General features: G+C 55.6%; 41 protein-coding genes and 1 pseudogene (2 of these 42 cut by a window edge). 8 read left to right on the top strand and 34 right to left on the bottom strand.

What is annotated here, in order from left to right:
* The 21 genes and pseudogenes from shdA to HV477_RS08285 form a co-directional block, all read right to left on the bottom strand.
* A protein-coding gene (shdA, locus tag HV477_RS08385) for a fibronectin-binding autotransporter adhesin ShdA (protein WP_175064949.1) crosses the window boundary here: on the bottom strand, positions 1-91 show its start. The gene continues 5,990 nt to the left of window position 1, outside the view; 91 of the gene's 6,081 nt are visible here — the first part of the coding sequence; its start codon is at positions 89-91; its stop codon lies off the left edge, out of view.
* 430 nt (positions 92-521) lie between these two features.
* Positions 522-623 (bottom strand): annotated as a pseudogene (locus HV477_RS08380) (IS1 family transposase); the annotation flags it as partial.
* Positions 624-7,934, bottom strand: a complete 7,311-nt coding sequence (gene ratB, locus HV477_RS08375) for a DUF823/DUF824 repeat adhesin RatB (protein WP_079899138.1) — start codon at positions 7,932-7,934, stop codon at positions 624-626. It abuts the pseudogene before it with no gap.
* A 111-nt stretch (positions 7,935-8,045) separates the two neighbouring features.
* Positions 8,046-14,429, bottom strand: coding sequence for an adhesion domain-containing protein (locus HV477_RS08370; protein ID WP_372907324.1), 6,384 nt, complete (start codon positions 14,427-14,429; stop codon positions 8,046-8,048).
* A 137-nt stretch (positions 14,430-14,566) separates the two neighbouring features.
* A complete protein-coding gene (locus HV477_RS08365; RefSeq protein WP_079899140.1) occupies positions 14,567-15,529 on the bottom strand; it encodes a SinI family autotransporter-associated protein in 963 nt (320 codons plus the stop codon).
* Positions 15,530-15,586: 57 nt separating this feature from the next.
* The gene (gene sinH / locus HV477_RS08360) at positions 15,587-17,779 is read right to left on the bottom strand and encodes an intimin-like inverse autotransporter SinH (RefSeq protein WP_023233502.1); all 2,193 of its coding nucleotides are present in this window, start codon (positions 17,777-17,779) and stop codon (positions 15,587-15,589) included.
* Positions 17,780-18,124: 345 nt separating this feature from the next.
* On the bottom strand, positions 18,125-18,346 hold the full coding sequence (locus HV477_RS08355; protein WP_000402503.1) for a zinc ribbon domain-containing protein: 222 nt from the start codon (positions 18,344-18,346) through the stop codon (positions 18,125-18,127).
* 88 nt (positions 18,347-18,434) lie between these two features.
* The gene (der, locus tag HV477_RS08350; protein ID WP_000249411.1) at positions 18,435-19,907 is read right to left on the bottom strand and encodes a ribosome biogenesis GTPase Der; all 1,473 of its coding nucleotides are present in this window, start codon (positions 19,905-19,907) and stop codon (positions 18,435-18,437) included.
* Between the two features lie 118 nt (positions 19,908-20,025).
* Positions 20,026-21,204 carry an outer membrane protein assembly factor BamB gene (gene bamB / locus HV477_RS08345; protein ID WP_001177072.1) on the bottom strand — a complete coding sequence of 393 codons (1,179 nt, stop codon included), beginning with the start codon at positions 21,202-21,204 and terminating at the stop codon, positions 20,026-20,028.
* A 10-nt stretch (positions 21,205-21,214) separates the two neighbouring features.
* Positions 21,215-21,835, bottom strand: coding sequence for a YfgM family protein (locus tag HV477_RS08340; RefSeq protein ID WP_000409190.1), 621 nt, complete (start codon positions 21,833-21,835; stop codon positions 21,215-21,217).
* A gap of 13 nt (positions 21,836-21,848) precedes the next feature.
* Positions 21,849-23,123 carry a histidine--tRNA ligase gene (gene hisS, locus HV477_RS08335; protein ID WP_079899141.1) on the bottom strand — a complete coding sequence of 425 codons (1,275 nt, stop codon included), beginning with the start codon at positions 23,121-23,123 and terminating at the stop codon, positions 21,849-21,851.
* A gap of 110 nt (positions 23,124-23,233) precedes the next feature.
* Entirely contained in the window at positions 23,234-24,352 is a 1,119-nt protein-coding gene (ispG, locus tag HV477_RS08330) for a flavodoxin-dependent (E)-4-hydroxy-3-methylbut-2-enyl-diphosphate synthase (protein WP_000551804.1), read from the bottom strand.
* A gap of 26 nt (positions 24,353-24,378) precedes the next feature.
* Entirely contained in the window at positions 24,379-25,383 is a 1,005-nt protein-coding gene (gene rodZ, locus HV477_RS08325) for a cytoskeleton protein RodZ (RefSeq protein ID WP_079899142.1), read from the bottom strand.
* 291 nt (positions 25,384-25,674) lie between these two features.
* Positions 25,675-26,841 carry a bifunctional tRNA (adenosine(37)-C2)-methyltransferase TrmG/ribosomal RNA large subunit methyltransferase RlmN gene (locus HV477_RS08320; protein WP_079899143.1) on the bottom strand — a complete coding sequence of 389 codons (1,167 nt, stop codon included), beginning with the start codon at positions 26,839-26,841 and terminating at the stop codon, positions 25,675-25,677.
* Between the two features lie 206 nt (positions 26,842-27,047).
* Complete coding sequence (gene ndk, locus HV477_RS08315) at positions 27,048-27,479, bottom strand: nucleoside-diphosphate kinase (RefSeq protein ID WP_000963846.1); 432 nt, start codon at positions 27,477-27,479, stop codon at positions 27,048-27,050.
* A gap of 120 nt (positions 27,480-27,599) precedes the next feature.
* Complete coding sequence (locus HV477_RS08310) at positions 27,600-28,463, bottom strand: 4Fe-4S dicluster domain-containing protein (RefSeq protein ID WP_079899144.1); 864 nt, start codon at positions 28,461-28,463, stop codon at positions 27,600-27,602.
* The gene (locus HV477_RS08305) at positions 28,463-29,272 is read right to left on the bottom strand and encodes a dimethyl sulfoxide reductase anchor subunit family protein (RefSeq protein WP_000544895.1); all 810 of its coding nucleotides are present in this window, start codon (positions 29,270-29,272) and stop codon (positions 28,463-28,465) included. Before HV477_RS08305 ends, HV477_RS08310 begins: the two co-directional genes overlap by 1 nt.
* Positions 29,265-29,894 carry a DMSO/selenate family reductase complex B subunit gene (locus HV477_RS08300; RefSeq protein ID WP_000077436.1) on the bottom strand — a complete coding sequence of 210 codons (630 nt, stop codon included), beginning with the start codon at positions 29,892-29,894 and terminating at the stop codon, positions 29,265-29,267. Before HV477_RS08300 ends, HV477_RS08305 begins: the two co-directional genes overlap by 8 nt.
* Positions 29,891-32,269, bottom strand: coding sequence for a DmsA/YnfE/YnfF family dimethyl sulfoxide reductase (locus tag HV477_RS08295; RefSeq protein ID WP_306292754.1), 2,379 nt, complete (start codon positions 32,267-32,269; stop codon positions 29,891-29,893). The genes HV477_RS08300 and HV477_RS08295 overlap by 4 nt, the downstream gene beginning before the upstream one ends.
* 155 nt (positions 32,270-32,424) lie before the next feature.
* Complete coding sequence (gene pbpC / locus HV477_RS08290) at positions 32,425-34,740, bottom strand: peptidoglycan glycosyltransferase PbpC (RefSeq protein ID WP_023137821.1); 2,316 nt, start codon at positions 34,738-34,740, stop codon at positions 32,425-32,427.
* Positions 34,741-39,675, bottom strand: coding sequence for an alpha-2-macroglobulin (locus tag HV477_RS08285; protein WP_001748976.1), 4,935 nt, complete (start codon positions 39,673-39,675; stop codon positions 34,741-34,743).
* Positions 39,676-39,883: 208 nt separating this feature from the next.
* Between HV477_RS08285 and sseA the strand changes: the two genes are divergently transcribed.
* The 3 genes from sseA (at position 39,884) to timP (ending at position 42,173) form a co-directional block, all read left to right on the top strand.
* Positions 39,884-40,726, top strand: coding sequence for a 3-mercaptopyruvate sulfurtransferase (gene sseA, locus HV477_RS08280; protein ID WP_000205241.1), 843 nt, complete (start codon positions 39,884-39,886; stop codon positions 40,724-40,726).
* Between the two features lie 246 nt (positions 40,727-40,972).
* The gene (locus tag HV477_RS08275; protein WP_017466009.1) at positions 40,973-41,641 is read left to right on the top strand and encodes a DUF5066 family protein; all 669 of its coding nucleotides are present in this window, start codon (positions 40,973-40,975) and stop codon (positions 41,639-41,641) included.
* Between the two features lie 415 nt (positions 41,642-42,056).
* On the top strand, positions 42,057-42,173 hold the full coding sequence (timP, locus tag HV477_RS28985; RefSeq protein WP_350028759.1) for a small toxic inner membrane protein TimP: 117 nt from the start codon (positions 42,057-42,059) through the stop codon (positions 42,171-42,173).
* A gap of 36 nt (positions 42,174-42,209) precedes the next feature.
* Here the strand turns inward: timP and sseB are convergent, their stop codons facing one another.
* From sseB to trmJ, 11 genes are all read right to left on the bottom strand, one after another.
* Positions 42,210-42,986 (bottom strand): enhanced serine sensitivity protein SseB, encoded by a 777-nt coding sequence (gene sseB, locus HV477_RS08270; protein ID WP_001522413.1) that lies wholly within the window; start codon positions 42,984-42,986, stop codon positions 42,210-42,212.
* Between the two features lie 109 nt (positions 42,987-43,095).
* Positions 43,096-44,379: an aminopeptidase PepB gene (gene pepB / locus HV477_RS08265; RefSeq protein WP_000133541.1), complete on the bottom strand. Its 1,284-nt coding sequence runs from the start codon at positions 44,377-44,379 to the stop codon at positions 43,096-43,098.
* A 246-nt stretch (positions 44,380-44,625) separates the two neighbouring features.
* Positions 44,626-44,826: a Fe-S cluster assembly protein IscX gene (iscX, locus tag HV477_RS08260; protein ID WP_000523621.1), complete on the bottom strand. Its 201-nt coding sequence runs from the start codon at positions 44,824-44,826 to the stop codon at positions 44,626-44,628.
* 11 nt (positions 44,827-44,837) lie between these two features.
* On the bottom strand, positions 44,838-45,173 hold the full coding sequence (fdx, locus tag HV477_RS08255; protein ID WP_001124466.1) for an ISC system 2Fe-2S type ferredoxin: 336 nt from the start codon (positions 45,171-45,173) through the stop codon (positions 44,838-44,840).
* A gap of 1 nt (position 45,174) precedes the next feature.
* A complete protein-coding gene (gene hscA, locus HV477_RS08250; RefSeq protein ID WP_001196673.1) occupies positions 45,175-47,025 on the bottom strand; it encodes a Fe-S protein assembly chaperone HscA in 1,851 nt (616 codons plus the stop codon).
* A 12-nt stretch (positions 47,026-47,037) separates the two neighbouring features.
* Positions 47,038-47,553, bottom strand: coding sequence for a co-chaperone HscB (hscB, locus tag HV477_RS08245; RefSeq protein WP_079899147.1), 516 nt, complete (start codon positions 47,551-47,553; stop codon positions 47,038-47,040).
* A 195-nt stretch (positions 47,554-47,748) separates the two neighbouring features.
* The gene (gene iscA / locus HV477_RS08240) at positions 47,749-48,072 is read right to left on the bottom strand and encodes an iron-sulfur cluster assembly protein IscA (RefSeq protein ID WP_000028952.1); all 324 of its coding nucleotides are present in this window, start codon (positions 48,070-48,072) and stop codon (positions 47,749-47,751) included.
* 28 nt (positions 48,073-48,100) lie between these two features.
* Positions 48,101-48,487, bottom strand: a complete 387-nt coding sequence (iscU, locus tag HV477_RS08235) for a Fe-S cluster assembly scaffold IscU (RefSeq protein WP_000331704.1) — start codon at positions 48,485-48,487, stop codon at positions 48,101-48,103.
* A gap of 27 nt (positions 48,488-48,514) precedes the next feature.
* Positions 48,515-49,729, bottom strand: a complete 1,215-nt coding sequence (gene iscS, locus HV477_RS08230; RefSeq protein WP_000775263.1) for a cysteine desulfurase — start codon at positions 49,727-49,729, stop codon at positions 48,515-48,517.
* Between the two features lie 180 nt (positions 49,730-49,909).
* Positions 49,910-50,404: a Fe-S cluster assembly transcriptional regulator IscR gene (iscR, locus tag HV477_RS08225; RefSeq protein WP_001241346.1), complete on the bottom strand. Its 495-nt coding sequence runs from the start codon at positions 50,402-50,404 to the stop codon at positions 49,910-49,912.
* A 159-nt stretch (positions 50,405-50,563) separates the two neighbouring features.
* Positions 50,564-51,295: a tRNA (cytosine(32)/uridine(32)-2'-O)-methyltransferase TrmJ gene (gene trmJ / locus HV477_RS08220; protein WP_000940032.1), complete on the bottom strand. Its 732-nt coding sequence runs from the start codon at positions 51,293-51,295 to the stop codon at positions 50,564-50,566.
* Between the two features lie 118 nt (positions 51,296-51,413).
* Here trmJ and suhB point away from each other — a divergent pair, with 118 nt between their 5' ends.
* The 5 genes from suhB (at position 51,414) to asrC (ending at position 56,311) form a co-directional block, all read left to right on the top strand.
* Positions 51,414-52,217: an inositol-1-monophosphatase gene (gene suhB, locus HV477_RS08215; protein WP_000553465.1), complete on the top strand. Its 804-nt coding sequence runs from the start codon at positions 51,414-51,416 to the stop codon at positions 52,215-52,217.
* A 144-nt stretch (positions 52,218-52,361) separates the two neighbouring features.
* Positions 52,362-53,240 (top strand): alpha/beta hydrolase, encoded by an 879-nt coding sequence (locus HV477_RS08210; RefSeq protein ID WP_079899148.1) that lies wholly within the window; start codon positions 52,362-52,364, stop codon positions 53,238-53,240.
* A gap of 181 nt (positions 53,241-53,421) precedes the next feature.
* Positions 53,422-54,465 (top strand): anaerobic sulfite reductase subunit AsrA, encoded by a 1,044-nt coding sequence (gene asrA, locus HV477_RS08205; RefSeq protein WP_000985209.1) that lies wholly within the window; start codon positions 53,422-53,424, stop codon positions 54,463-54,465.
* A 3-nt stretch (positions 54,466-54,468) separates the two neighbouring features.
* Entirely contained in the window at positions 54,469-55,287 is an 819-nt protein-coding gene (gene asrB, locus HV477_RS08200; RefSeq protein ID WP_000017587.1) for an anaerobic sulfite reductase subunit AsrB, read from the top strand.
* 10 nt (positions 55,288-55,297) lie between these two features.
* A complete protein-coding gene (gene asrC, locus HV477_RS08195) occupies positions 55,298-56,311 on the top strand; it encodes a sulfite reductase subunit C (protein ID WP_000020685.1) in 1,014 nt (337 codons plus the stop codon).
* Here asrC and HV477_RS08190 read toward each other — a convergent pair whose 3' ends face one another.
* Together HV477_RS08190 and HV477_RS08185 are read right to left on the bottom strand one after the other, a co-directional pair.
* Positions 56,312-57,298: a nickel/cobalt transporter gene (locus HV477_RS08190; protein ID WP_000111019.1), complete on the bottom strand. Its 987-nt coding sequence runs from the start codon at positions 57,296-57,298 to the stop codon at positions 56,312-56,314.
* Positions 57,289-57,671 carry the 3' portion of a DUF1007 family protein gene (locus HV477_RS08185; RefSeq protein ID WP_079899154.1) on the bottom strand. The gene runs 256 nt beyond the window's last position, so the window shows 383 of its 639 coding nt (coding positions 257-639); its start codon lies off the right edge, out of view; its stop codon occupies positions 57,289-57,291. Before HV477_RS08185 ends, HV477_RS08190 begins: the two co-directional genes overlap by 10 nt.

Raw genomic sequence — 57,671 nt, 5'->3', positions numbered from 1 at the left:
TTTTAACTTTGCTGTGGCTTCGCGCCAGTTCTGAAGCTACGACATACATATTTCGCACGGCGCTCCAGACGATACTGTAGGTCCTGTTCAATTTTTAAATTTCCTTTTAATAACATTCACGAAGCAAACTTGATTTGATTGGCTGCAAATAACTTTTAAATGGTGTATATAAATGAGTTAAATAATAAATAACAAAAATATGATTCTATGAATGGTTGCTGCCATCTGTAACAATGTATTATCAAAGCCAAATTATTAACTAATTTCAAGCCTTATTTCAATACCAAGTCAGCTTCTGGTTAATTTATAATTAATATGAATATATTTATCTATTTAATAAATATTTATATTATGAATAACATTTAATAATTTCATATATTGAGATAAATAGATACGTGAGATAAAAGGTGTGATTATCATGCGACACCTGGTGTTATTTTGTATATAGGTAGCGCCAGATGCCGGGTTACAGAAGGGAAACGGCGCATCTACACACCAGCGGCAAACGGTGATGACTCCAATTAGCAGAACATATACTTTTCAATGAATGCTCCGTTCACTTTTTCATGAAGCTCAATTGAACATGAAAAACAAATTAATTTTCGTGCCAGACGCTTAATACGTTACTCCACGCACGTCGCATAACCTGCTGTACTTGCCGGCTGAATGGCGCAGTTTTGCTGCTTGGTATTCTCATCCACGCCGCAATACATGCCGCCGCCCGAGGTTGATTTAGATAAATAGGGATAGCCCAGCGTCGGCCAGCCTAACGAGCTAATTGAATGATACAGCGTCAACAGGTCGTTATTATCCGGTGCTTTGCTCAGGCTACCGCACTGTTTGGCAATATCCCATTTCGTGTTGTCCACCGTATGCGTCATCGCCCAGTACTCGTTATTTGCATGAACTCCGTTGGTAAATACTGGCGTCACGCCTGACGGTAGCTCAGCCTGCAGCCACGGACGATGCAGCGTTTTTCCGTTGACGGATGCCGTATCCGACATATTTCCCCAGAACAACGCTTTATCCGTATCCGGGCTGGTAAGTACCATAAAAATCACATCCAGTGAGGCGTGAAGAGCCGTATTGTCCGTCAGTTTCACCGTGAGTGGCGTTTTTAACCCCAGACTTTTATCCTGATTAAGCGTAAACGTTGCCGTACCGTCGCTGCCGGTAGTGCCGGTAAAGACAATCCCGGTGGTGGTCATACTTCGGCTGGCGCTTGCGGGAGTCAGCTCTTTAAGCATGAGATCATCTGCTCCGGCATCCGCTGCCACATCGCCATCCGTTACCACCGTACCTGCCCGATTTTTCGAATCGCCACGTGACAAAGTAAAACCGACGTTGGCGACCGGGTTACCGCTGCTATCTTTTACCGTCACCGTTAACGGCATCGCGCTTCCCTTCTCCACTACCGCCGCGTTTTTCGCGCTGTCCATCGCCGTCGAGGTCAGCGTAATACTGGCAGGAGTAGACGTATGCGGCTCGACCAGACACACCTGCGCGCCAGACACGCTCGTGGAACTGGTGTGGCCTTTGGCGCCGGTATCCAGCCGCAGATACTGGTAATACCCGGTTCCAGGCTCCTGGTCCACCGCCAGCCAGCTTTTACCCGCCGCTACCGGCCAGCCGAATGCCGTATTGAGAGCGCTGTCTGGATGGTCGCTATACAGCGTTTGCAGGTCATTAAACAGCGGCTGATATGCCGCATCACAGGCGGTCGCGCCCGCTTTTTGGGTGTTCGCGATAGTCACCAGAGGCCAGGTTTCGTTATTGTGATAGTAGGTGCCGCTATTCGACGTCATCTCCGCCGCCAGCAGCGGGCGGTGGAATTTCACCCCCGCGCTGTTGACCGCCGTTTCCGGCATATGGCCCCACATTTTGGCTTTATCGCTGTCCGGGCTGGTAATGACGGTAAAAATAACATCCATATTGCTGACGGTCGGCGGATTGTCGGACAGCATCGCCTGCAGCGCTGTTTTCAGGCCGGGGGTATTATCCTGCGTCAGCTCAAACTGCACCCTGCCGCTCTCATCCGTAGTTCCGTACCAGTACCAGAGCTGCTCCCCGGAATAATGGTAGGCAAATACTTTAGCATCCGCTGGCGGCGCAATCGGCGTTAACAGCATGTCGCTGTTGTTGGTGCTGTCACTACCGCCAGCCCGGTTTTGCGAATAGTTTCCTCGCCCCAGCCGAATGGGCACGTTGGGCTGCGGCGTGCCGGCGCCGTCCGTGACGGTCACCGTCAGCGGGATTTTATCCCCTTTTTTCGCCAGCGCGGCGGATTTTTCGGCATTCATGGCGCTGGAGGTCAGCGCTATCGCCAACACCCTGCGCTTCGCCAGACAGAGCTGCGCCGTTGAGGTATTCGTATTTGTGACCTGCGTAACGCCGTTATTTAGCCTGATATACTGGAAATTATTCGTCGAGTGCGTATCGTTGACTTTCGAATCCCCTGCTCCCCAGTATTTCCCCGCGTCTACAGGCAACCCAAAGGCGGCCGTTAGTCCACCATTCGGATAGTCGTTATACAACGTTTTTAAATCATCCAGCGTCGGCAATCCCAGCCGATCGCACGGGCTGGCGGAGTCCTGATACAGGTTTGGATAGCGGTTCCAGGTGTACCAGATCTCATTATTTGACAGGAAGGACGTGGTATCCGTCGTTGAAGAAAGCTCGGCGCGCAGCAGCGGCCGCGCAAACTCAACGCCCTTACTGTTGGTAAAGGTTTCCGGCATATGGCCCCAGTATGAGGCCTTGTCGCTATCCGGGCTGGTGATAACAGTAAAGATAGCGTCTTTGCTGTCTGTCAGGTTGCTGCCGTCCATCGTGGCGGCGCTGATGGTGGTCTTTAAACCTGCGGTACTGTCCTGCGCAAGGGTAAATGTCACCTGTCCCTGGGCATCGGTTTGCGCATACAGATATTTCGCGGAGGTATCCAGCAGGTATGTCGCCGGGCCGGACGGCATCACATTACGCAGCGTAATATCGTCTGCAGCGCTTGAGGACGATGTGGCGCTGTTGACGCGGTTGTACGAAGATCCCCGGCTGATTTTCACCATCACGTTTTTCATCGGCTGACCTGCGGCGTCTTTCACCGTGACGGTGGCGGCCATCTGCTCGCCCTTTTTCGCTTTTGCGATCCCGGTGGCTGCATCCTGGCCTGCCAGCGTCAGCGTCAGGCTGGCGGCGGCGCTGCGTGGCGAGGTAAGGCAGGTCTGCATATAGTACGTCGTGGTGCTGGTCGTCGTTTTGACATCATTGCCGTCGTTAAACAGGTTGACCGCCGCGTAGAGCGACTGCGCGCCGTCTGACGACATCACGTAATCCCCCGCCCACCAGTAGCGGCTGACATTGTTGTTGCCAGAACTGGTCATCGGCCAGCCGTTACGGCTGCGCATGGCGTTATCAGGCCAGGTACTGTACAGCGTCTGGAGGTTGCTGACGGTGGGCAGATAATTGCGCCCGCAGCCGCCGGCGCCGTTCCAGGCTTTATCGACGGTTATCATGCCCCAGGTTTCGCCTTTGTCGTAGTAACCGTTGGCGATGGTCAGCGATTTGCCGGGCGTGACGCTGAACTCGCTGGCCAGCAACGGGCGCTTGTACACCACGCCGCTGCTGTCGGTCAGCGTTTCCGCCATATGGCCCCAGTAGTTGGCTTTCGGCGTGTCCGGGCTGGTGACGACGGTAAAAATGACCGGTAGCGGCGCGCTCGTTACGCCGTTGTGCTCTATCACCGCCGTCAGCGGCGTTTTAAAGCCCGCGCCGCTGTCCTGGCTGATATTCAGCGTCAGCGTGCCGTCAGCGCCGGTGGCGGTGTAATATTTAACGCCGCTGCTACGCCCGTCGCTGTGGTTTATCTGTATCTCCGCCGCCGACGCGCTATTCACTTCCTGATTCGCGCGCCCGACGCTGTCGCCGCGCGTAAAGATAACCGGCGTGTCGGCGGCCAGGTTGCCCTGGGCGTCCCGCGTGGTGATGATGACCGGGATGGTCTCGCCGACTTTCGCTTTGGCAAATCCGTCGCTGTCGTTATACAAAGGCGAAGTGAGCGTTATCTGCGTCGCCGCCGGATGGGCGTTTTGCAGGCAGACGAAATAGAGTTGTTCACTCCACGCCAGCGAGCTAATACCGCCATCGCGCAGATCAATCGACTTAACGTAGCGGTTTTCCGTACTCCTGCTCAAATCAGCGGTGCTGTTCTGGTAGTTTTTACCATCCAGCGGCCAGCCCTGCTGCGTATTCATGGCGCCGCCGGGCCTGGCGTCGTACAGCGATTGCAGATCGGCAAGTGTCGGTACGTATCCCGCGCCACAGGCGTCGTTCGCCGCCTCAAAATCCACGGTTCCCCAGGTTTCGTTGTTTTCCGTATTGTCGCCGTGGGTAAAGCCGCTGGCGATTTCAGCCGATAATAGCGGGCGCTTAAACACCACGCCGTTGGCCGCCGTGGTCGTTTCCGGCATATGGCCCCACATTTTGGCTTTGTCGCTATTAGGGCTGGTGACCACGGTAAAAATAGTGTCGATGCTGGCCGTCGCGCTGGCGTTATCGTACAGCGCCGCCGCAATCGCGACTTTCGTCCCGTGGGCATCCGGGCGGGTGACGTTGATGATTTTGCTGCCGTTTTCACCGGTCATGCCGCCGATTTTGGTGGCGGTGTCGTTGAGCGAATCGCCGTCAATCACTACCGCCGAGACGATGCCGTCGCCGCTGCCGGCGATATGTTTTTCCCCCTGACGGGTGTAGCCGTCGCCGCGGCTGAGCACGAACGGCGCTTGCGGCACCGGGTTGCCGCTGGCGTCTTTTACCGTGATCTTAAGTTGGAGCGTGTCGCCCTTCTTCACCTTCACCGCGTGCTCGCTGTTCTCGTCATACCACAATGACGTATTCACCGGCTCAATGGTGATGGAGGCTGCCGTCGGGTTATCGCTGGCAAGGCAACTGACGTAATCGGATGCGCCAGCGCCGCCCGGAAATTCGCTACCGTTAGAAAGCGCTATCAGTTTCCACGTGGTGGCGCTTTGCCAGGTGGAGGTCCAGTAATTAATCAGTACCGGCCAGCCGTGCGTGCTGTTGATAGCCCCGTCGCGGTTAGCGGCGTAAAGCGCCTCCAGTTGATCAGCGCGCGGCAATCGGTTAGCGGCGCAGCCGCCCGCCGCCGTATTGCCTACCGCATCGGCATGGGTAACGCGCGCCCAGCTCTCGTTGGCCTCGGTTTGGGTGCGGGTCGCGGCAACCTCCGCCGCCAGCTTCGGCCGCTCAAAGGTCATATCGCCCACCGTGATAGCGTCGGACATATGGCCCCACATTTGCGCCTCCGGCGTGTCGGGGCTGGTGGGAACGGTAAACTTCACGCTGCGGTTAACGGGGGTGGTGATCAGCGAGTTAACCGGCAGTACGGTCAGCGGCGTCAGTAAGCCCACGCCCTGCGGCTGTTCAATGACCAGCGTGGCGTTGCCCTCGGCATCGGTCATGCCCTGGTACGTCATCGACGCCTGGGAAGAGCCGAAAGACGTTCCGCCCATCACCAGCGCTCCGTCGCTGGGATCGGTAAAGCCCGTGGTGGCGTTGGCGCGATTTTTACCGTGCGACATGGTGACGGTAAAGCTGGCGTTGGGCACGCTTAGCCCGTTCAGCGCATTGACGGAGTGGACGTTCATCGTAATTTTTTCGCCCACTTTGGCTACCGCATTACGTAACGACTCGTTGCCATCAAAGTACACGTCCAGGCTGGTCACCAACTCGTTACCGGAGCAGGAGAGATAGTTCGGTTCAGCGCCGCTGAACAGGCTGTCCGCGCCGGTCGCCAGGTTAACGTGCGCAGTGGTGGAACCATCGGTATCCGCCGCAATATAGCTATGTTTCTGTGTCGGCCAGCCGTAAGTCGTTTCCATCGTATTGCCGGAATGGGCTTCATACAGCGTATCCAGCAGCAGTTGTCCCGGCACCTGGCCTGCGCCGCACTGGTTTGTCGCCGCCGTCACGGAGTTAAACGTGGCCCAGTATTCGTTATTCTCAAATTCGGAACCGGTATCCTGCGCGGCCTCTTCCGCCAGCAGCGGGCGTTTGTAGATATTGCCCGCTTCCACCACGCCCTGCATATGGCCCCACATACGCGCCTGCGTCACGTCCGGGCTGGTGACGACGGTAAAAATCACGTTCTGCGTCGCTTCCGTGCCGTCGAACAGCACCACGCGCACCGGGGTTAATACGCCAGCGCCCTTGTCCTGGGTCAGCGCCAGCGAAAACTGGCCATTTGCATCGGTGATGCCGTGATAGTGACCGTCGCCGCCGTCCAGATTGGCGATAACTACCGGTTCATCCGTCCACTGATGCGCGGCATCAAGATCGGCGTTCTTCTGATTCTGGCGATTTTGCTCGTCGCCCAGGTAGACATTAAAGTAGCGATAAGGCAGCGGTTTATTGGTGGCGCTGTCGGTGACGGCGATCTTCATGTTGATCTCTTCGCCCACCTTCACTTTCGCCGCGTTGACCGTCGAATCAAAATTATCGGTGCTAATCACTAATTTCGGCGTGACCGCAGGCGAGGCTTTATCCACACAGCTCACCAGCGATTGCGTGGCGTCCGGCATCTGCGTAAGGGCGCGGCTGCGCATATCAATGCTGATGTGGTCAGTTGCGCTCGCCCCCTGTGAGGAGGACCAGTACTCTTCGTCACCGGATGTCACCCCCACCGGCCAGCCGAGAGTGGTGGCTAAATCGCCACGCTCGATTTTTAACCCTTCCAGTTGGCGCGCATCCGGCAGAATATCGCAGTGCGTGTCGGCATGGCCCCAGGTGAACTGCGCCCAGGTTTCATTGTTGATGCTGGCGGTACGGTCTTCGCCCTCGGTTTCCGCCGCCAGTTTGGGGCGGTCAAAGGTGTAGCTTGCGCCGTCCACCGTGGCGGTGGAACTGTCCGCCATATGGCCGTACATGTTGGCGCTGCTGCTGTCCGGGCTGGTGAGGGTGGTAAAAATCACATCCGCGCTGGCTTTCAGCGCAGGCGCGCCCGACGGGTGCGCCATCAGCGGGGTTTTAACGCCCGGCCCGTTAGCCTGGGTGACGGTCACCGTCGCCACCCCTTCCGCGTTGGTCGTGCCGTGGTATTCGGTGGCGGTGGTGGTGAGTTCGGTGTTGCCGACGCGTACCGGCGCGGTATTGTTCACCACGCCCTGGCGGTTTTGCGCATCGTCGCGGGTAATCACGAACGCGATATTGCCCGCTGGCTCACCGTTACAACCTTTGGTATTCACCGTCAGCGTGATGCTTTCGCCCGCTTTCACCTTCGCGGCGTTAAGCGACTCATCCAGATGATCGGCGGTAAGGGTTACCGGGTCACCCACGGCGGGCGCGATATCCACGGCAAACTTTTGATCAAGCACTTCGACCGCCGTGTTATAAGGCACGCCGGTGCGGGTAAGCAACCACAGCGGCGGCATAGCGGTTGAGGTATCCAGTTGCGACCAGACTACCAGATGGCGGCCTGCCATATTTTGCTCACAGAACGTCAGGTTTGCCGACGGCTGCGGAGACAGCGGCGTCTCCGGCGTGGCGGCGTCGGCCCATACCAGCGTGACGGAGGGTATCCGTTCACTCTGCCAGACCAGCGGCGGCTCGGCGAAAATATCGCCTTCGGCATCGCGCGGATTGGTTAAGGTCAGCGCGCTGCCGACATCACTGGTGCTGAACTGGCTGGGTTTCGCGGAATAATCGACGGGATTCGCTGCATCAGATCGCAACTGAACGCTGCCCTGATAAACCGGTATCGTCACGCCGTCAGCCAGCGGCGGCGTGCCGTTAATGGCGGCAGTTGAGACGTCAGGCTCCTGCCATGGGGCGCTGCTTTGCGCCGCATGGGCAAAAAAAGCGGTAACACAAAACAGGCATGCCTGTAGCCCGGATAAAAGACGGGTATTCGTTTTCAGTTTCAATGCAGCACCTGGAATACATCCCTTTCTGACTATTCATTCCATCGGCGGTAAAAATGCGAAACGTTTCACTACCGGTACCAACGACAATTTACCGAAACCCAACCATCCCGATCACGGCTGTACAAGACAGGCGGCATAGACTATATCGTAATCGCTGCTGGTGGTCGGGCAACGTGTTGCGCCCCCTTTCGCTAACGAAACCCGGCAATAATTATACGTCCCAGGCGTACTGCTGGCATAATACAACGAAGTTGTCGGCCATCCGTTAGCGACCGCTATCTGCTCATCGCGCACTTTTTCCAGCACGCCTTTTGCCGGGAACCCGGCCACCCCGCCACAGTTCTTGCTCATATCATAGGTAAGGCCATCGGCTTTCGAATAAACCTCAACCCAGGTTTCGCCATTTTCTTTCCGGCTATCCGTCGCGCCAGCAGGCGCTTCTTTCATCAACAAGGGGCGATGCAGCGTCACGCCATCAACCGTCAGCGTATCCGGCATATGCCCCCAGAACTCCGCGTAACTGGAGTCCGGGCTGGTAATCACGGTAAAGATCACGCCCAGCACGGTGTTGGTTGATTGCGTGATATCCCCCGGCGCGCTGGCCGTCAGCTCGGTTTTTAGCCCCACACTGCCGTCCTGTTTCACCGTAAACGTTGCCGTCCCGTCAGCCCCCGTGACGCCGCTAAACACATTGCCGGAAGCCGTCATTGATTTCGTTGTCGGCGACGGCGTCAGTTCCTGCAACGTCAAATCGTCTGCTGTAGTATTCCACGTATATTTAATGTCGAGGCGATCATTCGCATCGCCCCGTTTCAGGGTGAACGGTTCATTCGCTATGGGAACGCCCGCGCGGTTTTTCACCGTCACCGTCAAGGGAATAGCCTCGCCTTTTTTCGCCACCGCCGCGCCTTTCGCCGCATCCATCGCCGTCGAGGTTAGCGTAATGGTGGCAGGGACATTACGCGCATTGACCAGGCAGGCCTGCAGGCTGGTGGAGGTTGGCGCCGATATCTGACCGGTTTTCAGGTTTATCGCCTGGTGTGCTTTCGAGCTATTCAGATCGGCAGACCACCAGAGTTTGCCGGTTTTCACCGGCCAGCCGAATTGATCCTCCAGCGCGCCGTCAGGATACAGTTGCTGTAGCGCCTTTAAGTCATTCATCAGCGGCATATACTCAAAGTCGCACGCAGACTGGCCTGCCGTATACGTCTGTACGCCGGTCGGCGCCGCCCATTTTTCACCGTTCACAGTGAGGTAGTTGACGCCCGACGGCGCTTCCGCCTGCAAATGCGGGCGCTGGTAGCGGAGGCCGTCCGGCCCTTCCACGGTTTCCGGCATATGCCCCCAGTAGTTGGCGCTGGCGGCGTCCGGGCTGGTAAGGACGGTAAATATCACGTCCTTACTGCTCGTTGCGGTAATGTCATCCGCGACGGTGACGCGGATGGGCGTTTTAAGACCCATGGTATTATTTTGCGACACGCTAAACGTTATTTGCCCCTGGGCGTCCGTTTGCGCATACATATAGCTATCCACCGACCCCAGCAAGTACGTCGCCGTCCCGGAAGGCTGGATATTACTTAAGGTAATATCGTCCGCGTTGTTGGTGGTGTACACGCTCCCCGCACGCGTCAGCGCATCGCCGCGCGAGATTTTCACCGTCGCGTTGCTAACCGACTGCCCGGCAGCGTTCGTCACCTTCACCGTCATGGGGATCGTTTCGCCTTTTTTCGCCACGGCCGCCGATTTGTCCGCGTTCCAGGCGTCCGTAGAGAGCGCGATATTCATCTGGCGCGGTTTGGTCAGGCAGAGCTGGTAATAGTAATTACCCGGCGTTCCCAACACGGAGTTATCTATGCCCGTACCGAGATCGATATATTGCCAGTAAATAGCTTGACCTTGCAGCAGGCTGTCGCCCGCCCACCATTTCTTCTTGACGGGTAAGCCTATGTCGGTCGTGACCTTGCCGCTGGGGTGATCGCCGTACAGCGCCTTGAGATCATCCAACGTGGCCATCTGATTTATCGAACAGTCGCCATAATTACCGGTATTAAAATTATTCACCATAGACCAGTTTTCATTTGTCTCGACATAACTCTTCACACTTGACGACGACGATACTTCGCTATACAGCCGCGGGCGCTCGAACTCCGCGCCGTTGCTGGCGGTGAAGGTTTCCGGCATATGGCCATACATATTGGCCTGCGGGCTGTCCGGGCTGGTCACGGTGGTGAACACCACCGGCAGCGTCGAGGTTACCGTCGGCATATCGCTCAGGGCTGCGGTTACCACGTTTTTCGCCCCCACCCCTACGCCCTGCTGCTCCGGCGTGAGCGTGAAGGTCGCCGTGCCGTCCGCTCCGGTTGCACTGTAAAGAGTGGCGCTACCATAGAAGAACTGTTGCGCCGAACCGGTGGGCGGCACCAGCATCATGCGGGTGTTGCCGGTAAAGGTATAGCTGGTGTTGCGCGCCGTCCCGGCGTCGCGTACGAGCGAAAATGGCGTATAAGGCACCGGGTTGCCCGCTGCATCGGTAGTGGTGATCACCAGCGGAATCGATTCGCTGTTTTTGACCTTCACCGCCTGGATATCGCTATCCGTCGCCAGCGTAGAAGTGAGCGTAATCCGCCCGGCCAGAGGCTGCGGCGTCGCGGAGCAAATCTGGTATTGCCTGTCGCTATCACTAATATTGGAGACCTTCCGGTGCGCATCATCATTCAGATCGACCGTGTAATAGTCATAGGGTGGCGCTCCGGGGGTGAGCGTCCCGGCGTTTGTGCCGCTCCAGTAAGATTGGGTGATCGGCCAGCCCTGCGCGGTTTTTATCGCTCCGTTCGGGTATTTGCTGTACAGCGAATCCAGTTGCTCAACGGACGGAAAATACCCTTTGGGGCAGGCTTCCGGGCTAACGGTTTTGATCGTATTCGGCCCATAGTACACTACCCAGCGTTCGTTCTCTTCCTGATTCCCCACAGCACCGGTCTTGCTGGCCAGTTCATCGTAGAGCGACGGGCGCTTGTACACCGCGCCATCCGCCGCCGTCAGCGACGGCGCCATATGCCCCCACATGCGGGCGACGCTGACATCCGGGCTGGTGACAACGGTAAAGATGGTGTCGATGCTGGCGCTCACGGCGGCATTTTCATACAGCGTGGCGGTAATGGCCGTGCGGGTACCGTGGGTGTCCGGGCGGGTGACGCTGATGATGCGGGTGCCGTCAAGGCCGGTCTGCGACCCCATTTTGGTGGTGGTCCAGGCCAGCGATTCGCCGTCGATCACCACGGGCGTCACGATATTTTGCAAATCGGCGCCGTCCAGGGCGGTGTACTTTTCCCCTTTGCGATCGTAGCCGTCGCCGCGGGTGAGCACAAACGGCGCTTCCGGCACCGGTTTGCCGCTGGCGTCCTTCACCGTCACCTTCAACTGTAGGGTGTCGCCCTTTTTCACTTTCAGCGCATGGACGCCGCTGCCGTCGTACCACTGCGACGGATCGACTGGTTCAATGGTGATGGCGGCTGGCACCGGGTTATCGCTGGCCAGGCAACTGGTGTAAACCGAGGTGTTGCTGCCCGGAAATTCACTGCCGCTCGCCAGCGCGATCAGTTTCCAGGTGGTGGCGCTCTGGTAGGTGGACGACCAGTAGTTAATTAAGGTTGGCCAGCCCTGGATACTTTTGATCGCGCCGCCGCTGTTGGCGCTGTACAACGCTTCAAGCTGGTCGATACGCGGCAGGCGGTTCGCCGCGCAGCCGCCCGCATCCGGGTTGCCCGCCGCGTCGATATGGGCCACGCGCGTCCAGGTTTCATTGCTCTCTTCCTGAGTACGCAGCGGGCTATTTACTTCACTCGCAAGCTTAGGCCGCTCAAAGGTCCAGTCGCCGACGGCAATGGTGTCGGCCATGTGGCCCCACATTTTGGCTTTTACCGTGTCCGGGCTGGTGGCGACGGTAAACTTGACGCTGCGGGAAACCGGCGTGCTGATTAATGAATCGACGGGCGCGACGCTTAACGGCGTCAGCAGCCCCACGCCCTTATTCTGGGTGAGGATAATGGTCGCATCGCCGTTGGCGTCGGTGATCCCGTGGTAGACCTGGCCGGCAATGTAGCCCACGCCGTCAAACTGCATCTCGCCGTTGCTGGGATCGGTAAAGCCGATCGACTGCCCGTCGCGCCGCTTGCCGTTCGCCATGGTGATGGTGAAGTCGGTATTCGCAATCGCCATGCCGTTGAGGGCGTTGGCCGAATGAATATTCAGCTTGATCTGTTCACCCACTTTGGCGACCGCATCGCTGTTTTTGGTCATCGGATCGTCGTTGAAGTAAACTTCAAGCACCGCCACCATTTCATTGGCCGAGCAGGTCAGGTAGTTCGGCGCATTGGTAAATTTGCCGCTATCGCCATTTTCGAGGTTGACATGTACCGTCCCGGAGGCGTCGCTGTCCGCAGCGATGAAGTAGTCTTCGGTCGGCCAGCCGTGTTCGCTTTCCATCTTGCCGCTGGGGTGCTCGCTGTATAAATGCGCCAGCGATGACTGATCCGGCACCTGGCCGACGCCGCACTGCGCGGTGGCCGACGCCACGGAGTTAAACGTCGCCCACTCTTCGTTGTTTTCGCTGAACTGACCGTCTTTATGGCTGGCTTCCACCGCCAGCAGCGGGCGCTTATACAGGTTGCCGGCATCCACCACGCCGCGCATATGGCCCCACATGTTGGCGCCGTCCACGTCCGGGCTGGTGATTACGGTGAAAATGACGCTAAAGGGCAGCTCGACGCTGCCGCCTTCATCGTCCGGCATCACGATGCGGATGGGCGTCTCAACCCCCATGCCGCTGTCGTGCTGTAGCGTCAGGTGCGCCTGACCGTTGACGTCGGTCACGCCGGTATAGTGTTCCGGCGACGAGGCGCGCATATCTTCGGAGCTGATGGTAACCCGCTGGTTATCCCACGCGTCCTGATGCTCCCCTTTGCGGTTTTTCGCCGGGTCGATAAACAGCTCCATGTAACGGTAAGGCAGCGGTTTTTGCGTGTCTTTATCGACTACCGTCATGACCAGATCAATCGATTCCCCCACCTGCGCTTTATAAGGCCCCTCCGGGGAGAGGGTAATCTGCGGGTGCGCCGCGGGCTGGGCCTTATCTACACAGCTAACCAGCAGCGTATCGCTGTTGGGCGCCCTGACGACCGACGCGCTGTTCATATGCACGGCAGCGTGGTAGTTGCTCATCTGATCTTTGGTTGACGACCAGTATTCCGCATCGCCCGACGCCGGCCAGCCGGTGTACGTTGCCAGCGTACTATGCGCATGTCTTAGCTCCACCAGTTGTTCGGCGTCCGGCAGAACGTCGCAATGGTTATCCGCGCCGCTCCAGGTAAACTGCGCCCAGGTTTCGTTAGTATCGTTGACGCTTTTGTCAGCGTTGCCCGCCTCCACCGCCAGCTTCGGTCGAGTGAAAGTGTAAGTCGCGCCGTTCAGCGTGGCGCTGGCGCTCTCCAGCATGTGGCCGTACATGTTGGCCTGAGCGGTGTCGGGGCTGGTGATGGTGGTGAAAATAACGTCCACGCCGTCCGTCAGCGTAGGATAACTTTGCGAAGCGACAATAAGATGCGTTTTTACGCCGGGACCTTCATCCTGCGTCACCACCACTGTGGCTTTACCTTCGGCATCGGTGACGCCGCGATACTCCGTTTGCACGGTCGTTAGCTCGGTATCGCCAACGTGCACCGGGTTAGTGTTATTGACCACACCCTGACGGTTTTTGGCATCCTCACGGCGGATAACAAACGGCGCATTTTTCACCAGTTCGCCATCACACCCTCTGGTCGTGACGGTGAGGGTGATGCTCTCTCCCACTTTCACTTTTGAGGCTTCAAAGCTGGCATCAACATGATCGCCGCTGACCGACACGGGATTGCCTACTGCCTGGGCAATATTGACAGTCACTTTCGGGCTGAGCAGCGGGATGGCCGCATTATTCGGCACGCCGGTGTGAGTATAGAGCCACAGCGCGGGGACGGTCGTTTCATCGTCTGGCTGCGGCCAGACAACCAGTTTCCGTCCGGCCAGGTTCTGGGCGCAAAAGGTCTGGTTAGGCGTCGGCTGCGGCGAAAGCGGCGTGTCGGGCGTGGCGGCATCGGCCCATAACAGGCCCACGCTCGGCGGCTGTTGATTTTCCCAGGCAATGGTCGGCGGATCGCTAAAGAGATCGCCTTCGGTATCGGTGGAATTGACCGCACGCATCGAGGTTGAGGTGGCATCCGCGCTAAAATCGCGCGGCATGGCGGTGAACGCAACATCGTAGGTTTTGGTCGGGTCAAGCAGCATGCTTCCCTGATACACGGGAATAATCGCGCCGTCGGCGCGGGGCACGGTGCCGTTAACTGCGGCAGTGGCTGAGTTCAACTCTTGCCATGTCCCGCCTTTCAGTAAGGCCTGCGCAGGGGCGATCGACGCTACAAACATGATCAGTAATGTCAGTAAGAAATGTACAACTTTATTCACTTGCCGATTCCTGTCCATGAGCGATAGCCACCCGTTTTCATTCTCTGTCGTAATTCAACCCACTTTGCTTAGCGCGCGGCTAAGCAAAGTGCGCGGAAAATACCACTCCCCGCGGGGAGTGGTATGTTGAGGACAACTTATTTGCGTTTGTAGTCGATGGACAAAGCAAAGCCCTGGACACCGTCGCTACCCACGGTAACGCCGCCTTCCGCGCCCTCGAACGCCTCTTTCGCTTCGGCGTTGGTAAGCGGGATGACAAGGTCTTTATCGTTCCAGCTTTCGTTGACGATACCGCCAGTGCCAGTACGTGCAATTGCGCTGGTGCCGACGAATTTCCAGCGGTAGTCATACTGGCTGGTAACGTCTTCACCGGTATCATAGGTACCGTTGCTGTTCTTATCGCTCCACAGCAGCACTTTATAGGTGGTGTCGGTTTTGAGCGGAGTAGAGGTACCCAGCAGGTTGGTGGTTGAGCCAGACTCATAGATAACAACATGGACGTTTTCATCCACCACCGGACCTTCCGGAATGTCGTCGCCATCCGCACCACCGCCCGCATCGGTCGACAGGTCTTTCAACAGCAGTTCGGTTGCCACGGCAGGGTCACCGGTGGTGGTGGTTGGGGTGATTTTGATACCGATATAATGGTCTGCGTCACCCGCCTGAATTTCATAGGTATCGCTGCCTTTGGTGCCAATCTCTTCGGGATTGCTACCATTCTGGTCGCTGTATCTCATCCACTGCACCGTCAGTTTCGTGGCGGCGTTGTCGACATCCAGGTCGCCTTCCTTATCGCCAATCGCCCAGTTGACCGTGACCTTATCGCCAACGTGGAACTGCTTATCGCCGTCGGTCGTAATGGTCCTTGAACCACGATCGATAGTTACCGTTACGTGATCTTTGTCGGTATCCGCGGTCTTATCCGCCGCACGGGTAATCCACGGCACCGTACCCTGAATGGTGCCCGTCTGTTCAGAGACAATCTGCCACTGCCCCGATTTCAGATTACCGTTTGCCGCCACCGCCGGCGCGGCGCAATACCCGGCAACTACTAATGCTAAAGCGACCTTCGTCAGCCGCCGTTTTACTGTTGCTTGCATTCAGACTCTCCTTTTTCTCAAAATTCAGCGGCTGGCTGGTCAGCCACAACGCTGACGCTATTTCTGACTATACGTAACGCGTATGCCGTAACCCTGAACGCCATCTTCCACATTGGCGGCAAACTTCTGCGCCGCCTCTTTATTGGTTACTGGCAGAACAAGATCTTCATTTATGGTGTTGGCCAGCGCGCCGGTATGTCCGTTTGTACTCTGTCCGGTAAACTCCCACTGGTAGTCGTACAACGCCATCTCTTCTTCCGTGAGCTGCTCGGACATCTGGAATACGCCGTCTTTATTTTTGTCGCGCCACAGCAGGAAACGGTAGGTGTTATTAACCGTAGGATGTTTATCTTCTTTGCCAATGAGATTGATGGGGTTAGGAGCTTTTACCTGATAAATCACCGCATTCAGCGCGCTCAGGTTGTCGCCGATAAAAGTGACATCAACGTAGTTACTGTCGCCATAGGCGTCTTCTTTCGCCTTCCAGCGGAAAGTGCCCGGCAGGGTGCTGGAAAGCGTCACCGTCCCCGCTTCTTTGTCACGGCTGGCAATAAACACGCAGGGGGTTTCCGTGGTGCAGGGCGTCTGGGCCAGGGTGACTTTTTTATCATTGCTGTCGTACAACACGGGCGTCATGGCATCGTCCACCAGTTCGTTACCATTGCGATCCGTGGAGTCGCCAAAGGAGTCGGTGATCAGGAGATCCATCACCACGCCGTCTTCGCCATCGGCCAGCGCGCTGGCTTCATGGCTGTGATCGCTACGATCGGTATCGGCAATGTTGTCAACGATCAGCTCAATTTTGCGATCCTGCTGGACGGTGATTTCCACCACACCGGAGTTCTGCTTATTGCCCTTTTCGTCTTCCAGCGTCATGCGTACTTTCCAGGTGTTCAGGGCGGTGCGCTGCTCTTCGGTATCGGCGTTAACCCAGGCAGGAAGCACCAGATTCCAGCTGTTATTGTTGCCTTCGGTCAGCGCATCTGCTTTTACCACCGGCATCACCAGAGTACGGGCGGCGTTGTTTTTCGCCTGCCAGGAAGCAGAAATAATTTTGTAATGATGGTTAATCAGCGCGTTGACCGTCCACTTACATTTCTCCAGCCCCACCGCGGCCTCAGGCGTATCTTCAATCACGCATTCCGGGTGTTCGTTGGTGGCGTCGGCCTTCAGCCACAACGTGACGTCCAGCGGATCTTTCTCGCGGTATTCGAGAATGATGAAATTGTTACGATCGACAAAATCGGTGCGGCTGCCCATTAAAGAGTGCTGGATTTTAACGTTTTCCGGATCGAGTTGCGCCGCCAGCGGCGTTCCTATCTGGTAGTTCACAGTCGCTTTAACGCTAAAATCGTTATTATCGCCAGTACCGGCTTTGTAATCCGAACCAACCGTAACCAGCGGTACCGGCGTATATTCCAGCCCCAAGGTAACGGCATGAGGATCTTTTTGTAGGTTATCGGTGCCAAACAGCGCTACTTCATCGCCGTAGTACTGTTCGTAAACTAATTTAGCGCCAAGCTGCGGATAAAAGGGCAGCCAGCTTTCCATGCGGATATCCCAACCGCGCGCGGGTCGTTCTTCATAAAAGTCGAAATCTTCGGAATCCTTCCAGTCAGAAAGAGGATGGTAATAGTTGCCGGAGAATTTAAGGTAATCCGTCCAGGCTTCGGTTCCCAGACCTAGTCGACGGTGACCGCGCGTAAAATCGTAGTCATAGAATGCGTTGCCGCCAAGCAGCCAGTTGCCGACGTTCTGGCGCACGCCAAGCCCAAAGTTACCAATGGTGCGGTCTTCTTTACGTTGGGCTGAGAGTTGGCTAAAAAGTAAGGTTTTTTCGTTATCATACCAGGGAACGAAATAATCCAGCGAACTGCCGTCCAGATCGCCGCCTTCGCCTACGGAGAGGCTGGTACGGATCTTGCCATAAGGTGACATTACGCCTTCAAGATATGACTGTGCTGATGAAGTGATTTGGTTTTGCAAATAGCTACGCGCCTGGGATTCCAGCGCTTCCGGGGTGAGATTATCAAAGCCCTGGGTGGCGGAATTAATAAAGTAGTCAGCGCCCTGTTCTTTAAAGGACTTTCCTTTATTTTCCTGTTCTTCTTTTTTCGCGGATTCGCTGGCTAAATCAGGCAGGGAGGAGTGGCTTTCATCGTTTGCAGGTACAGAGTTACCTGCGCCGGAAGCCGCAACTGATACTCCAGACACTAATAGCAAAACCAGAATGCGAATCCTTCGCACCATATGATATCCCTGTTGTTAAATAAACACGCTGCTATGAGACGATATTATATGGATGATTCATAGGGAATCATAACTAACAGGCCTAAATATATTCCTAAAAAGAAAAGTTTAATATGAAACAGACTTATAATATTGATATAATAAATAAAAAGAAGGATGTTATTTATTTTTAATATTTATTTTCGGGAATAATATTCCCTATAAATAGTTGAATAAATAAAAAGAATAAAATAGCCGCCGGGCAGGATACTATGCTGATATTACGGGAGTATCGAATAACTCTTTTGCCCTTAGCCGGATAAGACGTCGGCGTCTCTGCTCTGCGGCGCAACGTCGACAGCGGTTTTATTGATCGGAAATGACGAAATTAACCCGTTTTTTTGAAATTAAACCATGACCGTTCTGGCAAAAATAGTCCACTGCGCCGCAGGCTTTCAAAACCTGTAACGGCTGGCGGCAGTCAGGACAAAGTGCCTGTAACGAGAAATCCTTAGCGCATGTCTCGCAATGGGCTGTATCGCCATTGCGCTCCAGCGCGTGATGGCAAACAGGGCAGATTATTTCCATAACATTCTCCTCAGGCGCGTGACTCGCTTTTACTTGAAAGGCCTGATAGCGCTGCGCTTATCAGGCCTGGAATATTACTGAAAAAGCATTACTTGCTTTTCTTGATATGCTTCATCAGACGCTTACGTTTGCGCATTTGCGTTGGCGTCAGTGTGTTACGCTTGTTCGCATACGGGTTCTCCCCTTCTTTAAACTGAATGCGAATCGGCGTACCCATCACTTCCAACGACTTGCGGAAGTAGTTCATCAGATAGCGCTTATAGGAGTCTGGCAGATCTTTTACCTGGTTGCCGTGAATCACCACAATCGGCGGGTTATAGCCGCCAGCGTGGGCATATTTCAGCTTCACACGGCGACCGCGCACCAGCGGCGGCTGATGATCTTCCACCGCCATCGTCATGATACGGGTCAGCATCGCAGTGCTCACCCGGCGAGTGGAACTGTCGTAAGCCTCGCGTACGGACTCAAACAGGTTCCCGACACCGCTGCCGTGCAGCGCAGAGATAAAGTGCACGCGGGCAAAATCAATAAAGCCCAGACGGAAATCCAGCGTCTCTTTCACCTGCTCTTTGACTTCCTGGCTCAGGCCATCCCATTTGTTGACTACGATAACGAGTGAGCGCCCACTATTGAGGATAAAGCCCAGCAGAGACAAATCCTGGTCAGAGATCCCCTCGCGCGCATCGATAACCAACAGTACGACGTTAGCGTCTTCAATCGCCTGTAACGTTTTAATCACCGAGAACTTTTCTACCGCATCGGTGATTTTTCCGCGCTTACGCACCCCCGCCGTGTCAATCAGCACATATTCCCGTTCGTCGCGTTCCATCGGGATATAAATACTGTCGCGAGTGGTGCCCGGCATGTCGTATACCACCACGCGCTCTTCGCCGAGAATACGGTTAGTGAGCGTGGACTTACCTACGTTCGGGCGACCGACAATCGCTAGCTTTATCGGCAGGCTTTGCGGGTCAAAATCATCCTCCGGCGCTTCTTCGCCATTTTGTTCCGCCTCGAACTGCGCCCAGTATTCCGCGTCTTCATCCACCTCTTCCTGCGGCGCGACATCATCCATCCACGGCAGAAGCACATGTTCCAGCAGGCTCAATACGCCGCGACCATGTGAGGCGGCGATAGGGTAAATTTCGCCTAATCCCAGCGAGTAAAAATCGACAACCGCCTGATCGGGATCGAGACCATCCGTTTTATTCGCCACCAGGAAGGTCGGTTTTTCACGGGAGCGCAGATGTTTGGCAATCGCTTCATCCGCCGGCATCAGACCAGCGCGCGCATCTACCATGAATAACACCACATCCGCTTCTTCAATCGCCAGCAGCGACTGTTCCGCCATCCGCGTTTCGACGCCGTCTTCGGTGCCGTCAATACCGCCGGTGTCGATACAGATAAACTCGCGGCCTTCAACCTCCGCACGACCGTACTTACGGTCACGAGTCAGACCCGGGAAATCCGCAACCAGCGCATCTCGGGTGCGGGTCAGACGGTTAAATAGCGTGGATTTTCCGACGTTAGGGCGCCCGACAAGCGCGACCACAGGTACCATGTTTAAAGCCTCATTTAAAAAATCATCAGACAACGCGCGTCATTTTTACGCCGTTGTTAAAAACAGGAAAACGGCCCCTACACCAGGAGCCGTTTTTTAAAACGCACAACCGTGACGATTAACGTGTAATCGCGTAGACCGTACCGTCTTTGGCCTGGATGAGCAGTTTACCATCCGCCACCGTCGGTTCGGTCAGGAAACCAGAACTGTCTACTTTTTGTTGGGCCACAAAACGCCCGTCATCGACATTAATCCAGTGCAGATAACCTTCGCTATCGCCGACGACTAAATCACCATTATACAGTACCGGGGAGGTCAGCAAACGGTGCAGCAGATCGCTTTGCGTCCACAGCGTTACGCCGCCGTCAGTGGTCAGCGCCAGCACACGATCGTTCTGATCGACCAGGTAGATACGGTCGCCGTCGACGATAAAGTCATTGACCGACCCCAGCTCGCGTTTCCACATAATCTGACCACTGCGCAGATCCAGCGCCGTTAAGTTACCATTATACGCCAACGCGTAAACGACGCCGTTTACCACAACCGGCGTGGTATCGACGTCGCTCAGACGGTCAATTTCCGTTGGGCCAGTGGCCTGGGAGATACGCTGCTGCCAAATCATCTGCCCTTGTTGCATCAGCACGGCGCTGACGCGGCCATTATCACCACCAACGATAGCCGCGCCGAACGCGGTTGCCGGCGCAGATTCGCCGCGCAGCGACAGCGAAGGCATATCCAGGTTCACCGTCCATTTAATGGCGCCATCCGCCTGATTTAGCGCCTGCAACTGACCGTTGCTGGTATGGATAAGAACGATTCCATCACTGACAACCGGGCGAGACAACGCTTCGCCTGCGACCTTCGTCTGCCATGCTGTAGTGCCGTCGCTGGTATTCAGCGCATAAACCTCGGCCTTTTCACTGCCGATATAGACGTGACCGCCCGCAACAGTGACGCCGCCGGACAACAGCGCGGACGAACGAGAGAACCAGCCGTCTTTCTCGCCCAGATTCACAGACCAGATCTCTTTGCCATCATCCGCATTGAGCGCTTTTACCACGCCCGCGCGATCGGCTGCATAGACCACGTTATCTGCCATTACCGGATGAAGGTTAGAATAAAATTCGCCAATTCCGTTACCGACAGAGGTGCTCCAGACAGTGGTCGGGGTAAACTGGTTTTCAACCTGCGGTAATGGAGACATCTTGACGACATCTTCTTCGCCGCTAAACAGTGAACAGCCGCTGAGCAGGGTAACGGAAAGCAACCCTGGCAGAAGTAATTTACGCAATTGCATCGGGTCCCTCTCAGATGGACAAATTATTGATTTTCATCTGCATCATTTCGCTCAACGCCGGAGAAGCATCGCTATTGACGCCCGCTTCCCATGCGCTGCGCGCGCCTTTTTTATCACCCTTACTCAGCAACGCTTCGCCGCGCAAATCAGCGACAATGGCCGTCCATCCTTCGCCTTTAACGGCATCCAGAGTTTTCAGCGCAGCGTCAGCTTGCTTAAGCTGCAACTGAACGCGAGCGAGACGCAGATTAATCACCGCTTTGAGATTTTCATCGCTGGTGGCCGCCAACCCCTGCTGCAACTGGGCTTCGGCTTTTTTAAGTTCATTCTTATCCACAAACTGCTGCGCCAGTTCCATAGACGCCAGCGCACCATAGGTGTTTTTATTCTCAGCCGCGAATTTTTCAGCGGCGGGAATGCTATCCGGCTTATCGGCGCTTACCGCCGTCACCGCATTTTGATACGCCAGAGAAGCAGCACGCGCGGACTCCGTCTGATGGCTGCTCCAGTAACGCCAGCCAACCAGCGCGCCAACCCCTAAAATCACTCCGACAGCCAGCGCTTTGCCGTTTTCGGCAAAGAAGCGTTTAATCGCATCCACCTGGTCGTGTTCGTTCTCGTAAATTTCCACGCTGTCCTTCTCCTTAGCCCAATAAAGTGCGCAAATGCGCGGCGACGCTGTCCTGCGCCACTGCCGTTTGCTCACCGGAGCGCAAATCCTTCACTACAACAGTCCCATCGGCGACTTCAGATTCGCCAAGAACCAGTGCAATACGGGCGCCCCACTTATCGGCGCGGGCAAACTGTTTCTTAAAGTTGCCGCCGCCGTGGTTTGTCATTAGCTTCACGCCTGGCATTTCATCGCGCAGCCGCTCCGCCAGCGTCATTGCCGCAGACTGCGTTTGTGCGCCGGCAGCCACCAGGTATATATCGACAACAGGAGAGGCAATAAATTCCGGATTAACTGCCTGAACTAACAAAACAAGTCGTTCCAGGCCCATCGCAAAGCCCACTGCCGGGGTAGCGCGACCGCCCAGTTGTTCCACCAGACCATCATAACGCCCCCCCGCACAGACGGTACCCTGTGACCCCAGACTGTTTGTTACCCATTCAAATACGGTGCGGTTGTAGTAATCCAGACCGCGTACCAGACGCTGGTTGACGGTGTAGGCAATCCCCGCCGCGTCCAGCAATTTACACAGACCGGTAAAGTGCTCGCGTGAATCGTCATCGAGATAGTCGCCGAGAGCGGGCGCGTCGTTGAGCAGCGCCTGCACGTCCGGATTTTTTGAATCCAGCACGCGCAGCGGATTGGTATACATACGGCGTTTGCAGTCTTCGTCCAGCGTCTCTTGATGCTGTTCGAGGAACGCGACCAGCGCATCGCGATAGTTCGCACGCGCCTCTAATGAACCAATAGAGTTCAGCTCCAGGCTAACGTGGTCAGCGATGCCCAGCGCGCGCCACCAGCGTGCGGTCAGCATAATCAGCTCCGCGTCAATATCCGGGCCTTGTAAGCCGAAGACTTCGGCGCCTAGCTGATGGAACTGACGGTAGCGGCCTTTTTGCGGACGCTCATGACGGAACATCGGGCCGATATACCACAAACGCTGTTCCTGATTGTACAGGAGACCATGTTCGATGCCGGCGCGTACACAGCCCGCCGTACCTTCAGGGCGCAATGTCAGGCTATCGCCGTTGCGATCCTCAAAGGTGTACATCTCTTTTTCAACCACGTCAGTAACTTCACCGATCGCGCGTTTGAATAACGGGGTCTGCTCTACAATCGGCAAGCGGATTTCACTGTAACCGTAGCTGCCGAGCACGTTTTTGAGTGTGCCTTCAATGCGCTGCCAGATGGCGGTTTCGCCAGGCAGATAATCGTTCATGCCGCGAATGGCTTGAATGTTTTTTGCCACGTTTATTCTCTTTCTGAATATAAAAATGAACCCTCAGCGCTTCCCCGAACGAACCGGGAGCCATGCGGGTTCAATCATACACGGGAAGCGCGCCGCTTCCCATCACGTTCTTATTTTTCAACCTGCAGCACGTCAATCCGACGCGCTTCATCAAGTTGACTTGCTTTCGCGCGAATACGGGATTCAAGCTGCGCGATCATATCGTCGTTATCGAGTCTGTCCTTACGCACGCCGTCCTCATACAGGCCGCTTTTCTTATTGCCGCCCGTCACGCCCAGCGTCGATACCAGCGCTTCGCCCGGCCCGTTCACCACACAACCGATGATCGAGACGTCCATCGGGGTGATGATATCTTCCAGACGCTGCTCCAGCGCGTTCACCGTGCCGATAACGTCGAACTCCTGACGAGAACAGGTCGGGCAGGCGATGAAATTGATGCCGCGCGCGCGAATGCGCAGCGACTTCAGGATATCGAAACCGACTTTGATCTCTTCCACCGGGTCGGCCGCCAACGATACGCGCAGCGTGTCGCCGATGCCTTCCGATAACAGCAGACCTAAACCGATCGCCGACTTGACCGCCCCGCTACGCGCGCCGCCCGCTTCGGTGATCCCCAGATGCAGCGGCTGATCGATCTGTTTAGCCAACAAACGATAAGACTCAACGGCAAGGAATACATCGGACGCTTTTACGCTCACTTTGAACTGATCAAAGTTGAGACGATCAAGATGATCCACATGGCGCATGGCTGATTCCAGCAACGCCTGCGGCGTCGGCTCACCGTATTTTTCCTGCAGATCTTTTTCCAGCGATCCGGCATTTACGCCGATACGAATAGGGATGTTTTTGTCGCGCGCGCAGTCCACCACCATGCGAATGCGTTCTTCGTTACCGATATTGCCGGGGTTGATACGCAAGCAGTCAACGCCGTATTCCGCCACCTTCAGCGCAATGCGGTAGTCGAAGTGAATATCGGCAACCAGCGGGACGTTAACCTGCTGTTTGATAAGCTTGAACGCTTCGGCGGCGTCCATGGTCGGTACAGAAACACGAACAATATCTGCGCCAACGCGCTCCAGCGCTTTGATCTGATTAACCGTCGCTTCCACGTCAGTGGTACGCGTGTTAGTCATCGACTGGACGGCGATAGGGGCGCCATCGCCAATCGGCACATTCCCAACGTAAATACGTGTCGATTTTCTACGTTGAATCGGAGCCTGGTTATGCATGAAAAATCTCCCGCGTTACCCGTCTGTTACTGCGCCGGTGTCGGTTCGGCATTAAGGGTCAGACGCGCAACCTGATTAGTTCTGATAAAGCGGCTCAGATCGACAGGTTTTCCTTGATACTGGATCTGCACCGCGGCCGGCGCGCCAATTTTAAGTTTATAAGGCGCCTGACCGGTTAGGTTTAAATTGCCATCTTTACGCTGCATACCGCTAAACAGTTTTTTACCCGTGGCGTCAGTGACTTCGAGCCAACAGTCAGCGGTAAAATTCATCACCAGCGCGTTCGGATCGGCAGCAGGCGCCGCTACGCCAGCCTGATTGGTCGGCAGCGCGGACGGCGTCTCCGTTGCCGCTGGCGCGGCAGATGTCGCAGCCGTATCGACATTCGCCTGCGAAGGCGCGACTACCGTATTTTGCGTCGCCGCCGCCGTTGGCGCTGGCGTTTGCGTCGCCGCCGTCGAATCAACCGGCGTCGCAGGAGCCGGAGCCGTTTGCGCTGGCGTCGTATCCTGGCTTGTCGCGGCACCGGTGTCCAGCGGTACGCTTTGGCCGCTGTCTTTATCTGCGTTCAGTTCAGCCGTGCTTTGATCGGCCATTGTCGTGATCTCTTCCTGCTGCGCCTTATGGTTCTGCCACCACCAGGCGCCGGTCAGCCCTACGACCACAAACAGTACCAGCCAGGTAAAAGACATTAACCAGCCGTCGCGTTTTTTACGACGCTTTCCTAATGAGAAACTCTGCATCGGGGCGACTTTAGCGGCGCGCAGCGGGGCCTGCTTTTCCAGCCCCGGCAGCAGTTCCTCTTCTGGAACATGCACCAGACGCGCATATGAGCGGATATATCCGCGCAGGAAGGTTGAAGCAAGATCGGACGGCGCCTTATCTTCTTCAATATCGCGTACCGTAGAAACCTTCAGGCAAAGTCGCTCAGCGACAGCCTGCTGGCTGAGTCCGAGTTGTTCACGGGCATTGCGCAGACGAACGCCGGTGGTTTGTGCTTCATTTTGGTCGTGCGTGGCTTCAGTATTCATTCGCTACAGCTACAGGTACGTGTAAATTAGGATTCAGGCGCCGACGAGCCGTAATGCCCGCCCACACCGCGAAACATCAGGTTAGTTAACCTTAGTCAGACAGTATAAGCCTGTCAGGCCGCAGATGACAAAACCGCTAAGACACAAGGCTAAACTCTTGTTGCACCATTACATACTGCCTTAAAGTCGACAAAAACGCACCGTTATTATTGACCAGACAAGTACAACGCCAGACATTATTCAACTGACATTGCGCCACGGTATAATGAATGCCCCGTGGCGCAACTGCTATCAAATAGCCTTGATGTCAATCACCTCTCCCTGCATACGCTTACGCAGAGTACGTTTAGTCCGGTCAATCACATTGCCAGCCAACTGTCCGCATGCCGCATCAATGTCATCGCCACGCGTCTTGCGTACGATGGTCGTGAAACCATAACTCATCAAAACTTTAGAAAAGCGATCGATACGGCTGTTAGAGCTGCGGCCATACGGCGCGCCAGGGAACGGGTTCCACGGAATCAGATTAATCTTACAAGGCGTCTCTTTTAGTAGCTCCGCCAGTTGATGCGCGTGTTCAGTGCCGTCGTTAACGTGGTCAAGCATCACGTATTCAATCGTCACGCGCCCCTGATTGGCGTTGGATTTCTCCAGATAGCGGCGAACCGCGCCCAGGAACGTTTCGATATTGTATTTTTTGTTGATCGGGACGATTTCGTCGCGAATAGTGTCATTCGGCGCATGGAGCGAGATAGCCAGCGCGACATCTATCATATCGCCCAGTTTATCCAGCGCAGGCACCACGCCGGACGTTGAGAGCGTGACACGACGTTTGGACAGGCCGAAACCAAAGTCATCGAGCATAATTTCCATCGCCGGTACGACATTGGTCAGGTTAAGCAATGGCTCGCCCATCCCCATCATGACCACGTTGGTGATCGGACGCTGGCCGGTGACTTTGGCCGCGCCGACGATTTTCGCCGCACGCCAGACCTGACCGATAATTTCCGATACGCGCAGGTTGCGGTTAAAGCCCTGCTGCGCAGTTGAACAAAACTTGCACTCCAGCGCGCACCCTACCTGTGAAGAGACACACAGCGTAGCGCGGTCGTCTTCCGGGATATAGACCGTTTCAACGCGCTGATCGCCGACAGCAATCGCCCACTTAATGGTGCCGTCTGAGGAACGCTGCTCTTCAACGACCTCCGGCGCGCGGATTTCCGCGACCTCTTTTAATTTGCCGCGCAACACTTTGTTGATGTCGGTCATCTCATCAAAATTATCGCAGCAATAGTGATACATCCATTTCATCACCTGATCGGCGCGGAAAGGCTTTTCACCTAAGTTTTTAAAAAACTCGCGCATCTGCTGACGGTTGAGATCCAGCAGGTTGATTTTTGTTTCGTTGTTAAGAACTACCGGGGTACTGCTTTCAGGTGTGACAATTTGTTCAGACATATGCTATTCCGGCCTCGTTATTACACGTTATGGCCCCTGGAGGGTTGAAAAAAGAAACGCCCCGGTAAGCTTACTGCTCGTCCGAGGGCGCTGCATTGTACAAATTCTGGCGTAAGGATGCCACGTCTGCACGCGGCATTAGCAAAAATAATATTTGAACCGATAATTTATCGCCAACGCATTTGCAGCGTGAAAGACGAAGGAGATTAACGGGTGCGCGGGCACACTTCGCCTTCACCGAAGAAAAAGGCGATTTCGCGCTGCGCGGATTCCAGCGAATCCGAACCGTGGGTGCCGTTTTCAGTTAAGCTATCAGCGTAGTCGGCGCGCAGCGTACCCGCCAACGCGTTCGCCGGATTGGTGGCGCCAAGCAGATCGCGGTGACGCTGTACCGCATTTTCACTTTCCAGCACGGATACCACGATAGGGCCAGAGGTCATGAACTCCACCAGACCGTCAAAGAACGGCTTGCCGTCGTGCTCAGCATAGAAGCCGCGCGCCTGCTCAACGGTCAGGTGCAGCATTTTAGTGCCAACAATTTTGAACCCTGCAGCTTCAAAGCGCGCAAAGATGCTGCCAATAACGTTTTTTGCCACCGCGTTGGGTTTAATGATGGAAAAAGTCCGTTCAATAGCCATGTTTACCTCTGAAATATGTTCTGTTGTTATGTCAGGCGCGGATTATAAAGAGCATCCCATCAATTGCCTATGGATGCAGGTAACATTTTTTTAAAATAAAATGAGCATTAGCAACAAAAGTTAAAGGCGCACAGCAAACTCAGGGGACTGACACAGCACGCAGTGCGTGTGTTCAGGCGTGAGAGCATGGAAAGTACGTTTGCAGCTTTCGCAGGTGAGCGTATGCACCGCACTATGCCGCGTTGACGCGGGTTCCACGTCAAACCGCAGCCGCAGCGCCTGATGCGGACATACCGCCGCACAGCCGCCGCATCCCGTACAACGCGCCGCAGCTATCGTCAGGGTATTGTCGTCAAACTGGATAACGTTCTCCGGGCAGCTTCGCCAGCAGGCGCCGCACATCCTGCACTCTTGCGGACTGATTTCGGGTACGCATTCGCTGAACGCGGAAAACGCCTGTCTGAGACGCCGTTTCCCCGGCTCGACGGCGCACGGGGTAATGGCGTCGCGCGGAACATGAAACAGAGTGCGCCGCGAGGCGTTAATCTCCGCGCCGACAACGTGTTTGAAAGACCAGCCCGGCTCGCCGTAGCGGCGCAGCGCTAAATTTAGCCCCGCCAGCGCCATCAGCCACTGCGCCGATCGCTCCACCGCAATATCAATAAAGCGAATACCGTACTGGCTGTGCCAGAGAAGCAGTTCATCGACCGTTGGCGCCTGTAGCGAAAACGGCCCCACCAACGTATCCCCCTGCACAAAGCGTTTAACCGGTTTGATACCGGTAATGGCGTCAACAGGACAGACAAACAGACAGTCGCCACAGGCTATGCAGCGCGTCGTATCTATGCTGACCTGCCCCTGCGCCAGCGAAAACGCCTGCGCCGGACAAACATTGGCGCAAGCGCGGCAGGAAGAAAAACGAAAGCGACGACGGACGCAAGCCTGCGTCACGTCTACCGCCGGATCGATCGTCAGGTTAACCATCAGCCAATACTAAAGAAGACGTAGCGCAGCATAATCTCGCCGATAAGCAGCAATACGCTGCCCGCCACCAGCGTCCCTCTGGCGTTTCGCAGACCGCCTGCGGCAAAGCAGAGCATTCCCGCCGCTGAGACACACCAGCCGAGAAGATAGACGTCACGCAACTGCGCCAGCGCCTGTAGCGGATGATGCGGGAAAGTGACGACCGTCGTATCCACCGCATTAATATCCGCCAGCCATAGCGGCTGCATGATCAGGCGAATCAGCACCATCAGTGCGACCACCACCACAGCGCAGCGCATTGCGGCGCCAGCGTTGCGCAGATAAGCCAGCGCAATGACTACCGAGCCGATAATGCCTGACGTGCCAAAGAACAGCGCCAGCGTGTTGCTATGCTGCCAGGTCGCCACCGAGGCATGGATATAAACCTGCGCCATGCAGAATACATCCACCAGCCCAAACGCTGCCGCCAGCGCCAGCAGCGGCTGCCAGCCTGGCTTTCGGAAAAACAGCAGCACAACCCCTAGCCCCAGCGCCGCCAGATAAAGGCTGGCAAAGACGATTTCGCGACTCAGCCACGAACTGGCGACATGACGTAACGCATTTAGCGCATTCAGGGGATAGCCCATGTGCAGCGCTGAAGCAAGCAGCCCCACGCAGGCCAGTACAAACGCCCCCGCCATCGCGGGAAGCGCGCCGCGTGCAGGCACGCGTCCCTCTACGGCGTACTGGCGGCCCAACGCCAGCCACACTGTCACGCCCACGGACCCTTGCAAACAGAGCGTAAAAATCAGCAGCGGTAACTCATGCATGGCGTTTACCCTCTTTTTCTGCGCCCTGATGCGCTTTGACAACCAGATTAGGTTTGGTTATGGATGAATCTGGCAGCCCGTTAACGTCGCATACGCTACCGTACTTCGCGCGCAGTTCATCAATCGGACCAAACTTGATGGCCTCCAGCGGACAGGTCGCAACACAGACGGGCGGTTCACCTTTCGCCAGTAAATCAACGCACATGTCGCACTTAGACATTTGGCCGGTCTGCTCGTTAAGCTGCGGCGCGCCATAAGGGCAGGACCAGGCGCAATAGCCACAGCCGACGCATTTGTCGGTATCAACGCGCACAATGCCGTCACCCGGGCGTTTATGCATAGCGGTAGTCGGGCAATTTTTGGTGCAGACAGGGTCCGCACAGTGGTTGCAGGAAATGGAAAGCGTATAAGCAAATACGTTATTGCTGACCCCACCCTGCCCGGTCGGGATGAAACTTCCGCCCTTGACTTCATAGACGCGGCGGAAACGACGGCCTACTTCCAGATTGTTTTTGTCTTTGCAGGCCACCTGGCAGGCTTTACAACCGGAGCAGCGTGAGGAGTCGATGAAAAATCCCAGTTGTTTATCGCTCACCGGCGGGTAATGTGTAAACTGACTCATGCTTTAGCCACCTCCACCAGCATGGTTTGATGTGAATTTCCCTTCGCCAGCGCGGTAATACGGGCCGAGCTGAGGACGTTCGCACAGCCGCCTTTATCAACGCCGTTTTCATCCGGCTGCCACCAGGCGCCAGCCTGCATCGCGACAACGCCGGGAATAATGCGCGGCGTCACTTCCGCCGGGATTTCGCAAATCCCGCGTGAGTTATGAATGCGCACCATGTCGCCATGCGTAATGCCGCGCGTTTGCGCATCCTGCGGGTTGATCCACAATGTCTGCTGCTGCACTTCAATCAGCCACGGGTTAGCGTATTGCGTTGAGTTGGCGCGGTTTTTTCCTTTCCACGTAATTAACTGGAGAGGAAAATCTTTCGCCAGCGCATCCTCCGGGCCTTCATGCGCGGGAACGTAGTGCGATAACGCCGGGATTTCCGGATGCTGCATGTCGTAGAGGCGCTTCGAGAAGATCTCTATTTTCCCTGACGGCGTCGGGAACGGATGATTTTCCGGATCGCGAATATTGTCTTCAAAGGCGATAAATGGCGCGCTTTTGAACAGATGCTGACGGGTCTTTTGCAGCGTGGCGAAATCCGGCAGATTTTCGTCCGGCATCGCCAGGCGCGTCTGTTCCCAGATGTGTTCAATCCACGCTTTCTCATCGCGCCCCTGGCTAAATTCATTCTCAATGCCTAATTTCGCCGCCACCTCACGTAGCCAGTCGTAGTCGGAGCGCCGCTCAAATTCAGGCTCAATCAGTTTTTCAGAGAGTATCAGGTAGCTTGCCGTGCCCCAGGTTTCACCGATGTTCCAGCGTTCCATAAAGCTGGTTTCCGGCAGCAGTAGATCAGCGTATTTCGCGCTCGGCGTCATAAACAGATCGCTGGCGACAATAAACTGGATCTTTGATTCATCCTCCAGTACGCGTACCGCCTGGTGCAGATCGGGGTTCTGATTCGCCAGATAGTTCCCGGCCAGCGAGAACAGAATACGGATGTTACTGTCCAGCTTATCGGCATCTTTCAGCCCCATATCCGGCGTCACTTTGCTGGCGTCGTCTGCGGCCTGCACCCAGTTCATCACCGAAATTTTGGCTTTTACCGGGTTATCCGGCATCTCCGGACCCGCGGCGAATTTACGGTTAGCGCAGCCGCCGTAACCCGCAGCCCAACCGCCTTTGATGCCGACATTACCGGTAATGGTCGCCAGTAGAGTCGAACCGCGCGCGGTGCGCTCGCCGCAGTTGTGGCGCTGTGGTCCCCACCCCTGAATCAACGCGGCGGGTTTGGTATTCGCGTAATCACGCGCTAACTGGCGAATGGTTTGCGCCGGCACATGGGTGATCTTTTCCGCCCACTCGGGGGACTTAACGACACCGTCTTTGGCGCCGGTCAGATACGCCACCAGCGATTCGTTAGCCGGTACGCCTTCCGGCATTGAGTCTTCATCAAAACCGATAGCGTAACGCGCAATAAATGCGCGATCGTGCAGATTCTCGCTGATGATGACGTACATCATCGCGTCCATCAGCGCATTGTCGGTGGTGGGCAGCAGCGGGATCCACTGATCCGCCAGCGACGAAACGGTGTCGGAATAGCGCGGATCAACCACGATAAACCGCGTACCGTTCTGCTTCATCTTCTGCAAGAAATAGTTGGTATGACCAAAAATGGTCTCCGTCGGGTTATGGCCCCACAGAATCACCAGTTTGGTGTCCAAAAGCGTATCCAGTGAACTGCCGCTGGCGGCAATGCCGTAAGTATAAGGCGTCGCGGCCGCCGTGTTGCCCATACTCACAGAATGGTAGCTTTCGAGATATCCGCCGGTCAGATTCAACAGGCGACGTGCCATTTTATCGCCGGAAAAGGTGCCGCCGGAAACGGCGGTACCAACATGAACATAGCGCGAAGCCGGGCCATATTTTTCAGTAATCGATTTTAAATTATCGGCGATTAAGGTTGTCGCTTCATCCCAGGAAATTCGCTCAAATTTTCCTTCACCGCGTTTTCCTACGCGCTTCATGGGATATTTAAGTCTGTCAGGATGATAAACAAATTTACGGTATGCGCGTCCACGAACACAGGCACGCATCACCGGCATTTGCGCATCCAGCGCATTATCCGGTCGCGTTGAAATTCGCGTCACGATACCGTCACTAACATGCGCCCGAATATCGCATTTGCCCCCGCAGTCAAAAGTGCTGCATGTCTGAACGACTTTTTCCGCAGGCCTGTTTTCAGTTGCCGTCACAGCGCGCGCCTGAGCGGTAGCTGGCGAGGAGACAAACGGTAACGCAATAAGCGCGGAGCTGGCCTGGATAAAATGGCGGCGAGAAATAGCGGGCTGTTCGCCATTTCCCTGGCTTTTTATATTTTTCATGATCCGACTCGTCAAATAAAAACCCATTCTCACGTTTTTATGCGTTGGTTCTCTTGATATTTATCAAGCTCTCCAGTTATGTATGATCCAGTAATAATTAACAATTATCATTAAGCTTAAATTAAAAGGAATTGATAATCTATTTTGGAGAATGGTTAACGTATTAATTCAAAATTAACCGCTGCAACCTGACCGGACTCATCCATTACGACAAGTTGATAACGTCCAGCGATATTGAGTAATAAAGAAAGGCGATTATTTTCGCCATTAACAGGTTCGCCATTTAAAAACCACCAGCGACGCCCTTTGCCGCCGGTAGTCGAGACGGGCAGCGTGACGTTTTCCTGGCCTGGCAATTGCCTGATCACCGCGCCATCCCTCACTCCTGACAGCATTAACGGCGCGGCATCACTGCCCTGTAGCGGCGGACAGTGGTCGGACGCCGCGGGCAAGCGGGCGCTACGTCTTTCCGCAGGCGGCAGCCACGGCTCCAGCGGCCGCGGCCAGACGATAAACGTATGCGCACGCGCCTGCGGACAGTCGGCAGCGACACGCCGCCCCGTATCATCCAGCCAGACCGGGAAACGAATACCGTTGATGTCTTCCTGCTCAGGTAACAGCAGCGTGGGCGGCTGGCTGTCGTCAAGCAGCCATGTCGCCAGTCGGCGGCGACAGTTGCTGTCTCCGGCAGGCAGAGTCTGTCCGCCCGGCCAGCAAATGACGCCGCGGCTTACCGTCTGCGGACGCGGATCTTCCGGCAGGCGTCCCGTATGCGCCAGTAACAGATTATTGACCTGGTTAAGCAATGGCACCGCGCTGGCAAAACCAAATTGCCCCACCACAGGCGTGCCGTCGGGTCTGCCTGTCCAGATGCCGATGATATAGCGCGCGTTAACGCCAATAGCCCACGCATCGCGATAGCCGTAGCTGGTGCCGGTTTTCCACGCCAACGGCACAATGCGCGGCAGCGCGTTATCCGGCAAGGGTTGCGCTTCATCCGCCATAATCCGCCGAATGATCCACGCCGCTCCCGGCGACATTAATGGTCTTTCCGACAGCGGATCGTCCGGCTGTAACCGTAGTTTCGCCGCTTTCCCATGACGAGCGAACGCGCTGTATGCCGCCGCCATCTCGTCAAGCCGCGCGCCCGCGCCGCCCAGAATCAGCGAAAGATTGGGCGCCGCGCCAGCAGGCAAATATAGCGGCAGGCCGACGTTACGCAGTTTTGCCGCAAATCGTTTCGGCCCATAGGCTTCAAGCACCTGAACGGCAGGCAGATTCAGCGAGCGTACCAGCGCGTCGCTCATGCTGACCGGGCCGTGAAATCCGCTGTCGAAGTTTCCCGGGCGGTAATCTCCGGTACGGCGCGGAACGTCCTGTAATAATGATGCGGGATGGATCAAGCCGTCATCCAGCGCCAGACCGTACACAAAGGGTTTGAGTACCGATCCCGGCGATCGGATCGCCGTTACCATGTCGACATGACCAAAACGGCTGTCGTCATTAAGGTCTACCGATCCTACCCAGCCGCGCACGCTCATATCGGTATGATCGACGACGATCATCGCCAACGAACTGCGTGCAGGCAGCCGCCCTTTCCATGCCCGCGCCAGATCTTCCAGTTGCCGCTGCAACCCGGCGTCCAGCGTGGTCACAATTTTGTCGTTCTGGCTTTTACTCAACATCATTCGGGCAAAAAGCGGCGCCAGTTGCGGCATTTGACGCGGCGCCAGCCAGACCGGTTCTTCACGCGACTCGCGTACCGTTTCGGCAGGCCAGACGCCCTGCGCCGCCATCCGATCCAGCACTTTATTTCGTGCCGCTTCGGCTCTCGCAGGCCAGCGGTCGGGGCGTAACCGGCTCGGCGCCTGCGGCAATACGGCCAGCAGCGCCGCGTCAGCGTAGCTCAGGCGCGCGGGCGGCTTGCCGAAGTAGGCCCAGCTTGCAGCGCCAATACCCTGTAGCGTGCCGCCGAACGGCGCGCGGTTCAGGTACAGCGTCAGGATATCGCGCTTGGACAAATGCCATTCAAGCTGGAGGGCGCGCCAAAGCTGGCGGATTTTACCGCCGAACGTGCGCGAATGCGGGTCCAGCAGTCTCGCCACCTGCATAGTCAGCGTACTGCCGCCGGAAATAACGCGCCCGGCGGTAAGATCCTGCCATGCCGCGCGCGCGACGGAGAAAGGGTTAACGCCAGGGTGCCGCCAGAACCAGCGATCTTCGTAATTGATTAGGGCCTCCAGGTAGCGGGGAGAGACCTCTTCAATCGTCACCGGATAACGCCAGATCCCCCCGGCGTCGGCAAAGCGCCACAGCGGCGTACCGTCATGGGCTACCACGACCCGCGCAGGATGGACCTCATTGAGCGGCAGCGGCCAGAGTTTATCCGCTGCCCATAACGCCAGGAAAATAAAAAGCGGCGCGCCCGCCAGCCACAGCCAGCGGCCACGTTTACCACGCCAACCGTTCATTTAAGGCGTCACAATCAGCAGCCCCTCGCTCGCGCCGGTTGCCCGCCACTGAGGCGCATACATCGATTCCACCTGCGGTTGCGCAAGCTGGTACGTCCCCGGCGTTACCGCGCGCGCCAGGTAGACCAGCGTCACGGGCTGGCCCTCATTGACAACGACGGCAGCCACAAACCGATCGTCGCGGAATTCCATATACTGAATATCCGCCTGCTGCATCTGATTAAGCAGATTTTGCACTTCGCTACCGCTCTCCGGCAGGCTGGCGCTGCTGTCAGCCAGATTCTGGTTTTCCAGCTCCAGCCCGGCCGGGAGCAGGTCCACCACCAGCGCATCCGGCACATTGCGATCGGCCACTACCGTTAACCAGACCAGCACCAGTTCGCCGCTACGCAACGAGGACAGCGATTTACGCTGACCATCGGTCCCCAGTATTTGTCGTTCAATCTGCAAAACGTTGCTGGCAGGCTCAGGCGCAGATGAGGGATAGCCGCTGCTATCCAGACGCAGCCATAGCGGCTGGCTACCGGTGTTCGTCACCTCAAGGGCGGCCAGCTGGTCAGCATCCAGATTACGGGTCAGCGCCTTGTCGCCCGACAGCGGCTGCGCCTCTAACGAGGTCTGCGCCTGCCAGGCGCCCGCGCTGGCCTGTCGCGAATGCGCGGCGAGGAACAAGGCATTGTTCTCCTGGGTAGAGAGCCAGCGCTGACCGAAGGCCTGCTCAGAAAGCGAGCTTAATAGCGCGTTTTGCGCGTCCGGTCTGAGGTTGTTCTCTTCCAGTAACGACAACATCAGAGCGTTATCGCGCAGAGAACTGCCGTAATCCGCCATCCATTGCCGTTCGTCCTGACGCGGCGTATTCAGAGCCAGCGTAATGGCCTCTTCGCCGCGTCTGGCATCACCCATCGTGTTTAACGCGATGCCCAATTGCATCAGCGGCAGTCCTGAAGCCGCCTGACTACGGCGCTCCCAGATTTCGCGCAGCGCGCCGAGCGGCGCTTTCTGCTGGCGCGCCAGTACCAGCGCGGCGTAAGCCTGAGCGGCAAAAGTACTGGCCTGGGTATTATCGCTATAACGAATCAGCATCGTGCCGGGATCCTGCAGATAGCGCAGCAGTCGCTCATTGCCCCGGTTAATGGCCTCCGGCGGGACGCTATATCCCTGCTCGCCCGCGCGAATGAGGAAATCCATTGCGTAGGCCGTTAGCCAGGGCTCTTCCGCCCCATTTTCATCCCATAGCGCAAAACCGCCGTTATCACGCTGCATCTGTAGTATGCGGGAGATGCCGATATCCACCGCGGCGCGCCGTTTTTCATCGCTATCGCCGGTAATACCGAGCGACTGCAATTGAGCGGCATTGGTATACAGCGCCGGGAATAACCCGCTGGTGGTTTGTTCCAGGCACCCGTACGGATATGCTTTCAGCTCGCGAATGTAGCGCGCCAGATTGAGCGGCGGTTTTCCGCTTAACAGCAGTTGTCCCTGTAACGTGGCTGGCGAGACGTTTGCCAGATGCTGCTCTGGTACATGCCAGCTCTCTCCCGGCGCCAGCGCAATGCCGCTATTTACCGTTTGGGCAGGCCAGGCCGGACGCACGCCGATTTGCCACTGCTTATGCTGCGCGCCGAGGGTTTCTCCCGGCAGATTCAGACCGCTAATGGTCGCCTGGATTTCGCCTTCGCCAAAACCTTCCAGCGCGCGTACCGGAACGAATAAGGTAGTGCGCACGCCCGGCGCCAGGTTGACCGGTTGCGGCTGCTGGCTAAGCAGTTCCAGTAACCCACTGGCGGCGAGCGCAATATTCAGCGTCTGCGGACGGTCGGTCAGATTGGTGACGTCCAGCACCAGTCGCGAAACATCCCCTCCCGCCAGAAAACGCGGCATATTCAGCTCGGCAATCACTGGCGCGGCGACAACGACTTTGCTTTCGCCGCGGCCAAAATCGTCCGCTGTCCATGCCTGCGCCATAACCCGCAGTTCGCCGTTAAAGTCGCCAATCGGCAGCGTTACGACCCCTTCGCCCTGCTCATTGAGCGTGATCGGCTGCGCCTGCTGCGCGATGATATTGACATGGTTTACCGGCGGTTTTCCGCCGCGCTTAAGGTCGTCGCCATCGCCGCCAAAACGCAACGCCGCCAGCCGCCCCTGCCCTTCAATGACCTGGCCGTAAATATCGTAGATATCCGCACCGTAGCGTTTTTGACCGAAGAACGCCTGCCACGGGTCCGGCGTCGCGTAATCGGTGATATTCAATACGCCGCTATCGACCGCGGAGACCAGCACGTTGATCTGTTTTGGCATTTCGCCGTGTTTAACGCTGGCTTTCACCCTGACGGTGAGCGGCTGATTCGGGCGCATTTTAGCCGGGCTTTCCAGCGCCAGATCGAGGCGGCGGTTTTCATCCCCCAGCGGTAGGTGTAGTAACCCCACGGCGCGTTTTGGCGTCGCGGAACGAGATTTATCGCCGGGACGCACCACCAGCGTACTGAGATAGAGATCGTGGCGATTCCAGGTTTTATCCACCGGAATCGTGAGCTCCAGACCTTGTGCCGGCACATCGATCGCCTGCCACCACAGCGGACCGTCGCTGGACTCCACCATCGCATAACCTTTACCAGCGACCGGCGCGGCGATATGCAATTTCATGGTATCGCCTGGACGATAACTCGCTTTATCCAGTTTGAGGGTGACGCGATCCGGACGCGCCGCGCCGCTACCGTCGCTGTTATCCTGCCAGCTATAGCCGGCCCAGAAACGAACGCTGCTGACCGTCTCATTCGGCGCTTTGACCTCCAGACGGTACGCGCCCCATTCCACCGGGAAGCTGATTTTTCCGGTTTCATCCGCGTTCAGATCCAGCGTCTGCTCGCCCTCCACCAGATCTTTTTGATCAAACTGCGACTGCCAGCCTTCGCTTTCCGACCAGTTCCAGTAATAGTCGCGACGCTCGCGGATGAGCCGCACCTGTAAACCGGACACCGCTTTTTTCTCGCCCTGCGCGTTGGCGTAAACAATATCGAATGCGGCGTTGCTGTCTTCGTCGACAATCGGTTGATTAACGGTGGTATCCGTACGGTAGTCGTATACCGCTTTGGCGGCGAACTGTGGACGAATTCCCGGTAACGTATCGGCAGGCCAAATCGCCTGCTCTACGCGACGAGTGACCGGACGACCGCCAGACTCCAGCAGGCTGGCCTGTAGAATTACCTGCAGCGGCGAATGCGCTTCTTGCCACTGGCTGGCAGCACTCACTTCACCACGTCCGCCTTTATCCAACGTCAGCTGAACTTCGTCCAGGCTGCGCGAAAGATTCTCTTCGGCAATATTGCCGAACTGGAAGCCAGGCAACGCCGCGACAGCGTCGCGCAGCGGACGCAGGAAAAGTTGCCCTTGCAGGGTATTGCCGTTAGCAGGGGCGCCATACAAGTAATAGCCGACAACGGAGAATTTCACCTCATCCGCAGGCGCCAGAGGTGTTTTTTGCGCCGTCAGGTTGAGCGCCATCCGCTCCGGCATAAAGTCTTCCACATGGAAATCCCAACTCCGCAGCAAATTATCGCCGGTGTTGGCGCGGACATGCCACAAGCCGGTCGGTGCGTTGATATCCAGCGGATAATTCAAACGGTATAGCCCGTTTTCCGGCTGGCTGACAACGGTACGCATCACCTGTCCGTCTGGTTTTACCACTTCCAGCTTAACGGGTTGATCGGGCAGCGTTTTACCGTCGCTATCGCGCAGTAATCCGTTGAGGATAACCGTTTCGCCCGGTCGGTAGAGATCGCGTGGGCCGAACATAAAGAACTGCTTGCTGTAGCCGGGCGCGCCAGCGACATTAAATTCCGACAGATCCAGAGCCGGAAGCGTGAGATCGAGCAGCGTGGTCTGCCCCTCTTTACGCGCCAGTAATAGCGCCGCCGCTTTATCAGCCTCCAGTTGCACATGCCCCTGCGCGTCGCTCGTCGCCTGCGCCAGCGTCTGCCCTTTATCATTCAGAAGAACGATCTCAATTCCCGACTGCGCCGCGCCGTTTTCCAGGCTTTGCGTAAAGATATCCAGCCGATTATGGTAACGGTGCGCGGACACGCCGATATCGCTAAGGGTAAACAACGTAGCGGCATTACTATAGTTGTAGTGTCCAGCCTGATTCATTACCGCCACATATACGCCCGCCTGTTGCAGCGGCTTAATATCGCTTAATGGCAGCAGCAGTTTCTCACGCGTATTGCGCGCCGGATTAAGATCAAAACGACCGGTATAAACCAGATCCGCCATTTTCAGCAGATTGTCGGACTCCCAGTTAGAGAGAGAACTACGGTACTCCCACTGGCTGACAAATGACGCCAGCGATCCGGGCTTAACGCGGAAAAAGTTCACATCAACGTGGTTGACGTTAAGCGCCATGACCGGCAGTCCTTCCGCGATTTTCCCCGGTAGCAGCGATCCCCGGCTGGCAAATCCGACGCTGGGCTGGACATCACGCGTGGTAATCGTTTTTTCATAAGACTTGCCGAAGGTGGCGTTATTCAGCGCTTTAACGGCGGGATCAACCGTGACCACCAGCACGCGTTCAGGTTCCAGATGACGTAACCTTAGCTCTTTTAAATTTGGCGCCAGCTCCCATGCGCCGTCAACGCTGCCGCTTTTCTTATCAACCACGTGAACCACACGGGAGAAATCCTGTTCAGGATCTAAAGGAATTGAAAACGTCAGCACCAGCGTCGCCGCGCCGTCGAGCTGCGCTTCGGAGGCGTCTAATAGCGTGAGCGCTTTGCCCTGGCTTTGCTGCGCCAGCTTTTGTAGCTGTGCCGGGTCTTGCGCGGGCGAGGGCTGCGCTACGGCTGGCGCTTCGCTTTTAGTCGTCGGGGCGGTTTTATCGTTGTTATCGCATCCCGCCAGCGCCAGCATGATCATGCAGGCCACCACGCGTAAATGTTTCATCTTTCATCCCTGGCCTTAACGGCCTGTCAGCAACGGTTGATGAGATATTATGCGCGAGAAATTTTATTGTGTAAGTCCGTATTACTGTGATGATGCGAAAATTTTACGCAGAAATGTGGTTTCGCCAGCCAAAACAGCCTCTTCTACTTGTCCCTTTTCGGGAAACGTCCGACAATTTGACCATAACCAGGTAACAATGGAGATGCCCATGACCACCGCCTTTTTTGTCGCCGCCGACTGGCTTGCCGAACATATTGATGATCCGGAAATACAGATTCTTGACGCCCGTATGGCGCCGCCAGGACAAGAACATCGTGATATGGCGGGCGAATATCGCGCCGGACATATTCCCGGCGCGCTGTTTTTTGATATTGAAGCGCTCTCCGATCGCGCATCGCCGTTGCCGCATATGATGCCGCGCCCGGAAGCGTTTGCGGTGGCCATGCGTGAACTGGGTGTTCGCCAGGATAAACACCTGGTCATATACGATGAAGGCAATCTGTTCTCCGCTCCGCGGGCATGGTGGATGCTGCGCACGTTCGGTGCCGAGAAAGTGTCCATTCTGGCGGGCGGACTGGCGGGCTGGCAGCGCGACGAATGGCTATTGCGCGAAGGCGAAGAAGCGCATGAAGGAGGCGAGTTTGAGGCGAAATTCGCGCCGCAAGCCGTGGTGCGTCTCACCGACGTATTGCTGGCAAGCCATGAAAAAACCGCGCAAATCGTTGACGCGCGTCCGGCGGCGCGTTTTAACGCTCAGGCTGATGAACCGCGTCCGGGACTGAGGCGCGGACACATTCCTGGCGCGCTAAACGTCCCGTGGACGGAACTGGTGTATGAAGGCGAATTAAAGACCACTGACGAACTGAATGAGGTTTTTTTCAGCCACGGCGTGAGTTTCGACAGACCGATTATCGCCAGCTGCGGTTCCGGCGTGACGGCCGCGGTCGTGGTGCTGGCGCTCGCCACGCTGGATGTGCCTGACGTCACGCTTTACGATGGCGCGTGGAGCGAATGGGGCGCGCGTACCGATTTACCGGTTGAACCCGCTTAATATCCGCCATGCCGGATGGCGCTCACGCTTATCCGGCCTACCGTTCAGGCTGATGTAAAACGATCTACAGACATTGTTTTTATTCCGCTCTTTTCCGCTGTCCTGCAAACGGGCATTATTTTCTCTTAATAAAATCCTATTTTTTATCGGTAAATACTTTACGTCCGGTATAAGGAGTATCATTACCGCTGTTTTTGTTTTCACCGGAAAATAACTCCTGTAAATATAATTTTTTAAGGATGGAAAATGGATATTTCACTCGCTAATTTAATTGAGTTGGTTAAAAAGGTTAACCGTAATAAGGTACCTACTCCTATGTCTGCCGAGGAAATAAGTCGTCTGCGAGTGCGTAAGTATCGCGATCCGCAAAATACGGAAACCACTGAGTTACCTGAAAGCCTGAAGGCGCTACTGGCCTACGACCGCGATCTACTTAGCAATTATAATATGCCTGTGATTGAAACATTACAAAGATCTATTGATAAAGAGGGAGTAATTCATTCTTACTCCCCTGATGAAGAGGCGTATTACGGCGTTGGCATGGATAGCTCAGGTATTGATATTGAAGATCTGATGCCTGTCTGGAGTAACGATCCCCGTCTTCCGGCATTAATTCGTATCGATCATGTCGGCGATCAGGCCATTTTTATCTATATCACAGAACGGGATGCCAACGGCGAATACCCTATTGCCCGCATGGAACGTAATGAATTCTGGCTGGCGGAGTCTTCTCTGGTGGAATATCTCTATAATATTATTTCGGGCGCTAAAGACATTGGCTTTACCGAAGAGGATTTACATCTTCCGCAATGGAAGGCACAGCAAAAAATGAATGAACAACGCGATGCCGCTTTACTTGACCTGGAGGATTATCATGAGGCGTTTTGGGCAAAACTGGACGCGCTCGTCGATTAATCGACATGATGTCGGGTGGCGCTCACGCTTATCCGGCCTACCGTTCAGGCTGATTTAAAGCGAATCTACATAAATTCTGTTTAAGCAGGCCACAAAAAAACCGCTCAATTGAGCGGTTTTTTTGTGCTGGTCCGGTTCGCGGCCTTTCCAGCAGGCTTTGTTGCCATAGCAACGCAGGCACACCGTAGGGGATTAATACTCCCTTTTAAGGGAGCAAATGTCAATATGATTTACCGGGAAACTATTCAACATTTGAGGTATTATCTTTCCCGGCCCTTTCCGCCGTCTCGCAAACGGGCGCTGGCTTCAGGAGAGGATAACCCATGGCCGTAAGCGCAGGCACACCGTAGTGCCTGCTATCACGGCATTATCGCCAGCGGTGCTGCCGTGATGCGGTCTTCGCAAGGACCGCAACATGAAGGTACGATACTTTTGTGTCGTGCTTCTTGTTTCTGGCACGTTGTGTCTTCACGCAGACAGAAGCCACCCAGGTAGCTCTGTTCCCGTAACGCTCAACGTCCAGAGCAGGTAAGCCAGGAGGCCGCCCTGTTGGGCGGCTTTCTTTTATTCAGATGATGCGGTTCTGTTTAAAATCGCGCAGGAACCCGCCCCAGCGGCGCTCGTAGAACGGCGCGATATGCTCAGTGATAAAGTGGCTGATACCCTGCTCGCCCTTCCTCACCTGACAAATATCGATCGGTTCGTCACCCGGTAACGTGTCGGTCGCCACATTGCCCGCTGCGTGAATGATCTCTTCAATATCGCCGTCAGCCTCAATGCCAATCAGCAGATTGGGTTGGGCGTCCGCATGTTCTTTAATCGCGCAGAGAAATGCGCGTTTCACCGGTTTGATGGTTTTAAACAGCGTAGTGAGGGAATCAATCATCTGCGACGGCGGCTCGGCCACTTCGGATAAAATAAGCGACTCGCCGCCTTCCAGCACTTCCTGCGTACTTAACGGACTGCCTTCCTCAGCGAGAAGCAGGCTGATTTCACGCGGCATAAACTCTTTGCCGGTCGGCAATTTAGCGTTGAGGAATAACGTTTCGCCAAGCGTCATTTCAAACAGCGTGCGCGCCGGCATCACCACAAACGCCTGTTCGTCTTCCACGGCCTGCTGCAGCGCCTCCAGAGAAGTAAAGAAGGGAATGACGGTCGTGCCGTCTTCTTTTTCCCAGTGCTGCAAATCCAGAGCGCTGTCTTCCACAATCGCCTCGCCTTCGGCAGCGCTGCCCGGCACCCAGACGGTGGACTCCAGTAAGGTACGGAAAAATGCCGGACGATGCGCGGGCTCAGTCGCCGCTTTCTCCAGCAAGATTTCTAATTCATTTTTAGTTTCGGACATAGGAATCACAAATTATGTATATGGGTTGTAGGCCTGATAAGACGCACGGCGTCGCCATCAGGCAAAATGCCGGGTGGCGCTTCGCTTACCCGGCCTACAAAAACACCGTTCAGGCGGTCAGCAGATTCGCGATGGTGCGCACACCCAGACCGGTTGCCCCGGCAGCCCACTGCTCAACCGGCGCTTTGCGATAAGTGGCGGAACAGTCAATGTGCAGCCAGCCTTCGCGGTAATTTTCAACAAAGTGCGACAGAAAACCTGCGGCGGTGCTTGCCCCGGCGGGATACGCCGCGCTGCCGGTGTTGTTCAGTTCCGCAAAGTTAGACGGCAGCTGGTTACGGTGGAACTCCGCCAGCGGCAGACGCCAGAACGGTTCATTTTCTTGCGCCGCGCTGGTCAACAAGCGCCCCGCCAGCGTATCGTCAAAACTGAATAGCGCATGGTAGTCGTTACCCAGCGCCGTTTTCGCCGCGCCGGTTAACGTCGCCATATCAATGATTAGCTGCGGGTGTTGCGCGCTAGCGTCAATCAGGCCATCCGCCAGCACCAGTCGCCCTTCCGCATCGGTATTCATGACTTCGACATTCTTGCCATTACGGTAGCGAATAATGTCGCCCAGTTTAAACGCATTGCCGCTGATCAGATTATCGGCGCAGCACAGGAACAGTTTTACGCGTTTATTCAACCCACGGGTAATGGCGAACGCCAGCGCGCCCGTTACTGTCGCCGCGCCGCCCATATCGGATTTCATTGAGTCCATAAAAGCGCTTTGTTTGATACTGTAGCCGCCGGAGTCAAAGGTGATACCTTTACCGACCAGGCAGGCATAAACCGGCGCATCTTTGTCTCCCGTCGGGTTGTAATCCAGCGCCAGCAGTACCGGTGGACGCTCAGAACCACGGCCTACGGTATGCAGCCCCATATAGTTCTGCTCGCGCAGATCTTCGCCTTTGGTGATACGGTAAGTGACGCTATCGCACGCGACGCTGCACAGCAGATCCACCGCGCGCTGCGCCAGTTGCTCCGGCCCAAGCTCTTCCGCCGGAGCATTAATGGTGTCGCGCACCCAGTCAATAATGGTCAGGCGGTTATCCAGTTCCTGACGTTGGGCATCGTCTAAATCCGGCCACATTACGGTACGGACGCCTTTTGGTCCTTTGTAACCCGCCCAGAATGCCCAACAACGCTCGGTATCCCATCCTTCGCCTGTCAGCGCGACCTGTTTTATTCCCAGGCCGTCGATTTTACGCGCCGCACGCTGGATCAATCCCAGATCGTCTTTACCGTTAAGATGCAAGGTAATACCGTCGTTATTAATACTGTAAGTGGCTTTATCGCCCCAGCGCGCATCGGCAGGCTGCGTGGAAAGCGTAATTTTCATGGCTTCTGTCATTGTTATTTTCCTTATTAGCAAACGGGCCGCCGTAGGGCAGCCCGTTAGATCTTTTGCTAAATGATTCGCGTTGCAGGAAGGCGGCAAGTGAGCGACAAATTCGTCGGGAACGAATTTGCACAGCCAAAGGCTGCCTCAGGTGAGGGACAAGGATGTCCCTCATCATCCCCGGGAGCATAGCAAACTATGTGACTGGGGTGAGCGAACGTAGCCAACGCACCTGCGGCGAGGATCATGACGCAAAAATTACTCTGCTTCATCCAACCAGACTAGCAGAATCGCCTCCAGAATTTTTTCATTGGATGCGTTAGGGTCGTCGTCAAAATCGTCCAGTTCGCAGATCCACTGATGCAGATCGGTGAAACGAACGGTTTTAGGATCGACATCAGGATATGCGTCGTATAACGCTTCGCCGATCTCGCGGCTATCGGTCCACTTGAGTCCCATACTACCCTCTGTTAATGCTCACGCGCATGGTTGATTGTGTAACGTGGAATTTCGATAACCAGATCGTCGTCGGTAACGCGGGCCTGGCAGCTCAGTCGACTTTCCGGCTCCAGCCCCCACGCTTTATCCAGCATATCGTCTTCTTCTTCCGAACTTTCCGGCAAGGAGTCGAAGCCTTCACGTACAATACAGTGACAGGTGGTGCAGGCGCACGATTTCTCACAGGCGTGTTCAATCTCGATGCCGTTGCGCAGCGCAACGTCAAGAATGGTTTCACCGGTCTCAGCTTCCAGAACTGCGCCATCCGGACAAAGATCCTGATGAGGCAGAATAACAATCTTCGGCATGTTAAACCTCGTCTACGGAATGGCCTTTCAACGCGCGACGAACCGACTGGTCCATGCGGCGAGCGGCAAATTCCTGGGTTTGTTTATCTACGTTTTTAATGGCTTGTTCTATGGCGTCAACATCATCGCCTTGTGCGACCGCGCTCAAATGTGCGGCGGCATCATCAATGCATTGACGTTCTGCGGCGCTTAACAGCGCGGCGTCGGCAGTTAGCGCGCCGGTCAAACTTTCCAGCACGCGCGCGGCTTCGACTTTTTGCTCCGCCAGCATACGCGCTTTCACGTCCTGCTCGGCAAAACTCATGGAATCCTTGATCATCGAGGCGATTTCGCCATCGGTCAGGCCATAGGAAGGTTTGACCTGAATGGAGGCCTCGACGCCAGTGGATTTTTCCATTGCGGTTACGCTCAACAGGCCATCGGCGTCTACCTGGAAGGTCACGCGAATATGCGCCCCGCCCGCCGGCAGCGGCGGAATCCCGCGCAGCGCAAAGCGCGCCAGCGAGCGGCAGTCCTGCACCAGTTCGCGTTCACCCTGCATCACATGGATAGACATCGCAGTCTGACCGTCTTTGAAGGTGGTGAAATCCTGCGCGCGCGCCACCGGGATAGTGGTGTTGCGCGGAATGACTTTTTCCACCAGGCCGCCCATCGTTTCCAGCCCAAGAGAGAGTGGAATCACGTCCAGCAGCAGCATTTCGCTGTCCGGCTTGTTGCCGACCAGAATATCGGCCTGAATCGCTGCGCCAATAGCGACCACTTTATCCGGGTCAATAGCGGTTAACGGCGTGCGGCCAAAAAATTCGCCCACCCGCTCACGCACCAGCGGTACACGGGTCGAACCGCCGACCATGACCACTTCCAGAACGTCCTGGGGATCAACGCCGGCATCTTTCAATGCGCGACGGCAGGCCAATAGCGTGCGCTTAACCAGCGCGGAAATGAGATCGTTAAACTGCTCGCGAGTGATCTCCCCCTGCCAGCCCGCAACGTTAACGCGAACGGTATCGGCATCGCTTAAGGCGATTTTCGCCGCAATCGCGGCATCCAGCAGTTCGCGCTGAACGCGATTGTCGCTACGATCGGCAATTCCCGCCTGCTCGCGAATATAGTCCGCCAGCAGATGGTCAAAGTCGTCGCCGCCGAGCGCAGAATCACCGCCCGTCGCCAGCACTTCAAACACCCCGCGGCTCAGGCGTAAAATAGAGATATCGAAGGTACCGCCGCCGAGATCGTAAACAGCGATAACGCCTTCTTTGCCTGAGTCCAGACCGTAGGCAATCGCCGCCGCCGTCGGTTCGTTGAGCAGGCGCAGTACATGCAGGCCTGCCAGCCGCGCGGCGTCTTTCGTTCCCTGACGTTGGGCATCATCGAAATAGGCGGGAACGGTAATCACCACGCCATCCAGCTCGCCGGAGAGCGATTCGCTAGCCCGCGCGGCCAGCGCTTTGAGAATATCAGCCGATACGCGTACCGGATTGAGCAATCCAGCCGCCGTGTCAATCATCGGCAGCCCATTAACGCTTGCCTTAAACCGGTAAGGCAGATGCGGATAGCGCGCCTGGATATCCGCCAGCGAGCGTCCCATCATGCGTTTCACAGAGCTGATAGTGTTGGTCGTATCCTGCGCGGCATTGTCACGCGCAGCGTAACCGACCGTATGGCCCTGCTGCTGATAGTGAACCACTGAAGGCAACAGGTGGCGCCCTTCGTGGTCAGGCAGAGTTTCCGCCTGGCCGCTGCGAACCGTCGCAACCAGAGAGTTGGTAGTGCCTAAGTCGATGCCCGCCGCCAGACGACGCTGATGCGGCGCGGCGCTCAGACCAGGCTCACTAATTTGTAATAAGGCCATGTTAGATTCCAGTTAAAAATCGAGCAGCTTTTCTTCGAGTTGTTCTGCGCTGCTTCGCAGTTTATCGAGAAACCGCAGTTTGCGCACCGTATCCGCCGCCGCGTCCCACGCGGCGTTGTCCAACTGTTCCACCATTTGCTGAAGACGAGCATCAAACATCTTTTGTACGCGTTTGATGAAGCTTTCCAGCCGCGCGTCGTCTTTTGATTGTTCGATATCGTCCAGCTCTTCGCGAAGCGTGAGTTGTTCCATCAGAAACGCGGTGTCGCGTACCGTATGTTGCTCGCTGGCCAGATCGAACCCGTGTAAGGAAAGCAGATACTCCGCGCGCGTCAAAGGGTGACGCAGCGTTTGCCAGGCCAGGTTGATCGTGGCGGATTGCTGGACGGCGGCAAGCTGCTGCGCCTGGGTGCCGTTGGCAAATTTGTCAGGGTGATACTGGCGTTGCAGATCCTGAAAACGAAGGCTCAGCGCCTGGGTGTCAATCTGATAACGGGCTGGTAAGCCAAAGAGGGTGAAGTAATCCATAACATTCTCAGGGATAGCCTGTCAGAACAAACCCCACACGCAGGCGACCACGGTGGGGTTATACCTTCTTACTTCGCGCCGCAGATGCGTTGTCTGCGCGGGTTCCCCCAGTCATTTACTCAAGTAAGCGCCTGGAGATTCACTCGCTTGCCGCTTTTCTACAGCACGAATGCTCGGTATAACAGCGGAACACGGTTACACGTGGAAGCTTTCGCCGCAACCACACTCATCTTTCACATTCGGGTTGGAGAATTTAAACCCTTCGTTCAGACCTTCTTTTACGAAGTCCAGCTGTGTACCGTCCAGAAATTGCAGGCTCTTGCCGTCAACCACTACCTTAACGCCTTTGTCTTCAAACACGGTGTCTTCCGCCGTTGGCTCGTCAACAAATTCCAGTACATAAGCCATACCTGAGCAGCCGGAGGTTCTCACGCCCAGACGCAGACCAAACCCTTTACCACGGTTGGCCAGGAAGGTATTAACTCGCGCTGCTGCACTGTCGCTAAGTGTAATCGACATAACAAAACCTCAATGTTAACGTTCTATTTTATTTCGCTTCGCGTTTGCTTTTGTAATCCGCAATAGCGGCTTTAATCGCGTCTTCCGCCAGAATAGAGCAGTGAATTTTCACCGGCGGCAGTTCCAGTTCGTCTGCAATGTCGGTGTTTTTAATCGCCTGCGCTTCGTCCAGGGATTTCCCTTTCACCCACTCCGTTACCAGAGAACTGGAGGCGATAGCGGAACCGCAGCCGTAAGTCTTGAAGCGCGCGTCTTCAATGATACCTTCATCGTTAACTTTAATCTGCAACTTCATGACGTCGCCGCAGGCCGGCGCGCCAACCATGCCGCTTCCCACGTTATCGTCGTTGTTGTCAAACGACCCTACGTTACGCGGGTTCTCATAGTGATCGATTACTTTTTCGCTGTAAGCCATTATAAATTCTCCTGATTCCGATACCGATTAATGATGTGCCCATTCGATGCTGTTCAGATCCACACCCTGCTTGTACATTTCCCACAGTGGAGAAAGGTCACGCAGACGGCCAATGGATTTACGAACCAGATCAATGGTGTAGTCGATCTCTTCTTCAGTGGTAAAACGACCTAAAGAGAAACGGATAGAGCTATGCGCCAGCTCGTCATTCATGCCCAACGCGCGCAGCACGTAAGACGGTTCCAGACTGGCGGAGGTGCAGGCGGAACCGGAAGAGACCGCCAGGTCTTTCAGCGCCATGATCAGCGACTCGCCTTCAACGTAGTTAAAGCTCACGTTGAGAATGTTTGGCGCGCCCTGCTCAAGGTCGCCGTTCAGGTAAACTTCTTCAATATCTTTGATGCCGTTCCACAGACGGTTACGCAGACCGCGCAGACGGGCCATTTCGGTCTCCATCTCTTCTTTCGCGATACGGTAAGCTTCGCCCATGCCGACGATCTGGTGGACAGGCAGAGTACCAGAGCGCATACCGCGTTCGTGCCCGCCGCCATGCATCTGCGCTTCAATGCGAATACGCGGCTTACGACGCACATACAGCGCGCCAATGCCTTTCGGACCATAAATTTTATGACCGGAGAAGGACATCAGATCCACTTTCAGTTGGCTCAGGTCGATAGGCAGTTTGCCCACGCTCTGGGTGGCGTCAACGTGGTAGATGATACCGCGCGCGCGGCACATTTCGCCGATGGTCGCGATATCCTGCACCACGCCGATTTCGTTGTTCACGTGCATGATGGAAACCAGAATGGTGTCGTCACGCATCGCTGCTTCGAGCTCGTTGAGATCGATGATGCCGTTGCGCTGGGGCGCCAGGTAGGTCACTTCAAACCCTTCGCGCTCAAGCTGACGGCAGGTGTCCAGCACCGCTTTGTGCTCGGTCTTGCTGGTGATGATGTGCTTGCCTTTTTTCTGATAAAAGTTGGCAGCGCCTTTAATCGCCAGGTTATCGGACTCCGTCGCCCCTGAGGTAAAGACGATTTCACGCGGGTCGGCGCCGACCAGTTCAGCAATCTGGTTGCGGGCGATATCGACGGCTTCTTCAGCCTGCCAGCCAAAACGGTGTGAACGAGACGCCGGGTTCCCAAAGGTTCCGTCCAGGGTCAGAAACTGCATCATTTTCTCGGCAACACGCGGGTCCACCGGCGTGGTTGCGGAGTAGTCGAGATAAATCGGTAATTTCATTGCTCTTAAACTCCGTACATCACTCAATGCAAGGAATCAGGCAACCGGCTGGATGTACGACCGTGTTGACGGGACGTCCGCGTCCCGGCCTGATTCTGAATTCTTTTTTACGCTTCATCCTTCAGACGACCGCAGCATTCACCGCATGAGGCCGCCAGAAGAGATGGCGTAATATTTTAATTAAGCGCGTAATTTAACGTCGATAGCGTCCTGCGCACGACCACTGGCGCGCGGCGCGTCATGCGTGTGCTGGCGACCAGACACATCCAGAACTTCCTGGTTATTCACCAGCTCGCCTAAGGTAATATTGTTGAGAAAACCGGTCAGACGATCGCTTAAATCACGCCACAGCGCATGGGTCAGGCATTTATCGCCGCCCTGGCAGCCGCCTTTGCCCTGGCAACGGGTCGCGTCAACGGATTCATCAACCGCGCTGATCACTTCGCCGACCGCGATACTGCCAGCATCTTTACCCAGCAGATAACCGCCGCCCGGCCCGCGTACGCTGGAAACCAGACCGTTTTTACGTAAACGGGAAAATAGCTGTTCCAGATAAGAAAGGGAAATCCCCTGACGTTCAGAAATATCAGCCAACGGTACCGGGCCCGCTTCGGAGTTGAGCGCAACGTCTAACATTGCGGTCACGGCATAACGCCCTTTAGATGTCAGTCTCATGTCTTACTTAACCTCAAACTCGCCCCTGCCCGGGGTTTTTTATTGTAAAATGGGGGTATTGCATAGCAGGGACAAGTCTGACATTCCCGAGTAATTTGGTCAACTATTTACTTGAGTAAATTAGTCAGGTATTTAGCGTTCCGTGCGATATTGATGCGGTTACTTGCCTTTATTCTGCTGCTCAATAGACGCCAGAATCCCACGCAGAATATTCAACTCCTGGCTTTCCGGTCGGGCGCGGGTAAACAGACGGCGCAATTTATTCATCACCTGCCCCGGATGGTTTTCGCGAATAAAGCCAGTGGAGAGCAACGTTTGCTCCAGATGGCCGTAGAAGCGTTCAAGATCGTCCACCAGCGGATACGGCGTCTCTTCATGATCTGCCGCGTCGCCGTTTTCCTGCGTCGCCAGCCAGGCCATGCGGACTTCATACGCGATGACCTGTACCGCCATCGCCAGATTCAACGAGCTGTACTCCGGGTTAGCGGCAATAGCGACGTGATAATGGCATTTTTGCAACTCATCGTTAGTCAGCCCGACACGCTCACGACCAAAAACCAGCGCAACCGGCGTATTTGCCGCTTCCGCCACGCTTTTTAAGCCGCACTCGCGCGGATCAAGCATCGGCCACGGCAAAGTGCGGGAACGGGCGCTGGTGCCGACCACCAGGCTACAGCCAGCCAACGCTTCATCCAGCGTATCGACGATCTGCGCATTACCGATCACATCGCTGGCGCCTGCCGCCAGGGCGATGGCCTGGGAGTCCGGTTTCACCAACGGGTTTACCAGCCACAGGTTAGTTAAGCCCATGGTTTTCATAGCGCGAGCCACGGAGCCCATATTGCCGGTATGGGAGGTTTCCACCAGCACAATTCGAATGTTTTGCAGCATTGTCTTTCTTCAGCTAAAGATTATTCTGACATCTTACCATAAAACCAAGACAGATTCCGATCTCGCTGCTATACTCTGCGCCGTTTTCCCGTTCTTTAACATCCAGTGAGAGAGACCGATGCATCCGATGCTGACCATCGCCGTGCGCGCAGCGCGCAAGGCGGGTAATGTAATTGCCAAAAACTATGAAACTCCGGACGCTGTAGAAGCGAGCCAAAAAGGCAGTAACGATTTTGTGACCAATGTAGATAAGGCCGCTGAAGCGGTGATTATCGACACCATTCGCAAATCTTACCCGCAACACACTATTATCACCGAAGAAAGCGGTGAGCACGTTGGCACAGATCAGGATGTTCAATGGGTTATCGATCCGCTGGATGGCACCACCAACTTCATCAAACGTCTGCCACACTTCGCTGTTTCCATTGCTGTACGCATTAAAGGCCGTACTGAAGTGGCTGTCGTGTACGATCCGATGCGTAACGAACTGTTCACCGCCACCCGCGGTCAGGGCGCACAGCTGAACGGCTACCGTCTGCGCGGCAGTACCGCGCGCGATCTGGACGGCACTATCCTCGCTACTGGCTTCCCGTTCAAAGCCAAACAATACGCGACCACCTACATTAATATTATCGGCAAGCTGTTCAGCGAATGCGCCGATTTCCGCCGCACCGGTTCCGCCGCGCTGGATCTGGCCTATGTGGCTGCAGGTCGTGTCGATGGTTTCTTTGAAATTGGCCTTCGTCCGTGGGATTTCGCCGCGGGCGAACTGCTGGTTCGTGAAGCGGGCGGTATCGTCAGCGATTTCACCGGCGGTCATAACTACATGATGACCGGTAATATCGTGGCGGGGAATCCGCGCGTCGTTAAAGCCATGCTGGCGAATATGCGCGACGAACTGAGCGATGCGCTGAAGCGCTAAGTCTCTTCGGCGGATGGGGCCACTCATCCGCCGTACCTTTTCAGGCGTTTTTCCTAAACACAGCCTCATCGCTTTACTTGCCTGCATGTTTTTGTACGATCGCTCCCTGCTCCGCTATTGGCATAAAGCGGCAAGGAAGCGAACATGACCCTTCAACATACCCGACGCATCGTCAAATCCCTTTTTATTCTGTTTATCATTGTGGTCTGTATTTATCTGCTACCCCGCGTAGCGATCAATGCCTTTTATTACCCGGACAATAAAGTCTATGGGCCAACCCCTGCCGAAGCTGAATCCATTACCTTTACCGCCAAAGATGGCACGCATCTGCACGGCTGGTTTATTCCCACTGCTTTCGGCAGGCCGGAAAACGCCGTCGCGACGGTTATTCATGTCCATGGCAACGCCGGAAATATGTCGGCGCACTGGCCGTTAGTCAGTTGGCTGCCAGAACGCAACGTAAACCTGTTTATGTTTGATTACCGTGGTTTTGGCGAATCTGAGGGCACCCCATCACAAGAGGGGCTACTGGACGATACGAAAAGCGCGATAGATTATGTGCGGCATCGCGCCGACGTTAACCCCGAGCGCCTGGTACTGCTGGGACAGAGCCTGGGCGGCAATAATGTACTGGCCGCCGTAGGCCACTGCGTAAGCTGCGCAAATATGCGCTACGCCGACCAGGCGGGCATACGTGCGATTATCCTCGACTCAACGTTTTTATCCTATTCCTCCATCGCCAACCAGATGATCCCGGGCAGCGGCTATTTGCTTGATGACCGCTATAGCGCGGATCGCAATATCGCCAGCGTCAGCCCCATTCCGGTATTGATTCTTCATGGCACGGCAGACCATGTTATTCCCTGGCAGGACAGTGAGAAATTGTATGCCCTCGCCCGGGAGCCCAAACAAAAAATCTTCATTCCTGACGGCGATCACATTGATGCTTTTTCCGGACGTTATGCAAACCTTTACCGTGATGCAATGATTAAATTTATTCAGACCGCGCTATCCGCTAAATAGCGCGACGCTGTATATATGCATATTTTATGATTAAGAATATATTTATTATACCGATAGTAAAAACCATTTTTTCCCGTTAGCGAAGGCGGTGGATTAGCGCTAGCGTAACAGTAATATTCAACTGATTTTTATAACAATTTATTTTCATTTGTTTTTCCTGAATATTACTGTGGAGTATGTGATGGCTATCAAAATTACGCCTGACGAGTTTAGTCTGCTTATCCAGCGATTAAACAAAAAATGGCGCGTGTTTGCCCCGTCCGCAGAGTTTCGCGGCGGACGTTTTTCCGACACTGACAACATTATTTATCAACGGATTAGCGGCTGGCGCGATCTCATCTGGCACGAGAAATCGCACATGTCGCCGAATACCATTATCGCCCCTATCACCGAAACGCTCTTTTATTTCGATAAAGACACCATTCAAATTGCCGAGACAGACACTTCCCCGATAATCATCTTTGCCCGCGCCTGCGACATTAACGCCATGTCGCGGCTGGATTATATGTATTTATCAAATGGGAATAATTCCGATTACAGTTATCAACTGCTACGGGAGCATATTCGTTTCGTCCTTATTGAGTGTGAAGAAAGCTTCGAAAATTGTTTCTGCGTCTCAATGGGTACCAATAAAACTGACTGTTATAGCGCCGCCATGCGTTTTAGCGATGAGGGCGCGCTTGTCAGCATCCGCGATCCCTTTATCGAGGCGGCGATACAAGGGCTGGGGCAGGAGGCTGACTATACCCCCTCTTTCGTCAGCGAAAACCGGGAAACCGTCGTCACGCCGGACAGCGTTTGCCGCGATCCGCAAAAAATTCGCGACATTCTCACCCGCCATCCGCTATGGGACGCCTACGACAGCCGCTGCATCAGTTGTGGCCGCTGCACTACCGGGTGCCCAACCTGTACCTGCTATAGCGTCTTTGACGTCGCCTATGATGAAAATCCGCAGCGCGGCGAACGCCGTCGCCAGTGGGCAAGCTGCATGGTGCCGGGCTTTAGCGACATGGCCGGCGGTCATGGTTTTCGCGAAAAACCCGGCGAGCGTCTGCGCTACCGCGCCCTGCATAAGGTCAATGACTACAAAGCGCGCAACGGCATTGAACATATGTGCGTCGGCTGCGGCCGCTGCGACGATCGCTGCCCGCAATACATCAAATTTTCTTTGATTATCAATAAAATGACCGCTGCCGTTCGGCAGGCGCTGGCAGAGGAGGCATAACGCATGTCACATTGTTCCTGTCATGATAAACCGCAGCACAGTTTGCTGCCTGCGGCGTACCGCATCCTCAGTATTACTCGCCACACGCCGCTGGAGTGGAATTTCCGCGTGGCCGTCGATTTTCCCGCGCACTGGGGGCAATTTGTTGAGGTGTCGCTGCCGCGCGTCGGCGAAGCGCCCATCTCCGTTTCCGACTACGGCGACGGCTGGATAGATCTGCTGATTCGTAATGTCGGAAAAGTGACCAGCGCCCTCTTTACGCTGAAAGAAGGCGACAACGTGTGGCTACGCGGCTGCTATGGCAATGGCTATCCGGTCGATACGCTGCGCCATAAGCCCTTACTGGTTGTCGCAGGCGGTACGGGCGTCGCGCCGGTGAAAGGCTTAATGCGCTATTTCGTTGAGAATCCCCAGGAAATTGGTCAACTGGATATGATTCTCGGCTATAAAAATCGCGATTGCGTGCTGTACAAAGAAGAAATGGCGACGTGGCGCGGCAAACATAATCTGGTGCTCACGCTGGATGAAGGCGAGGCTGATGACCGTTACCAGATTGGCCGGGTGACCGATCGGCTTGCCGACATGACGCTTAGCGATATCGACACTATGCAGGCCATCGTCGTTGGGCCGCCAATAATGATTACCTTTACCGTAAAAATGCTGCTGCAAAAAGGGCTCAAGCCGGAGCAAATCTGGGTGGACTACGAACGCCGGATGGCCTGCTCCGTCGGGAAGTGCGGCCACTGCCGTATGGGCGAAGTGTATGTCTGCACCGACGGTCCGATATTTAACTACGCCGTCGCGCAACGTTTTGCCGATTAAGGAGAACATCATGAGCATTGATATTGATATCATTAAAGCCCGTGCGAAAAACGAATATCGCCTGTCAAAAGTGCGCGGCGAAGCCATGATCAGCGTCCGCATTCCCGGCGGTATTTTGCCCGCGCATTTGCTAACGGTGGCGCGTGACATCGCCGAAACCTGGGGCAACGGACAAATTCACCTCACTACCCGCCAGAAGCTGGCGATGCCGGGTATCCGTTACGAAGATATCGACAACGTGAACGCTGCGCTGGAGCCGTTTCTTCGCGAGATTGAAATAGAACTGTGCGACGTCCAGGTTGAGGATACCAAAGCGGGCTATCTCGCTATTGGCGGGCGAAATATTGTCGCCTGTCAGGGGAACCGCATTTGCCAGAAAGCCAACACTGACACGACCGGTCTGTCCCGTCGTCTTGAAAAACTGGTCTATCCCAGCCCTTATCATCTCAAAACGGTCATTGTTGGCTGCCCGAATGATTGCGCGAAGGCGTCAATGGCCGATCTGGGAATTATTGGCGTGGCGAAAATGCGCTTCACTGCCGATCGCTGTATCGGTTGCGGCGCCTGCGTGAAGGCCTGTAGTCACCACGCGGTAGGCTGCCTGGCGCTGAAGAACGGCAAAGCGGTCAAAGAAGAGTCCGCCTGTATCGGCTGCGGCGAGTGCGTGCTGGCCTGTCCGACGCTGGCCTGGCAACGTAAGCCGGATCAGCTCTGGCAAGTCCGTCTGGGCGGACGCACCAGTAAAAAGACGCCGCGCGTCGGCAAGCTCTTCCTCAACTGGGTGACTGAAGATGTGATAAAGCAGGTGATCGTTAACCTGTATGAATTTGAAAAAGAGATGCTCGGCGGAAAACCGATCTATCTACATATGGGCCATCTGATCGACAAAGGCGGCTATCTGCGTTTTAAAGAACGGGTACTGCGCGGCGTTCAGCTCAATCCGGAAGCGATGGTCGCCGAACGCATTTACTGGGCCGAAGACGAATCCGTCGCGCGGATGCATCTCAAACCCGCCGGACACTAATCAACCACGCCATGGCCGCAGCCCGCCCACAGGCTGCGGCACGCTAAACCACATGACCAGCGCCGCGACAAGCAGTATGACCCCTCCGGCCAGCGCCAGCGTTGACCAGCCTACCTGCCGCCATAACGCTGGCGCTTTGTTTCCACTGAGCTTCACCGCCAGAGCACGAAAAGTGTGTACCAGCAACGCCAGCGAGGTAATCGTTAGCGAGGTTCCCGCCGCCATCGCCAGTACCGACGCCATTCCCCAGCTAAAAACGCCAATCACTTTACTGAATAACAGCACCATTATCGCGCCGGAACAGGGCCTCATCCCCATAGACAGTACGATCATGAGTCGCGCGCGCCAGTCATCACCGCTATGCAATTGTTCCTGCGTCGGTAAATGCTGATGTCCGCAGCCGCATTTTTCATGGTGAACATGGCGCGGCGTAAAAGCGATAAAGACAGGTTTACGTAGCAGCGCGCGTAACCTTTTTATGGCCCGCCAGCACAGCAAAATGCCCAGCCCGCCAACTAACGCATAGCTCCCCTTTTCCAGCCAGAAGCCGCTCAGATGGAGCTGCCTGGCCGGAAGTTGCAATACGGTCAGCACGCCCACCACCAACCCGATAGCCACGAGCCCCTGTAATAACGCGGCGGCGAGGGTTAACACGATACTCGATTTCAACTTCGAAGGATGCGTCGCCAGCCATGTCGCGATCACCACTTTGCCGTGTCCCGGCCCCAGCGCATGAAGCACGCCATACATAAAACTCAGCAGAAGCAACGATCCGCCCGCCCGCTCAGGATGCGTCGCCACCGCGTTAAGCAGCGCGCTCAACTGCTGATTCACGTCCCGCTGCCAAAGAGCGCTTTTCAACATCACCTGCGGCCAGGCCTGCCATATCCACAGACCGCCAACCAGCATTAGCAGCAGGAATAACGCCAATGGCCACAGCGAGAGCCAGCGTCGCCCCGGAGTGCGTTGAGAAAAAATTACTGACATTGCAAGGTCACCGTTTGGGCAAACTGTTTACCTAAATCCATATCCTCCGGCGGCGCGTCCTCCTTATCCAGCGACTGGGCGAAACGTAGCGTCTCTTCGCCGGGCGCAGGAGTATAAACCTGAATCCGACACTTTTCGCGCAGCGGTTCCGGCATCGTGATATCGCTGTCCTGGTCATAATGCATATCGACATAATAAGAGGGATCAAACGTTGAAAGGGTATAAGTCTGTCCGCTTAACGGCTGCGGTTCAGCCAGCGGTAGCGTAAAGGTCAATACCGCCTGATGCGCGTCACGCGTCATACCGTATTCTGTCGGCCTGTTTTTAAACTTCACTTTCGCGCCATTGCGCCACACTTCTGTAAAGTAGTGCT

The sequence above is a fragment of the Salmonella sp. SG203 genome (genome assembly GCF_013350575.1).
GTDB lineage: Bacteria > Pseudomonadota > Gammaproteobacteria > Enterobacterales > Enterobacteriaceae > Salmonella > Salmonella enterica.
This window is presented reverse-complemented; position numbering and strand designations above follow the sequence as displayed.

Excerpts from the sequence above, each read along its gene's own strand:
- asrC (WP_000020685.1), top strand. The coding sequence starts at position 55,298 with ATGAGCATTGATATTGATATCATTAAAGCCCGTGCGAAAAACGAATAT.
- HV477_RS08310 (WP_079899144.1), bottom strand. The coding sequence starts at position 28,463 with ATGGTTAACCTGACGATCGATCCGGCGGTAGACGTGACGCAGGCTTGC.
- HV477_RS08305 (WP_000544895.1), bottom strand. The coding sequence starts at position 29,272 with ATGCATGAGTTACCGCTGCTGATTTTTACGCTCTGTTTGCAAGGGTCC.
- hscB (WP_079899147.1), bottom strand. The coding sequence starts at position 47,553 with ATGGATTACTTCACCCTCTTTGGCTTACCAGCCCGTTATCAGATTGAC.
- HV477_RS08295 (WP_306292754.1), bottom strand. The coding sequence starts at position 32,269 with ATGAAAAATATAAAAAGCCAGGGAAATGGCGAACAGCCCGCTATTTCT.
- HV477_RS08365 (WP_079899140.1), bottom strand. The coding sequence starts at position 15,529 with ATGCAAGCAACAGTAAAACGGCGGCTGACGAAGGTCGCTTTAGCATTA.
- fdx (WP_001124466.1), bottom strand. The coding sequence starts at position 45,173 with ATGCCGAAGATTGTTATTCTGCCTCATCAGGATCTTTGTCCGGATGGC.
- HV477_RS08355 (WP_000402503.1), bottom strand. The coding sequence starts at position 18,346 with ATGGAAATAATCTGCCCTGTTTGCCATCACGCGCTGGAGCGCAATGGC.
- iscR (WP_001241346.1), bottom strand. The coding sequence starts at position 50,404 with ATGAGACTGACATCTAAAGGGCGTTATGCCGTGACCGCAATGTTAGAC.
- pbpC (WP_023137821.1), bottom strand. The coding sequence starts at position 34,740 with ATGAACGGTTGGCGTGGTAAACGTGGCCGCTGGCTGTGGCTGGCGGGC.
- suhB (WP_000553465.1), top strand. The coding sequence starts at position 51,414 with ATGCATCCGATGCTGACCATCGCCGTGCGCGCAGCGCGCAAGGCGGGT.
- sinH (WP_023233502.1), bottom strand. The coding sequence starts at position 17,779 with ATGGTGCGAAGGATTCGCATTCTGGTTTTGCTATTAGTGTCTGGAGTA.
- HV477_RS08210 (WP_079899148.1), top strand. The coding sequence starts at position 52,362 with ATGACCCTTCAACATACCCGACGCATCGTCAAATCCCTTTTTATTCTG.
- asrB (WP_000017587.1), top strand. The coding sequence starts at position 54,469 with ATGTCACATTGTTCCTGTCATGATAAACCGCAGCACAGTTTGCTGCCT.
- der (WP_000249411.1), bottom strand. The coding sequence starts at position 19,907 with ATGGTACCTGTGGTCGCGCTTGTCGGGCGCCCTAACGTCGGAAAATCC.
- HV477_RS08300 (WP_000077436.1), bottom strand. The coding sequence starts at position 29,894 with ATGAGTCAGTTTACACATTACCCGCCGGTGAGCGATAAACAACTGGGA.
- timP (WP_350028759.1), top strand. The coding sequence starts at position 42,057 with ATGAAGGTACGATACTTTTGTGTCGTGCTTCTTGTTTCTGGCACGTTG.
- trmJ (WP_000940032.1), bottom strand. The coding sequence starts at position 51,295 with ATGCTGCAAAACATTCGAATTGTGCTGGTGGAAACCTCCCATACCGGC.
- HV477_RS08190 (WP_000111019.1), bottom strand. The coding sequence starts at position 57,298 with ATGTCAGTAATTTTTTCTCAACGCACTCCGGGGCGACGCTGGCTCTCG.
- hscA (WP_001196673.1), bottom strand. The coding sequence starts at position 47,025 with ATGGCCTTATTACAAATTAGTGAGCCTGGTCTGAGCGCCGCGCCGCAT.
- HV477_RS08285 (WP_001748976.1), bottom strand. The coding sequence starts at position 39,675 with ATGAAACATTTACGCGTGGTGGCCTGCATGATCATGCTGGCGCTGGCG.
- bamB (WP_001177072.1), bottom strand. The coding sequence starts at position 21,204 with ATGCAATTGCGTAAATTACTTCTGCCAGGGTTGCTTTCCGTTACCCTG.
- HV477_RS08320 (WP_079899143.1), bottom strand. The coding sequence starts at position 26,841 with ATGTCTGAACAAATTGTCACACCTGAAAGCAGTACCCCGGTAGTTCTT.
- rodZ (WP_079899142.1), bottom strand. The coding sequence starts at position 25,383 with ATGAATACTGAAGCCACGCACGACCAAAATGAAGCACAAACCACCGGC.
- iscX (WP_000523621.1), bottom strand. The coding sequence starts at position 44,826 with ATGGGACTCAAGTGGACCGATAGCCGCGAGATCGGCGAAGCGTTATAC.
- asrA (WP_000985209.1), top strand. The coding sequence starts at position 53,422 with ATGGCTATCAAAATTACGCCTGACGAGTTTAGTCTGCTTATCCAGCGA.
- sseA (WP_000205241.1), top strand. The coding sequence starts at position 39,884 with ATGACCACCGCCTTTTTTGTCGCCGCCGACTGGCTTGCCGAACATATT.
- iscS (WP_000775263.1), bottom strand. The coding sequence starts at position 49,729 with ATGAAATTACCGATTTATCTCGACTACTCCGCAACCACGCCGGTGGAC.
- pepB (WP_000133541.1), bottom strand. The coding sequence starts at position 44,379 with ATGACAGAAGCCATGAAAATTACGCTTTCCACGCAGCCTGCCGATGCG.
- sseB (WP_001522413.1), bottom strand. The coding sequence starts at position 42,986 with ATGTCCGAAACTAAAAATGAATTAGAAATCTTGCTGGAGAAAGCGGCG.
- ndk (WP_000963846.1), bottom strand. The coding sequence starts at position 27,479 with ATGGCTATTGAACGGACTTTTTCCATCATTAAACCCAACGCGGTGGCA.
- HV477_RS08275 (WP_017466009.1), top strand. The coding sequence starts at position 40,973 with ATGGATATTTCACTCGCTAATTTAATTGAGTTGGTTAAAAAGGTTAAC.
- iscA (WP_000028952.1), bottom strand. The coding sequence starts at position 48,072 with ATGTCGATTACACTTAGCGACAGTGCAGCAGCGCGAGTTAATACCTTC.
- iscU (WP_000331704.1), bottom strand. The coding sequence starts at position 48,487 with ATGGCTTACAGCGAAAAAGTAATCGATCACTATGAGAACCCGCGTAAC.
- ispG (WP_000551804.1), bottom strand. The coding sequence starts at position 24,352 with ATGCATAACCAGGCTCCGATTCAACGTAGAAAATCGACACGTATTTAC.